Genomic DNA, 57,164 nt, shown 5'->3' on the forward strand with positions numbered 1-57,164 from the left:
CGCGGGCGTGGAGGTGGACGCACGTGGCGCCCGCCTCGGCGGCGGCGACGGCCTCCTCGATGATGGCCTCCGCGCCGCACGGGATGTGCGGGCTCTGGCTCGGGAGGACGTCGCCGCCGGTCACGGCGGCGGTGAGGACGCACGGCTCGTACTTGTCGCGCAACATGGCTGATCCCTTCGGTAACGGTGGGTACTTCAGGACGCGAGCGTGCCGAGGTCCGCCGGTAGGCAGACGCCGGTCACCGCGGAGGAAAGATCACTGGCGAGGAACGCGAAGAGGGCGGCGACCTCGTCCGTGCCGATCAGGCGTTTGACGGGCTGGCGGTCGAGCATCAGCTCCAGCACCTGCTCCCGGGTGAGGCCGCGCAGCGCCATCTGCTCCGGCAGCTGGCGCTCGACCATCGGCGTCGACATCCAGCCGGGGGCGACCGCGTTGACGGTCAGTCCGTGCGGCGCCCCCTCCAGCGCGGCGACCTTGGTGAGGCCGTTGACCGCGTGCTTGGCCGAGACGTAGGCGGCCTTGAACGGCTCGGCCACCAGGCCGGAGACGGAGGAAGTGATGAGGACGCGCGACGCCGGGCGGCCGGTCAGCTCCGCCCAGGCGGCCTTCATGGCCAGGAACGGGCCCTTGACCATCACGTCCATGAGCCGGTCCCACTGCTCCTCGGGGAACTCGGGGATCGGCGCGACGAACTGCACCCCGGCGTTGAGGACCAGCACGTCGAGGCGCCCGTGGCGGCGCAGGGCCTCGGCGACCATGAGCCGGTTGCCCTCGGCCGTCGCCACGTCCGCGACGAAGTCGCAGGCGCCGCCCTCGGCCAGGTCGACGCCGACGACCTCGGCGCCCGCCCGGGTGAGGGCGCGGCAGATCGATTCGCCGAGCGCGCCCGCCGCACCGGTGACCAGGGCGACCCGGCCGGTGAGCAGACCGCTCAGGGAGGTTTCGAACACGCTGGTCAGCGCCCCCTCGCTCGTCGTGGCGGTTCACCACATCGTTACTGTCACTTAGGGGGCGTAAGCTATACTTACGTCGAGAAGGGCGTCAAGGACGAACTCGTTCCCGACGCCGACGCTTCACGCTGTTCAATATATTGACCCCACCTGCCCGGGTCGGGCAGGCTGTCACCATGCCGCGCAGCGCAAGGCCGACAGAGGCCGGTAGACCGGGCGACCCGACGCCGCCGACGCCGTCCATGGCGGTCGTGGGCAACCTCGTACGCGAGCTGCGCCGCGCCGCCGGCCTCAGCATCGCCGCCCTCGCCCAGGCCTCCGACCTGAGCCCCGGCCTGCTGAGCCAGATCGAGCGCGGCCAGGGAAACCCCTCCTTCACGACGCTCGTCAAGCTGTCGCAGGCGCTCGACGTGCCGGTCGGCCGGTTCTTCCTCGCCGACACCGAGGCCGGCGCCCTGGTCCGCGCGGGCACCCACCGGCGCCTGCTGCTGGCCGACGAGAACCTCGAGTACACCCTGATCACGCCGCACATGAACGGACGGCTCGGCATGATCAAGGCGCAGGTCGCCGCCGGGTGGAGCAACGAGAGCGCGCCGTTCGAGCACCCCGGCGAGGAGTGCATCCTGATCACCGAGGGCGAGCTGATGGTGTCCATCGCGGGCACCGTCCACACGCTCTACGAGGGCGACTCGATCACCTACGACTCCGGCCTGTCGCACTGGTACCGCAACGCCACCGACCGCAACGCCGTGCTCGTCGGCGCAATGACCCCACCGTCGTTCTGACAGACGGAACACCCAGGCGCAGCCGTTCCGGCTGCGCCTGATTCGTGCGTTCAACATATTGACATCGGATAGCCGGATCGTCACCATGGCCGACACAAGTTCACTTTGATGAACACGGCCAGGCGCCCGGCTCCCGGGGCACCGCACCTCCCATCCGGCACATCACCGAAGGACCACCATGAGAATTCGAATGGGGCATCGGGCAGTCGTCGCGAGTGTCTCCGTCAGCGCGGCCCTCGCCGCCGGTTGCGGCGGAGCCTCGGACTCCGCCGCCAAGGCGCCGCCGAACGTCACGAACGGCGTCGTCTCCATGACCCTCGACGGCCCGGTCAGCAGCTACGACCCGACCCAGGCGAGCACGTTCCAGGACTCCGTCGCCCTCGCCGCGCTGTACGACACGCTGGTCGCCTTCGACCCGTCCGGGAAGCTCGTCCCCGGGCTGTCGGACACCTGGAAGTCCACCCCGAAGACCGCCACCTTCCACCTCCGGAGCGGCGTCACCTGCTCGGACGGCACGGCGCTGACCGGCGCGATGGTGGCGGCGTCGCTGAACCGGCTCTTCGATCCGGCGACCAAGGCGCCGCTCGTGCGCCAGGCGATCGGCCCGGGCAACTCGGCGAAGGCGACGTCGACCGCGGACTCGGTGACGATCACACTGGCGAAGGCGTGGTCGGACCTGGTGCCCGGGATGACGGGGCCGTTCGCCGGCATCGTCTGCCCGTCCGGCATGAAGGACCCGTCGAGCCTGCGGACGAGGTCCGCCGGCACGGGCGCCTTCGTCTCCGAGTCGCAGGTCACCGGCTCCAGCTACACGCTGACCCGGCGGCCGCAGTACGCGTGGGGCCCGGCGTACGCCGGCCAGACGGCGGGCGAGCCGCCGAAGAAGCTGGTGCTCAAGGTCGTGGACGACGAGAACACCCGGGCCAACCTGACCTCCACCGGCGAACTCCAGATCCCCTCGTTCACCTCCAACGCGTGGGACCGGTTCAAGTCGACCGGCGGGATCACCGTCCGCACGTCGCCGCAGTCCGACACGATGCTCGTCTTCAACGAGACCGCCGGCCATCCGACCGCCGAGCGCGACGTCCGGCTCGCGATCGCCCAGGCCTTGGATCGTTCCGTTCTGAACAAGGTGCAGAGCTTCGGCTCCGGCACGCTGATCTCCAGCCTCGGCCGCCCCACCTACGAGTGCTTCGACAACGGCTCGAACGCCCTGGTCCCCAAGTACGACGCGGCCGCGGCGGCCAAGGCCCTCAAGGGCGTGAAGCTCCAGGTCATCGGCACCAACATCCTGGCCGGCGGCGCGGCCAACGACCAGGTCATGTCCGCGCTGCAGGCCGCCGGCGCCTCCGCGACGGTCCGCACCATGGACAACCAGGCGTGGGTGTCCGACCTGTTCAGCGGCAAGAACGACTGGGACGTCACGATCTTCGTGTACGGCAACCGGCTGTCGAGCTTCCTGCCCGTCGGGCAGTTCTTCGTGCACGACGCGCCGCCGAAGGGCCTCAACATCGGCGCGACGAACAACCCGGAGGCGGCGCGGGCCTACGACCGGGCCGCGACCGGCTCGGCCGAGGAGAAGTGCGCCGCGCTGACGACCTTCCAGCAGTCGCTGCTGCGCAACGTCGACGTCCTGCCGCTGGCCACCGCGCCGGTGCACGTCCTGTTCGCGGGCGGCACGAGCGGCAGCGTCGTCAACGGGTTCGCGGTGCCGGCCTCGATCCGCGTCGCCAAGGCGGGCGGCTGATGGTGCCGACCGCCGCCGGCGCGTCGGTGGCGAGCCGCGGTCTCGCCCGGCGGGTGGCCGGTTCCCCGTGGACCGGCTACCTCGCCCGGCGTCTCGGCGGCGTCGCCGCCGTGCTCGCCTTCCTCGTCGTCGTGACCTTCATGATCGTCCGCTGGGTGCCGGGCGATCCGGCCCGGCAGATCGTCGGGCTGACCGCCGGCGAGGAGGAGGTGCGGCAGGTCCGCGAGCGGCTCGGGCTGACCGAGCCCTGGTGGCGGCAGTTCGGCTCCTACCTCGGCGGGCTGGCGCACGGCGACCTCGGCGCCTCCTTCACCACCGGCCAGCCGGTGTCGGCGATGCTCGCCCAGCGGCTGCCGCTCACGATCGCGCTGGCGACGAGCGCGCTGGTCGTCGTGCTGGCCGTGGCGATACCGCTCGGCACCGCCGTCGGGGTCGCGCAGCAGCGCGGACGCGCCCGCGCCGCGACGTCGTCGTTCGGCGTCGGCGCCTCGGTCCTCGGCGCCATGCCGGAGTACGTCGCCGGGACCCTGCTGGTCTTCGTGTTCGCGCTGACCCTGCGCTGGCTTCCCGTGCAGGGCGGCGCGGGGTTCACCTCGATGATCCTGCCCGCCCTGTCCATCGCCATCGCGCCGGCCGCGGTGCTCACCCGTCTGGTGCGCAACGAGACCGCGACGGTGCTGTCCCAGGACTACATCACGATGGCGATGAGCAAGCGGCTGACGAACACGCGACTGCTGCTGCGGCATGTGGTCCCCAACGTCGTGACCAGCACGCTGACGCTCGGCGGCCTCATCCTCGTCGCGCTGCTCGGGGGGACGGTCGTCGCCGAGAACGTCTTCAACATGCCCGGCATCGGCTCGGAGATCGTCCGCGCGATCGTCAAGCGCGACTATCCGGAGGTCCAGGGGATCATCCTCGTCCTCGGGCTGGTCGCCGTCCTGATCAACCTGATCGTCGACGTCGCGCTGGGCCTGCTCGATCCGCGAGTGCTGACGAGGACACGCTCATGAGACGCAACCGGCTGCCGGCGCCGCTCGTCGCCGGCCTCGTCCTGGCCGCCCTGATCCTGGTGGTCGCCGTCGTCGCGCCGATGCTGTGGCAGGGACGCGCCGACGCGCTGACCGCCGACATCCGCCAGGGTCCCTCCGGCGCGCACTGGCTGGGCACCGACGCGCTGGGGCGCGACGTGTTCTGGCGGACCGTCGTCGCGACGCGGCTGACGGTCGAGATGGCGACCGCCGCCACCGCGATCGCCGCGGTGCTCGGCACGCTGCTCGGGGCGGGGATCGCGGCCGCCGGAACGGCCGTCCGCGCGGTGGGCGACCGGGTCATCGACCTGCTGCTGTCGTTCCCGCCGATCATCATCGCGCTGACGTTCACCGCGATCCTCTCGCCGGGGCGCGCCTCCGTGGTCGGCGCGCTCGGCCTGGCGTTCTGCCCGCAGTTCGCGCGGCTGACGAACCGGCTCGCGCTGTCGGTGAACCAGCGGGACTACGTCGCGGTCGCGCGCCTGCTGGGCGTCGGCCGGGTCCGCGCCCTGACCCGGCACGTGGTGCCGAACATCGCCGCGCCCCTGCTCGTGCTCGTCTCGGTGGGGTTCGCGACCAGCGTGCTGACGGTCTCCGGGCTCAGCTTCCTCGGGCTGAGCGTCCAGCCGCCGGCGTACGACTGGGGCAGCCTGCTGGCGAGCGGGCTGCGCAACATCTACGACAACCCGGGCGAGGCGCTCGGTCCCGCCCTGGCGATCCTGGTCACCGGACTCGCCGCCGGCCTCGTGGGCGACGGGCTCGTCCGGCACCTGGATCCGCGCGGGGCGCCACCGCCCGGGCGGACCGCGCCCGCCCCCGCACCGCCGCGCCGAGCACCGGCGGGCCGGGCACCGTCCGGCGCCGCCGAGCCGGAACGCGCCGCGGCGGCGTCCGTCCAGGGCCTGTCGGTCCGCCGGCCCGACGGCCGGGAGCTGATCCACGAGGTCTCGCTGACCGTCGGCGCCGGAGAGATCGTCGGCATCGTCGGCGAGTCCGGCTCCGGCAAGAGCCTGACCGCGCTCGCGCTCGCGCGGCTCCTCCCCCGCGAGCTGGACTGGTCGGCGGAGCGCCTCGACGTCGGCGGCATCGATCTGGCCGACCCGGCGAAGGCCCCGCCCGCGCGGCTGGCCACCGAAGTCGGGATCGTCTTCCAGGACCCGTCGAGCAGCTTCAACCCCGCGCTGCGGATCGGCACCCAGCTCACCGAGGTCCTCCGGGCGCACACGAAGACGTCCCGGCGGCAGGCGGACGCGCTCGCGGTCGCCCGGCTGACCGAGACGCGGGTGTCCTCGCCCGAGCTGCGGATGCGCCAGTATCCGCACGAGCTCTCCGGCGGGATGCGGCAGCGCGCGATGATCGCCGCGGCGATCATGCACGAGCCGAAACTGATCATCGCCGACGAGCCGACCACCGCGCTGGACGTCACCGTGCAGGCCGACGTGCTGCGCCTGCTGAAGCAGATCAACCTCGCGCACGGCACGGCGATCCTGCTCATCTCGCACGACATCGGCGTGGTGTCCGCGCTCTGCGACCGGGTCTGCGTGATGTACGCCGGGCGCGTCGTGGAGGAGGTGTCGGTGGAGGACCTCCGCCGGCGCGACGTACGGCACCCCTACACCCGCGCCCTCCTGGCCGCCTCGCCCGACGCGGCGACGGACCTGGACGGCGCCCGGCTCGTGCCGCTTCCCGGACGCGCCCCGTCGGCCGAGGCCCGGGGCGCGGGCTGCGCCTTCGCGCCCCGGTGCCCGCTGGCCACGCCCGTCTGCGCCGAGGTCGTTCCCGCGCTGGTCGCCGAGCCCTCGGGCAACGCGGTCGCCTGCCACGCCGAGACACCGACCCCGGAGGTCCGGACATGACCCACACCGACGAACCGGGCGACACCGTGCTGAGCGCCGAGGGGGTTTCGGCCGGTTACGGCGCGCGCTCCCGCAACGTCCTGCACGACGTGAGCGTCGCGATCGCCCGCGGCCGCACGATGGGGGTCGTGGGCGAGTCCGGCTCCGGCAAGTCGACGCTGGCCCGGGTGCTGGTGGGGCAGCTCGCCCCGGCGCGCGGCGTGGTCCGCCTCGACGGGGCGGACGTCCACCGGCTGCCGCGCGGGGAGCGCTTCGCGGCCCGCCGCCGGATCCAGCTGGTCCCGCAGGACCCGTACTCCTCGCTGGATCCCCGCATGTCCGTCGGGCGGGCGCTGGCCGAGGCGATCGATCCGCGCGGGCGGCTGCGCACCGGCAGGCACCGGGAGCGCATCGCCGAGCTGCTGGAGTCGGTCGCGCTCGACGCCTCCGCCGCGCGGCGGCTGCCGCACGAGTTCTCCGGCGGCCAGCGCCAGCGCATCGTCATCGCGCGCGCCCTGGCCGCCGAGCCCCGGGTGGTGATCGCCGACGAGGTGACCTCCTCGCTCGACACCTCGGTGCAGGCCGAGATCCTGGAGCTGCTGCTCGACCTGCAGAGACGGCTGGGGCTGACCTACGTCTTCATCACCCACGACCTGGCGGTCGCGCAGTACATGTGCACCGACCTGAGCGTGCTGTACCTCGGCACACTGGTCGAGCAGGGGGCGACCGACGTCCTGTCCCGCCCGGGCCACCCCTACACCGAACTGCTGCGCGACAGCCGTCCCGATCCGAGCGGCCGGTCGCTGACGGCGCCGGCCGGCGGGCTCACGAGCGAGGACGTCGCCGACCCGGCGAATCCGCCGTCCGGCTGCGTGTTCCACCCGCGCTGCCGGTACGGGCCGCGGACCAACGGGGACCGCGGCCGCTGCGCGGTGGAGCCGCCGGTCCTCCGGGACGTCGCACCGCACGCGCGCAGGACGGCGTGCCACTACCCCATCGGGCCGGCCTCGCAGAACCGTGCCTCGCAGGACCCTGCCGAGGACGGTCGCGGTGAGTGAGCGCCTGCCCGCGGGCCCGGCGGCCTTCCTGATCCGGGACGTGAACCTGATCGACGGGCACGGCGGGCCCGGCCGCCCCGGCCTCGCCGTGGTCGTCGACCGCAGGCGGATCGCGTGGGTCGGCCCGGCGGAGTCCGCGCCGTCGTTCCCGGCGCACGCGATCGTCCACGGCGCCGGCCACAGCCTGCTGCCGGGGCTGATCAACTCGCACGTCCACCTGTCCGCCGACGCCGGGCCGGACTTCACCCGGCAGATCGAGTCCGACTCCCTGCCGCTCGCCGCGCTGAAGAGCGCGGCGACGGCCGCGCTCACCCTGCGGACCGGGGTGACCGGCGTCCGCGACTGCGGCGCCGCCGATGGGGTCGTGATCGAGGTCGCCAAGGGGATCGACGACGGCCTGATCCCCGGGCCGCGCGTCAGGGCCGCCGGGCGGGTGATCACGATGACCGGCGGGCACGGCCACTTCATCGGGCGCGAGGCCGACGGGGTGGACGGCGTCCGGGCGGCGACCCGCGCCGAGCTCAAGGCGGGCGCGCACTTCATCAAGGCGATGGCGACCGGCGGCGTCCTGACCTCGGGGGTGGATCCCGGGAACACCGCTCTGGTCCAGGAGGAGCTGGCGGTCGCGGCGCAGGAGGCGCACAACGCGGGGCGGAAGATCACCGTGCACGCCATCGGCAACCAGGGGATCAAGAACGCCCTGCGCGCGGGCGTCGACTCGATCGAGCACGGCATCCGGCTCGACGACGAGGCGCTCGAACTCGCCGTCGCGCGGGGCGTCTACCTCGTGCCGACGCTGCTCGCGGTGGCCTCGATCGTGACGGCCGGGACCGGCGCGGGCATGCCGCCCTGGGTGCACGAGAAGGCCGCCCGCGAGGCGGAACGGCACCGCGAGAGCTTCGTCGCCGCGGTCCGCTCCGGCCTGAAGATCGCGGCCGGCACCGACGCGGGCACCCCGTACAACCCGCACACGGACCTGGTCCGCGAGCTGGAGCTCATGGTCCGGTACGGGCTGACCCCGCCCGAGGTGATCCGCGCGGCCACCCGCAACGCCGCGGAGAACATGGACGTCCTGCACGACACCGGCACGGTGGACGTGGGCAAGCTCGCCGACCTGGTGCTGGTCGAGGGCGATCCCGCCGCCGACATCGGCGCGCTGGCGCGGATCCGGCTGGTCGTCAAGGACGGCCGGATCGTTCACGAGAGCGCGGAGGCGGGCGTAGGCGCACGGGCGGGCGTAGGCGCACGGGTGGGTGAGGCATCATGACGCGCGCGATCCGCGATCCGGCGCTGACGGGCGAGCAGCGGGCGATGCTCGCGGGCGACCGCGGCGACGGCGCCGCGCTGGCCATGCGGGTGATCGTCCGGCTCGCCCGCGCGCTCGGCGCCGACCGGCTGATCCCGATCGACTCGGCGCACGTCGACGGCTGCCTCTTCCACGGGCAGGTGGGGATCGACCTGGTCGAACGGCTGATCGCCGGGGGCGCGCGGACCGCCGTCCGGGCGACGCTCAACGTCGGCTCGCTGGACCTGCTGCACCCGGGCGTGGTGCGCGGCGAACCCGGCGAGCGGGCGGACGCCCGGCGGCTGATGGACGGCTACGTCGCCCTCGGCGCGGAGCCCACATGGACCTGCGCCCCGTACCAGCTCCCGGAGCGGCCGGCGTACGGCCGGCACGTGGCGTGGGCGGAGTCGAACGCCATCGTGTTCGCCAACTCGGTCCTCGGGGCCCGTACCGACCGCTACGGCGACTTCGCCGACATCTGCGCCGCCGTCACGGGCTTCGCCCCGCTCGTGGGCCTGCACCTGGACGAGAACCGCGCCGGTCAGGACCTGTTCGACTGCTCGGGGGTGCCCGCCGGGACGTTCGAGACGGACGTCGCCTGGGCGGCGCTCGGCCACCTGGTCGGCCGCCGGTCGGGGACCCGGGTCCCGGTGCTGACCGGGCTGCCCGGCGGCGCGGACGAGGACCGGCTGAAGGCGTTCGGCGCCGCGGCGGCCTCGGCCGGGGGCGTGGCCCTGTTCCACGCGGTCGGCCTGACGCCGGAGGCGCCCGACGCCGCGACCGCGTTCCGCGGCCGCGCCGCCGAGCGGCGCTTCGAGGTGACCGCGGCGGACCTGCGCACGGCGCGCGACGAGCTCACCACGGCGCCGGACGGGCGGCTCGACGCGATCAGCGTCGGCACCCCGCACTTCTCGGCGGCCGAGTTCCGCGCGCTCGCCGCGCTGCTGTCCGGCGGGCCGCCGTTCGACGCGGGCGTCGAGTTCTGGATCTCGACGAGCCGGGCCGTCCTCGCCGAGGCCGAACGCACCGGCGACGCGGCGGTCTGCCGCCGCGCCGGAGCACGGATCCTGGTCGACACCTGCACCTACATCGCCCCGGTCCTGCGGGCGTCGGCGCGCGTGGTGATGACGAACTCCGCGAAGTGGGCGTGGTACGCGCCGACCAATCTCGGCATCGACGTGGTCTTCGCCTCGCTCGCCGAGTGCGTGCTGTCCGCCCGCGCGGGCCGCGTGGTGCGCGACCCCGCGCTCTGGGAGGCGTCGTGATCGGGACACCGCTCAGCCCGGGGCGGGCGACCGCTGCCCTGCTGCTGCTGGACGAGCCGCTGTCGTTCTGGGGCGGCAGCGACGTGGCGACCGGCGAGATCACCGACGTCCACCATCCGCAGCGCGGGGCGCGCGCCGCCGGCCGTGTGCTGGCCTTCGCCGCGAGCCGCGGGTCGAGTTCGAGCTCCACGGTGCTCGCCGAGCAGATCAGGCGCGGTGCCGCCCCGGCGGCCGTCCTGCTCCGCCGCCCGGACGCGATCGTGGCGCTCGCGGCGATCGTGGCCCGCGAGCTCTACGCGATCGAGATGCCCGTCGTCGTGCTGTCCGCCGGCGACTTCGACGCGCTCCCGCGCACGGGCACGGTGACGGTGGCGGCGACGGACGAGAGCGCCGAGGTACGGATCGAGGAGGCGGGACGGCGATGAGCATCGATGGGATCGGCCCCGAGCGGATGCGGCGGCTCGCCGACGCGCGGCACCTGGTCGACGCGCTGGAGCGGGCGCTGCTCGGCGGCCTCCGGCCCGCGGACGAGCAGGGACGCGTCTCCCGGCCGACGAGCCACGGCGAACTGCTGCTGATGCCGTCGGAGGTCAGCGGCCACGTCGGCGTCAAGGTGCTCGGCCTGGCACCGGGCAACCCGGCCCAGGGGCTCCCGACCATCTCCGGGCTGTACCTGCTGATGGACGCCCGGACGCTGCGGCTGGTGGCCACGCTGGACGGCGGGGAGCTCACCCTCCTGCGGACCCCGGCCGTGTCCGCCCTCGCCGCGCGGCACATGGCGGCCCGGCCGATCCGCACGGCCGTGGTGTTCGGCAGCGGGCCGCAGGCGCTCGCCCACATCGAGACGTTCCACGCGCTGCACGGCCTGAGCGACGTGGTCGTCGCCGGACGTGATCCCGAACGGACCGGGCGGCTCGTCCGCCGCTGCGCCGACGAGGGCCTGCGCGCCCGCGCGGGCTCGGCCCGCGACGTGCGCGGGGCCGACGTCGTGCTCTGCTGCACCAGCGCCCGCGAACCGCTGTTCGAGGCGGAGCTGCTGGCCCCGCGGACCGTGGTCGTCGCCGTCGGCTCTCACCACCCCGACGCCCGCGAGCTGGGCGACGACGTCATGGCGGGCGCACACGTCGTGGTCGAGTCGCGGACGGTCGCGACGACCGAGGCCGGCGACGTGGTCCAGGCGCTCGGCCACGGGGCGATCGAGGAGACCGGCCTGATCGAACTGGCCGACCTCGTCCGCGGGGAGGCCCTCATGGACGACGCGAGACCGAGGGTCTTCAAGAGCGTCGGCATGGCCTGGGAGGACCTGGTCGTGGCGGTCGCGCTGCACGAGCGCGAGCGGGCGCCGCGATGACCTCCGAGGACTTCCGCCGGATCGGCGCCGAGGTCAGCAACTGGGGCCGCTGGGGCGCCGGCGACGAGCGCGGCACCACCAACCTCATCACGTCGCGGGAGATCGTGGAGGCGGCGCGGCTCGTGCGCAAGGGCGCGGTGTTCGACCTCGGGATCCCGCTCGGAGCCGACGGCCCGCAGGCGTTCCCCGGCCGTATCAACCCGCTGCACATGATGACCGAGACCGGAGCGGGTCAGGACTACCCCGGCGGTGCGAAGTGGTCGGACGACTACGTCGTCATGCCGCTGCAGGCCGGAACGCAGTGGGACGCGTTCGCGCACGTCTGGTACGACGGTCGGCTCTACAACGGGTTCGGCGAGGACGAGGTCGGCCCGCACGGCGCGGCGCGGTGCTCGATCGACGCCCTCGGCGGCGGGATCGCCGGGCGGGGCGTCCTGCTCGACGTCGCCCGGCACGCCGGTGTCGACTGGCTGGAGGGTGGCCACGTGATCGGCCCGGAGACGCTCGACGCCGTCGCGGAACGGCAGGGCACCGAGATCCGCGCGGGTGACGTCCTGCTGGTCCGGACCGGGTGGTGGAGGAAGTTCGCGGTCGAGCGGGACGCCGCCGGGTGGATGAGCACCGAACCCGGGCTCGGCCTCGACTGCGTGCGGTGGATCCGCGACCACGACCTCGCGGCGCTGGGCATGGACAACTGGGGCATCGAGGTGGCGCCCGGAGAGGACCCCGCCGTCACCAGCCCCGTGCACTGCGTGCTGCTTCGCGACGTCGGGATCCCACTCGGGGAGATCTTCGACCTGGAGGCCCTCGCGGAGGACTGCGCGGGCGACGGCGTGCACGAGTTCTTCTTCGCCGCACCGCCGCTGAAGGTCACCGGCGCCGTCGGCTCGCCCGTGAACCCGCTCGCGCTGAAGTAGGCGCCGGCGGCATCGCGCCGTGTCCGGCCACCCGGGCCCGGGGCTCAGCAGGCTGCCAAGAGCGTGGAGACCTCGGTCAGGGTCGAGATCCGATGTATCCCGGCCGGCGGGGTCGCCGTTTCCGCCCGGTCGAGCCAGATGGCGTGGAGGCCCGCGTTGCGCGCGCCTTCGGCGTCCACGTCCAGCTTGTCGCCGACGTAGGCGATGCGAGCGGGCGGCAACTTCAGGGCGGCGCACGCGGCCTGGAAGGCCCTGGGGTCGGGTTTCTCGCAGCCGAGCCGGTCAGAGCAGAGGAGCACTTCGAAGTGGTGGCGGAGGCCCAGGGCCGTCAGCCGGCGCTCCTGATGGACGGTGCTGGAGTTGGACAGGATTCCTTGGCGGTAAGGAAGCGCGGCCAGCGCCGATGCCGCGTCGGGGAACGCCGACCATGCCGCTGCGAACAGCGCCTCGTATCGCTCGTGCCAGGCGTCCGCTTCGATGTCGCTCAGCGGACGGTCGACGAACGTGCGGACTCTGACGCGGCGGTACTCCTCGTACGTCAGCCGGCCCGCTGTGAGGCGCAGAAGTGCGGCCTCGGCGATCCGGTGCCAGCGCTCCAGGGCGGCCTCGTCGGAGGGGAGGCCCTCCGCCTCGAAGTGGCGCAGCAGTCCGGTCCGTTCCGAGCCGGTGAAATCGAAGATCGTGTCATCGACGTCCCACAGCACGGCCTCGATCATGCCTTGAGGCTAGAGCGAGATCTTGGGGGTGGCCCTCATCCCGACGTAGCAGACCTTGCTGCCGTCGGCGAGGGTGGAGAAGACCACCGGCATGTAGTCCTCGCTGAAGGACGGACCCGCGCCGGAGGCGGCGAACACTGTGCCGGTGACCGGTTCCAGGCCCATCTCCAGGGGCGGGGACAGGTCCTTCATGTCGTCGACGAACTCGTACCGCATGTGCGGGGAGCCGTCGGGTTCCTGGGAGACGGTGATGACGACGCCCTCGCGCCTGTACGTGCCGAGGAGCGGAGCAAGGTCGACCGCGGGGGCCGGATCCGCAGGGGCGAACGGTGCGGGCATGGCGACACCGGCTAGTTCGGCGAGCAGTTCGCGGAACAGGTCGGCGTACAGCAGGCGGGCAGCGCCGCCGTTCGTCATCAGAACGAGGGCCACGTTCGCGCCCGGGACGACGCGCAGGTAGGCGTACTGGCCGATGGCGGCACCGTCGTGGCCGTAGCCGGGGACGCCGTCCCAGTCGTAGAGCGTCCAGCCGAGGCCCCAGCCGTCCGCGCTGACGGTCCACTTGTCCGGGACGTCCACCTCCCGGCGCTGCATGGCGGCCACCGCCCCCGGGGTCAGGACGCGGCCGCCGCCGGGTGCCGCGCCGCTCTCCAGGTGCATGCGGGCGAAGCGGGCCATGTCGCCCGCGGAGACGATGACGCGTCCGGCCGGTCCGACCGAGCGGGGCATCGGGTCCCAGGAGGGGGCCGGCTCGGGGTCGGTGCCGGGCTCGCCGAGGTGGCTCATGGCGACGCGGTGGCTCACGGCCTCCTCCGGCAGCGTCATCGACCGCTCCAGGCCGAGCGGCCGGAAGACGAGGTCCTTGAGGGCCTGGTCCCAGGTCAGTCCGGTGACCTTCTCGACGACCCGGCCGAGGACGACGTAGCCGAGGCCGCCGTAGGAGATCGCCGTGCCGGGACGGCAGTCCAGCGGGACGCGGCGGGCGGCCTCGACGTAGTTGGCGACGCAGTCGTCGCCCCGGCCGCCGTCGAAGTTGAAGTCATTGGTCACCCCGCCCGTGTGGGACAGCAGCCGCCGGATGGTGATCGCCTCGGTGGCCGCCGGGTCCGGGGTGGCGAACTCGGGCAGCACCTCGACGACCGGCGCGTCGAGGTCGAGCCTTCCCTCGTCCACGAGCAGCATCACGAGTGTGGCCGTGTAGACCTTGGCGATCGAGCCCGACAGGAAGACCGAGTCGGTCGTCACCTCAACGCCGGTGCCGCGGTGCAGCACCCCGCTGGCCAGTTCGTGCACCTGGCCGTCGATCACCACGGCCAGGCCGGCCCCCGGAACGTGGTGGGCGGCGCGCAGCGCGTCGAGCCGCGACTGCCAGTGGGCCAGGTCGAAGCGGCGGCCCGTCGAGTCGCGCGCGCCCCAGTCTCCCCGCGCCTTCCAGTCGCCGTCGGAGTTCCAGTTCAGTTGCTCGGACATGATCGATTCCTTTCGGCGGAGGTGGCGCCCGTTCCCGGGCCGCGAGCCTCCGCAGGGGCGGGGCGAGAAGGGCGAGAGGTTCCTCCCGCCGCTGTGAACACCGTACTCAATGTGCGAACACTGTACGCACAATGGCTCAGCGTACGCAATAGCGTGACTTGTACGCGTCCGCGAACGGTGCCCTATGGTGGGGGCATGCCAGTCGACAAGCCGCCCATCCCCTCGGTGTGGGCACGTCCACCCGCGAAGCGGGTGCAGCCGGCGCTCAGCCGCGAGCGGATCGTCGCCGAAGCCGTCCGGCTCCTGGACGAGGAGGGCATGGAGGCGCTCAGCATGCGCGGTCTCGCCGTCCGACTGGGGACGGCGGCCACCTCGCTCTACCGCCACGTGGCCAACAAGGACGAACTGATCGAACTGGTCGTCGACGAGCTGTACGGCGAGCTGGAGGTGCCCGGCCCCGCCGGCGCGCCCGGCTGGCGGGCGCCGCTGGAGCGGTGCGCCCAGAGCCTGCGCTCGATGATCCTGCGCCACCCGTGGGTCGCGCCTGCGCTTGGCCAGGTCGGGCTCGCCGAACTCGGCCCCAACCTGATCGACCGGTCCGAGCGCCAGCTCGCCCTGTTCCATGCCGCCGGATTCCCGCCGGGCGAGGCGGAGCAGGCGATGAACGGGCTGCTCGCGTACGTGATCGGCATGAGCATCAGCGAGGCGGCGTACCTGTCGATGATCGCCCGCAGCGGCCGGACCGAGCAGGAGTGGGCCGAGGGCCTGCGCCCCGCCGCCGAGCGGGCCCTGGACGACCACCCCCGGTTGCGGGAGGGGTTCGCCGCCCGCCGCGACGCCGATCCGCGCGTGGTGCGCGACACCACCTTCGCCTACGGGCTCGACCGCTTCCTCGACGGCCTCCAGGCCAGGCTCGACGCCCCCTGACGGCGGCGTCCACCGAGCCGGTCAGAAGAAGCACGGGCACGCGCGCGGCAAGCCCGTCCTGCTGCTCGGCTGAGCTGGGGCGACACGAGGTCGAGGCGCCGGGGTAGGGTCCGGGTGTGGGACGGGCGGTGTCTCGGGATCCTGATCGGCTGGTCCTGTTCACTGATGCGGTCGTCGCGATCGCCGTGACGCTCCTTGTGCTGCCGCTGGTCGAGGTGGTGCCGGAGGCGGTGCACGCGCACCGGCGGTCGGTGGAGGTCGTCACCGGGCACCTCCCGCAGATCTGGGCGTTCGCGCTCAGCTTCGTGGTGATCACCCGGTTGTGGTTCGTGCACCACCGGGTGTTCGAGCACATCGGCGGCTACACGCGCGGCTTGATGGCGCTGAACACGGGATGGCTGTTCGCCATCGTGGTCCTGCCGTTCCCCACGGAGATGGTCGCCTCCTATCCGGGGGACGACCGCTTCACCGTGATGCTCTACATCGGGAACGTCCTCGTCGCGACCGCCTGCCAGGCCGCGCTGACCGTGCTCTCCTACCGGGACCCGGACGTCGCGTCGAAGACGGATCCGGCCGGGATCGAGTCGGTCCGCGGCGCCCTGTCGGCCGTGGTGCTGCTCGGACTGAGCCTCGCCGTGGTCGCGGTGCTCCCCGGCGTCTCGTACTACGCCCTGCTGCTGCTCTTCCTCTCGAAGCCGGTGAGCAGGATCTGGAGCCACGCCGGCCTGTGACCGCCGCCCTTATCGGGGTTTAACCCTCCTCGCGTCATGCTCGGCGGCATGCGTGTACTGATCGTCGAGGACGAGCGGGTGCTCGCGGACACGATCGCCGAGGGCCTGCGGGACGAGGCGATGGCCGTGGACGTGGTGTACGACGGCGACGACGCGCTGGAGCGCGCCTCCTACAACGAGTACGACGTGGTCGTCCTCGACCGGGATCTGCCGACCGTCCACGGGGACGACGTGTGCCGGGAGCTGGTGGGGCGGCAGAGTCCCACCCGGATCCTGATGCTGACCGCGTCCGGGGACGTCGACGACCGGGTGGACGGGCTGACGCTCGGCGCCGACGACTACCTGCCCAAGCCGTTCGTGTTCGGCGAGCTGGTGGCGCGGGTGCGGGCGCTGGCGCGCAGGTCGGGGCCGCCGGTGCCGCCCGTCCTGGAGGGGCGGGGCATCCGGCTCGATCCGCACCGGCGCAGGGCGGCGCGGGACGGGCGGGAGCTGCGGCTCACCAACAAGGAGTTCGCCGTGCTGGAGGAGCTGCTGCGGGCGGAGGGCGGCGTGGTGAGCGCCGAGCGGCTGCTGGAGCGGGCGTGGGACGAGAACATCGACCCGTTCAGCAACATCGTCCGGGTCACGATGGCGACGCTGCGGCGCAAGCTCGGGCAGCCGCCGGTGATCGAGACGGTGACGGGGTCCGGGTACCGGCTGGAGGCGCGGTGAAGAGGCTGAGCGTCAGGACGCGGCTCACGCTGGTGTACGGGTCGCTGTTCCTCGTCACGTCGGCGGCGCTGGTCGCGGTGACGTACCTGCTGACCGTCCGGACGATGGACGCCCGGTTCACCTCGCGCCAGAACGTGGACGCGACGACCGTCACCCGGCTGCGGGCGCTGGCCGTCAACGGGGACGTCACCCAGCTGGTGAAGTTGAAGGCCGACGCCGACCGGGAGCTGGCGCGGCAGAAGCACGAGGTCCTGGCGCAGCTCCTGCAGAGCTCCCTGGTGACGATGCTGGTGCTGGGCGTCCTGGGCGTGGTGATCGGGTACGTGGTGGCGGGGCGGATGCTGCGGCCGCTGCACACGGTGACCGCGACGGCGCGGCGGCTGTCGGAGAGCAACCTGCACGAGCGGATCGCGCTGGACGGCCCGCAGGACGAGATCAAGGACCTGGCCGACACCTTCGACCGGATGCTGGACCGGCTGAACCGCGCGTTCGACGCCCAGCGCCGGTTCGTCGCGAACGCCTCGCACGAGCTGCGCACACCGCTGACCATCAACCGAACGGTGCTGGAGGTCGCGCTGGCGAGCCGGCGGAGCCCGCCGGAGACGAGGGCGCTCGCGGACGTCCTGCTCGGCAACACCGCGCGCCACGAGCGGCTCATCGAGGGACTGCTGCTGCTGGCGAAGTCCGAGCGGGAGCCGGACGCGCGTGTCGGCACGCCGCTGCCGGACGTGGTGCGCAGCGCCCTCGACCAGCTCGACGGCCGGGCGGAGGAGGCGGGCGTGGACGTCGAGGCCCGGCTCGGCCCGGCGGCGGTGGCCGGTGACCCGGTGCTGCTGGAGCGGTGCGCCGTGAACCTGGTGGAGAACGCCGTGAAGTACAACGTGCGGGACGGGCGGGTCTGGGTGCGCACGGGCGTCCGGGACGGCGAGGCGTTCCTGCGGGTGGTCAACACCGGGCGGCCCGTCCCGTCCTACGAGGTCGCGACGATCTTCGAGCCGTTCCGGCGGCTGCGCGCGGACCGGACGGGGTCCCGGGACGGCGCGGGACTCGGGCTGTCGATCGTGCGGGCGGTGGTCACGGCGCACGGCGGCTCGATCGACACCGTCCCGCGGCCGGACGGCGGCCTGTCGATCACGGTCCGGCTGCCGGTGGCCGCCGAGCCCGCCGCCTAGGCCCTGCTCGAATCGGCCAGGCCACGCGCGAACGCGTGACCTGGCCGGTGGAGCGAAGCCGCAGGCGAGCGGAACCGGGCAGATCGCGAAGCGATGCCGCGTTCGCCCAGGCCCGGTCACGGAGCGAGCCGCAAGGCGAGCGACGTGGGCCGGGGCTAGATCAACACAGCGGCGGCTGCGGCCACAGGACGCGGCCCTCGGGCTCGGACCCGCCGGGGCGGGCGGTGAGCCAGCGGTGCACCACCTTGCCGGTCGCGTTGCGGGGCAGCTCGGGGATGAAGTACACGTCGCGGGGAACCGCGTATCGGGCGACCTGGGCGTGCACGTAGGCGCGGACGGCGTCGGCGTCGAGGCGGGCGCCGGGCCGCAGGACGACGTACGCGGCGAGGCGCTGCCCCCACTCGGGGTCGGGCACGCCGGTGACCGCGACCTCGCGGATCTCCGGCATCCGCATCAGCGCGTCCTCCACGTCGCCGGGGACGATGTTCTCGCCCCCGGACACGACCATGCCGTCGTTGCGGCCGTCCACGAACAGCAGCCCGCGGTGGTCGACGTGGCCGAGGTCGCCGGTGGCGAGCATGCCGTCGCGGACCTCCATCGGCTCGCCGCCGGTGTAGCCCTCGAACAGCAGCTCGTTCGCGGCGAAGATCTGCCCGCGGGTGGAGCGGCCGAGGCGGCGGCCCTGCTCGTCGAGGATCGCCAGGGCGGTGTTGCGCGGCGGGCGGCCGGCGGTGCGCGGGTCGAGCCGCAGGTCGCGCGGCGTCGCGATGGACACCCAGGACGCCTCGGTGGAGCCGTAGACGTTGTAGAGCCGGTCGCCGAACGCGTCCATGAACCGGGTCGCGAGGTCGCCGGGCAGCGCGGCGCCGCTCAGCGCCGCGATCCGCAGCGAGGACGTGTCGTACCGCTCGCGGACCTCGGGGGCCAGTTCGAGGATCCGCTGCAGCATGACCGGGACGGCGAACAGGGCGGCGTCCCGGTGGGAGGCGACGGCCCGCAGCGTCCGCTCGGGGTCGAACCGGCGGTGCAGGACGACCGGCGCCCGCAGCGCCCAGGCCATCTGCAGCGCGGCGTAGCCCCAGGTGTGGAACAGCGGCGCTTCGATGATCATGGTCTGCCGGGCGCGCAGCGGGATCCGGGACGTCATCGAGGCCAGCGGCCACAGGCCGGGCCGGGGCGGGCGGCGGGCTCCCTTCGGGCGGCCGGTGGTGCCCGAGCTCAGCATGATCGTCCGGCTTTGGATCTGCGGCGGCCCGGCGGCGGGCGCCGGGGCCGACCGGATGATCTCCTCGATGCTCGGCCCGGGGTCGGCGGGCACGGCGTCCGGGGCGGGGCGGGGCCGCGGCAGCGTCGCGGCGGGGACGGGGGCCGACAGCGGGGCGGCGGCGGGCGGCCGCCGGTCGGCCCACACCACCTTCCGGCGCAGGGCGATCGGGACGTTCGCCAGCAGCGGCGCGAACTCGGCGTCCGCGACGAGCAGGGTGGGGCGCAGCTCGCCGAGCACGGCGCGGATCTGGCCGGTTCCGAAACCGGTGTTGAGCAGCACGACCTCCGCGCCGCGCCGGGAGCAGGCGACGAGGGTCAGGGCCATGCCGCGGTGGTTGCGGCACAGGACGCCGACGCGCGGGCGGGGGCCCTGCAGCGGCAGGCCCGCGGCGAGGCGGGCGGCGAGCTCGTCCAGTTCGGCGAACGTCAGCTCGCCCTCGTCGTCGATCAGGGCGGCGCGGGACGGGGAGCGGGCGGCGGCGGAGGCGACCAGCCCGGCGAGCGTCGTGCCCCAGCGCCGCAGCGTGCCGAACTGGCGGACCGTCCCACGGGGCCCGCCGGAGAACAGCAGGCCGGTGCCGAGCAGGAGGGCGGCGAGGTCGCGGATGTGCCCGAGCCGCCGGCGCATCCCCGGCCGGTAAGCGGGCCTCGCGTGGGTCACCGTGCCCTCCTCCGGTGATTTCCGGTCACGTTACCCATCAGTCATGAGCCGGACAAGGGCATGAGAACCCCGACCCGGGGCATCAGCGCGCTGAGCGGCGCGTCAGTGGTTACTGACGAGTAGCATTAAGGGTTACCAGCAAGTAGCATCGCTGACGCGGGTCCTCGTGCCGCCGGCAGGGGCGGCGCGAGGCTCGACACCTTCACCCGAGTCCATCGCAGGGAGGACGACCCGTGCCTCGCACCGCACGCGACGTCGTGTTCGTCGACGGCGTCCGCACGCCGTTCGGCAAGGCCGGCCCCAAGGGCCTCTACGCGCAGACCCGCGCCGACGACATGGTCGTCCGCGCGATCCGCGAGCTGATGCGCCGCAACCCGTCCCTCCCGCCCGAGCGGGTGGACGAGGTCGCCGTCGCCGCCACCACCCAGACCGGGGACCAGGGCCTGACCATCGGGCGGTCCGCCGCCGTGCTGGCCGGGCTGCCGAAGAGCGTCCCCGGCTTCGCCGTCGACCGGATGTGCGCGGGGGCCATGACCGCCGTCACCACCACCGGCGCCGGGATCGCGTTCGGCTCCTACGACGTCGCCATCGCGGGCGGCGTCGAGCACATGGGCCGGCACCCGATGGGCGAGGGCGTGGACCCGAACCCGCGGTTCCTCGCCGACAAGCTGGTCGACCCGTCCGCCCTGGTCATGGGGTCGACCGCGGAGAACCTGCACGACCGGTTCCCCGGCATCACCAAGGAGCGCGCCGACGCCTACGCCGTGCGCAGCCAGCGGAAGGTCGCCGAGGCCTACGCGGCCAGGAGGATCCAGCCCGACCTGGTGCCGACCGCGGTCCGCTCCGCCGAGCTGGGCTGGGGCCTGGCCACCGAGGACGAGCCGCCGCGGCCCGGCACGACGATGGAGAGCCTGGCCTCGCTGAAGACGCCGTTCCGCGTGCACGGCAACGTCACGGCGGGCAACGCCGCCGGCCTCAACGACGGCGCCACCGCCTGCCTGCTCGCGGCCGAGGACGTCGCGCGCGAGCTCGGCCTCGCGCCGCGGATGCGGCTCGTCGACTTCGCCTTCGCGGGCGTCGAGCCGGAGGTGATGGGCGTCGGGCCGGTCCCCGCGACCGAGAAGCTCCTCGCCCGCAACGCGCTGACCATGGACGACATCGGCCTCATCGAGATCAACGAGGCCTTCGCCGTGCAGGTGCTCGCGTTCCTGGAGCACTTCAAGATCGCCGACGACGACGCGCGGGTGAACCCGTGGGGCGGCGCGATCGCCCTCGGCCACCCCCTCGCCTCGTCCGGCGTGCGGCTGATGAACCAGCTGTCCCGTCTTTTCGAGGAGCGCACGGACGTCCGGTTCGGGCTGACCACGATGTGCGTCGGCATGGGCATGGGCGGAACCGTCCTCTGGGAGAACGCGAACTGGGAGGGCGCCAAGTGAACCCCGACATCTTCAAGGACGAGGTCGTCACGCACGCGCGCGTACGCGACGTGACGCTGCCCTACGGCGCGGGCACGCTCGCGCTGATCACGCTCGACAACGGCTTCGACCACACCAAGCCCAACACGTTCGGCCCCGGCGGCCTCGCCGAGCTGAACGCCGCGCTGGACGAGGTCGCCGGGCGCGACGACATCGCGGCCGTCGGCGTCATCGGCAAGCCGTTCGTCTTCGCGGTGGGCGCCGACCTCAAGGGCGTCCCGATGATCCGGCGGCGCGAGGACGCCGCCGCCATCGGCAGGCTCGGGCACGACGTGTTCCGCCGCCTCGGCGAGCTGGGCGTCCCGTCCTTCGCCTACTACAACGGCGCGGCGATGGGCGGCGGAGTCGAGATCGGCCTGCACTGCACCTACCGGACGATCTCGCGCGGCGTCCCGGCGTTCGCGCTGCCCGAGGCGTTCCTCGGCCTCGTCCCCGGCTGGGGCGGCACCTACCTGCTGCCGAACCTGATCGGCGCCGAGAAGGCGCTCAAGGTCGTCATCGACAACCCCCTGGCCCAGAACCGGATGCTCAAGGGCGCGCAGGCCCACGAGCTCGGCATCGCCGACGCGATCTTCGACTCGGCCGACTTCCTGGAGGAGTCCCTCGCCTGGACGGCCCGGGTGCTCAAGGGCGAGATCATCGTGGGCCGCCCGGAGGTCGACAAGGGCAAGGCGTGGGACGACGCCGTCGCCATGGCCCGCTGGAACATGGAGGGCAGGCTCCACGGCGCGGCGCCGTCCTTCACCCGGGCGCTGGACCTGGTCGCCGCGGCCAAGGACCGCACCCGCGACGAGGGCTTCGCCGCCGAGGACGAGGCCCTGGCCGACCTCATCATGAGCGACGAGCTGCGCGCCGGGCTCTACGCGTTCGACCTCACCCAGAAGCGCGCGAAGCGGCCCGCCGGGGCGCCGGACAGGGAGCTCGCCCGCAAGGTCACCAAGGTCGGCGTCGTCGGCGCCGGGCTGATGGCCTCGCAGCTCGCCCTGCTGTTCGCGCGGCGCCTGGAGGTGCCGGTCGTGCTGACCGACCTCGACCAGGAGCGCCTGGACAAGGGCGTCGGCTACGCGCACGGCGAGATCGACAAGCTGCTCGGCAAGGGGCGGCTGTCCCCCGACAAGGCCAACCGCCTCAAGGGGCTCATCACCGGCTCGCTCACCAAGGACGCGTTCGCCGACGCCGACTTCGTCATCGAGGCCGTCTTCGAGGAGATGTCGGTCAAGCAGAAGGTGTTCGCCGAGGTCGAGGAGTACGTCTCCGCCGAGTGCGTCCTCGCGACCAACACCTCCTCGCTGTCGGTCACCGAGATGGCCTCCGGGCTCGCCCACCCCGAGCGGGTGGTCGGGTTCCACTTCTTCAACCCGGTCGCGGTGCTGCCGCTGCTGGAGATCGTCCGGGGCGAGCGGACCGACGACGCGGCCCTCGCCACCGCGTTCGCTGCGGGCAAGGCGCTGAAGAAGTCCTGCGTCCTGGTCAAGGACGCCCCGGCCTTCGTCGTCAACCGCGTCCTGCTGCGGCTGCTCGCCGAGATCGTCAGGACGGTGGACGAGGGCACGCCGATCGAGGTCGCCGAGCGCGCCGCCGCCCCGCTCGGCCTGCCGATGCCGCCGTTCGTGCTGATGGGCCTGGTCGGCCCGGCGATCGCGCTGCACGTCAACGAGACGCTGCACGCGGCGTTCCCGGACCGGTTCCCGCTGTCGGACAACCTGGCGGCGATGGTCGCGGCGGGCAAGAGCGGCGTGTACCTGCCCGACCTCACCCTCGACCCCGAGGTCGTGGAGATCTTCTCCGGCGGGTCGAGCCCCTCCACCGAGGAGCAGGTCCTCGACCGGGCGCTCGCGGCCCTCGCCGACGAGATCCGGATCATGCTGGACGAGGGCGTCGTCGCGGCGCCGCAGGACATCGACCTGTGCATGATCCTCGGCGCCGGCTGGCCGTTCCATCTCGGCGGCATCACCCCGTACCTGGACAGGTCCGGCGTCGCCGAGCGCGCCGCGGGCGGCCGCTTCCTGGAGCCGGGGGTCGCCTCCCTGCCCTCCTGATCCCGGCCCTCCTCGACCACGGCCCATCCCGGAAGAAGGGGCGTTCCGAACCGCCTTTGGAACGCCTCTTTTCCGGCGTTTCCCCTTGTCACGGACATGCGCGAGTTTCGGCGGATCATAACCCGCGCACAAATGGGCATACGGCTGACGGTCGTATGCCGTGCACCGGAGACGAGGGGGGCGCCGAAATTGAACGTGCTGCGCACGAAGTCGGTCGAGCAGTCGATCAGGGACACCGAGGAGCCCGAGCACCGGCTCCGCCGTGACCTGTCGGCGTTCGACCTGACGGTCTTCGGGATCGGCGTGATCATCGGAACCGGCATCTTCGTGCTCACCGGCGAGGTCGCCAAGGACAAGGCCGGTCCGGCGGTCGCGCTGTCGTTCATCCTCGCGGCCGTCGTGTGCGGCCTCGCGGCGCTCTGCTACGCCGAGTTCGCCTCCACCGTCCCGGTCGCCGGCTCGGCCTACACCTTCTCCTACGCCACGATCGGCGAGTTCCCCGCCTGGATCATCGGCTGGGACCTCATCCTGGAGATGGCCCTCGGCGCGGCCGTGGTGTCGGTCGGCTGGTCGGGATACTTCGCCTCGCTGCTGGACGACGCGGGGGTCACGATCCCGACGGCGCTCGCGGCCCCGCCGGGCGAGGGCGGGACGGTGAACATCCCGGCCATCTGCCTCGTGCTGGTGGTGACCGCGCTGCTCGTCCTCGGCGTCAAGATCTCCTCGCGGGTGAACGCGGTGGTCGTCTCGATCAAGGTGGCCATCGTGCTGCTGGTGATCTTCGCCGGGCTGTTCTTCGTCAAGGGCGCCAACTACCACCCCTTCATCCCGCCGTCCCAGCCGACGCCGAGCGTGGAGGGCCTCAAGGCGCCGCTGATCCAGGTCATGACCGGCCACGCGCCGGTCAGCTACGGCTGGCTCGGCATCTTCTCGGCCGTCGCCATCGTGTTCTTCGCCTACATCGGCTTCGACATCGTCGCGACCGCGGCCGAGGAGGCGCGGCGCCCGCAGCGGGACCTGCCGATCGGGCTCATCGGCTCCCTCATCATCACCGCCGTCCTGTACGCGGCCGTGGCGAGCGTCGTCGTCGGCATGCAGAAGTACACGGAGCTGAGCGTCGCCGCGCCGCTCGCGGACGCGTTCAAGGCCGTCGGCCATCCCGTCTTCGCCACGATCATCAGCATCGGCGCGGTCGTCGGGCTCACCACCGTCGTTCTCATCCTGCTCCTCGGGCAGAGCCGCATCTTCTTCGCGATGGGCCGCGACGGCCTGCTGCCGCCCTGGCTCTCGGCCGTCCACCCGCGCTTCGGCACCCCCTACCGCGCGACCATCATCATGGGCGTGATCGTCGCGGTGCTCGCCGGGTTCATCCCGCTCGCCGAGCTGGCCGAACTGGTCAACATCGGCACGCTGTTCGCGTTCCTCGTCGTCTCGATCGCCGTGATGATCCTGCGCCGCACCCGCCCCGACCTGCCCCGCGCGTTCCGCACGCCCTGGGTGCCGGTGATCCCGATCCTGTCGGTGCTGGCCTGCCTGTTCGTGATGATCAACCTGCCGGTGGAGACCTGGCTGCGGTTCCTCGCCTGGATGGTCGTGGGCGGTGTCGTCTACGCCGCCTACGGGTACCGCAACAGCAGGGTGGGCCGTCGGGCGGAGCAGATTCCCTCCAAGTCCTGACACCGCCCCGCCGTGACGGGAGTCACGGTGTCCTTTCGACCGACGGGTGTGCACAATGGCGCGCATGGCACCTCCAGCGCGCGTCGCGGTGATCGGGTCGGGGCCGGCGGGGATCTACGCCGCCGAGGCCCTGGTGAAGCAGGCCGGCGACGACGTGCGGGTGGACGTCTTCGACCGGCTCCCGACGCCGTACGGGCTGGTGCGCTACGGCGTCGCGCCCGACCACACCTCGATCAAGTCGATCGCCCGGTACCTGCAGCGGGTGCTGGAGAACCCGGCCGTCCGGTTCTTCGGGTGCGTCGAGCTGGGCCGCGACGTCACCCGCGACGACCTGCTCGGATGCTACGACGCCGTCGTCTACTCCACCGGCGCGATGATCGACCGGCACATGCGGATCCCCGGCGAGGACCTGCCCGGCAGCATCGCCGCCACCGACTTCGTCAACTGGTACTGCGGGCACCCCGACGCCGCCGACCACGCGTTCGACCTGTCGGTCGAGGAGGTCGCGGTGGTCGGGGTCGGGAACGTCGCCGTGGACGTCGTGCGGATCCTGGCCAAGACGGCCGCCGAACTGCGCGCCACCGACGTCCCCGAGCAGGTGATCGAGGCGCTGTCGCGCAGCCGGGTCCGGCGCGTCCACATGATCGGGCGGCGCGGGCCGGCGCAGGCGAAGTTCACCACGAAGGAGGCTCGCGAGCTGGGCGAGCTGCCCAACGCGAGCATCCACGTCAGCCCGCGGGACATGGAGCTCGACCCGGCGAGCGTGGAACTGGCCGAGAGCGACCGGCACGTCCGCGGCAACATCAAGGCGCTGAGCGCCTGGACGGACGAGCCCGCCCCCGGCCGCGCCCGCCACATCGACGTGCGGTTCTGGCGCGCCCCCGTCGAGATCCTCGGCACCGACCGCGTCGAGGGCCTCAAGCTGGAGAAGACCCGGCTGGACGAGTCGGGCCGCGTCACCGGCACCGGCGAGTTCGAGACGCTTCCGGTCGGCATGGTGCTGCGCTCCGTCGGCTACCAGAGCGTCCCGCTGGAGGGCGTCCCGTTCGACGAGCGCTCCTTCGTCGTCCCGAACGAGGGCGGCCGCATCGTCGGCCCGGACGGCGCCTTCGTGCCCCGCGAGTACGTCGCCGGCTGGATCAAGCGCGGGCCGTCCGGCGTCGTCGGGACCAACAAGTCCGACGCCGCCGAGACCGTCCGCAACCTGCTGGAGGACCTCGCGGACGCCGGGACGGCGCCCGAGCGCACCATCGAGGAGCTGCTGGAGTCGCGCGGGCTGCCCGTCGTCACCTACGACGACTGGCTCAACCTGGACGCCGCCGAGGTCGCCCTCGCCCGCAGCCTCGACCGCGGGGAGCGCGTCAAGCTCGCCCGCTGGGAGGCGATGCGGTCCGCCTGCCGGGGTTCCGCGTGATCCTTCCGAAGTCCCCGCCGGGAAACTAGTGACGCAAAGGTGACCCGGACGCTACGGTGCGCGTGTGACCGGCGGTCCTGAACTGCACGGGTTCCCCCCACCCGAGACGGTCCCCGACCTCAGGTGGCTAGGACCCGACTACGTCTCCGTACTCGTGTACGACCTGACGCGAGGTCTCCTGCGCCAGGATCCGCGCACGTCCGTCATGGGCGTGCGCTGCGAGGGCATGCCCCGGCTGGCGCCCTCGGTCGACCCGGCGGGGGTCATCCGCGCGCACGACGCGTGCTTCCCGCTCCAGGTCTACGTCCAGGACGGCGCGGGGCGCCCCTGGTGCCTGCGCGGGCGATGGACGTACTTCGGACGCGACCTCGGCACGTCCGGCGCGTCCATCACCCACGCGTGGCGGCTGCTGTCCGCCGAGGGCGGCTAGGAGCGCTCGTCGGAGGTGGCGGGCTCGTCGGCCTCGGCGGTGAGGCGGGCCACCGACTCGGTCACGTCGCGCGCCAGCGCCTGCGGCGTGAGGCCGATGTCGGCGAGGATCTGCCCCCGGGACGCGTGGTCGAGGAACTCCTGCGGGATGCCGAAGGTGCGCAGGGGCGCGTCGACGCCGGCGTCGCGCAGCAGCCGGGCCACCGCGTCGCCGACGGCGCCGGTGCGGCCGTTGTCCTCGGCGACGGCGACGAGCGTGTGCTCGCGGGCGAGGTCGAGCAGCGCCGGGTCGAGCGGCTTGACCCACCGGGGGTCGACGACGGTGACGCCGATGCCCTGCGCGGCGATCAGCTCCGCCGCCTCGACCGCCGGTGTCGCCATCGAACCGGCCGCGACCATGAGGACGCGGGCGCCGTTGGAGCCGTCGTGGCGGGCCAGCACGTCCATGCCGCCGGCCTTGCCGACCGCCTCGACGTCGGCGGCGGCCGGGCCCTTGGGGTAGCGGATCGCGGTCGGGCCGTCGGAGACCGCCACGCACTCGCGCAGCAGCTCGCGGAGCCGGGCGCCGTCGCGCGGGACGGCGATGCGCAGGCCCGGGACGAGCTGCAGGATCGACAGGTCCCACATGCCGTTGTGGCTGGCGCCGTCGCTGCCGGTCACGCCGGAGCGGTCCAGGGCGAAGGTGACGGGCTGGCGGTGCAGCGCCGCGTCCATCAGGACCTGGTCGAAGGCGCGGTTGAGGAACGTGGCGTACAGCGCCACGACCGGGTGCAGCCCGCCCATCGCGAGGCCGGTGGCGGAGGTGACCGCGTGCTGCTCGGCGATGCCCACGTCGAAGATGCGGTCGGGGAAGGCCTCGGCGAACGGCGCGAGCCCGACCGGGTAGAGCATCGCGGCGGTGATGCCGACGACGTCGCGGCGCTCGCGCCCGATCGCCACCATCTCCTCGCCGAAGACCTTCGTCCAGTCGGGGCCGCCCTTGCCGGTGACGAACTTGCCGGTGGCGGGGTCGAACGCGCCGCCGCCGTGCATGCAGTCCTCGGTGTCGTTCTCGGCGGGGGCGTAGCCGCGGCCCTTGGTGGTGATGCAGTGCACGATCACCGGGCGGCCGAACCCGCGGGCGCGGCGCAGCGCCCGCTCGACGGCGTCCTCGTCGTGGCCGTCGATCGGGCCGACGTACTTCATGCCGAGGTCCTCGAACATGGCCTGCGGCTGGAGGACGTCCTTGAGGCCCTTCTTGATGCCGTGCAGCGCCTCGTAGGCGACGTTGCCGACCACGGGCGCCCGCGGCACCGTCTTCTTGATCAGGTCGAGCGCGTTCTCGTAGCCCTGGGTGACGCGCAGGTCGGCCAGGTGCGAGGCGAGGCCGCCGATGGTCGGCGAGTAGGAGCGGCCGTTGTCGTTGACGACGACGATGACGGGGCGGTCGACGCCGGCGGCGATGTTGTTCAGCGCCTCCCAGCACATGCCGCCGGTCAGCGCGCCGTCACCGACGACCGCGACGACGGCGCGGTCGTCCTCGCCGCGCAGCTGGAACGCCTTGGCGAACCCGTCGGCGTAGGACAGGGCCGTCGAGGCGTGCGAGTTCTCGATGATGTCGTGCTCGGACTCGGCGCGGCTCGGGTAGCCCGACAGGCCGCCGCGCTGGCGCAGCAGCTCGAAGTCGTGCCGGCCGGTGAGAATCTTGTGCACGTAGGCCTGGTGGCCCGTGTCGAAGAGAATCTTGTCGTGCGGCGAGTCGAAGACGCGGTGCAGCGCGATCGTCAGCTCGACCGCGCCCAGGTTGGGCCCCAGGTGCCCCCCGGTCTTGGAGACCGCCTGGACGAGGAACTCGCGGATCTCCTCCGCGAGCCGAGACAGCTGAGCGGCGTCCAGTCGCTTGAGGTCGTCGGGACCCGTGATCGACTCCAGCAAGCTCACTCGTTTCAACTCCTCCGTCGGGGATTCGGTCTCCCCTGGCTCGGGCCGTTCCGAGTTTAATCCCGGTTCGCCCGCGACGCGCCGCAGACCACCCGCCCGGGGGGTGTGAAAAGACTGACCCCGGTGCGAGGGATGAGGTAGGAAAAGAGCATGGGCGTCGAAGAGATTGTGCTGCTCAACGCGGACGACGAGGCCGTCGGAACCGCGCCCAAGAGCGCCAGCCACCATAGAGACACGCCGTACCACCTGGCCTTCTCCTGCTATGTCACAGACACGGAGGGTCGTGTGCTGATCACTCAGCGCGCCCTCGGGAAGCGCACCTTCCCCGGCGTCTGGACGGGCAGCTGCTGCGGCCATCCGGGCCCCGGCGAGAAGCTGCGCGACGCCGTGCTCCGGCGATTGCAGGACGAGCTGGACATCCAGGACGCGACGCTGACCCCGGTCCTGCCGCGGTTCCAGTACCGGGCCGTGGCCGACGACGGGACGGTCGAGCACGAGCGCTGCCCGGTCGTGCGCGCCGTCGTCCCCGCGGGCGAGGCCGTCCACCCGAATCCCGAGGAGGTGGAGCGGGCCGAGTGGTGGACGTGGGAGCAGTGCCTGGAGCTGACCGGAAAGCCCGAGTCCTCTCCCTGGTACCGGCTCCAGCTGGCCGAACTGGCGCCGCTCGGCACGCCGCTCGACTGGCCGGACGCGGGCCGCGCCGGCCTGCCGCCCGCCCTCGGCTGGTAGCCGGGGGCGGCCGCGCCCGGGCCGCGCCCGGCGGGGCGCGGGCCGGGCCGGTGTGGCGCGCATCACCGAAAGATCACTATTCGGCGTCCGGTGTTGACCGTCCGTCCGTCCAAGCAGACGCTTGTTTCTCGGTGCAACCGAAGGGACGGACGATGCGAGTACGTGCTCCCCGGCGCCGCTGGACGGCGGTCGCGGCGTTGACCATGACGGCCGCCGTCGCCGTGTCGGCCTGCGGCGGCAGCGACGACAAGGGCTCCAACGACACATCCCAGGTCGAGGTCTTCTCCTGGTGGACCGGTCCGGGCGAAGCGGACGGGCTCGCCGCGATGCAGGCCGACTTCGAGAAGAAGAACGCCGGAACCAAGTTCGTCAACGCGGCCATCGCCGGCGGATCCGGCACCCAGGCCCAGGCCGTGCTGGCGAGCCGGCTGCAGAACCGCAAGCCGCCGGACTCCTTCCAGGGCCACGCGGGCGCCGAGCTGCTCGACTACATCAAGGCCGGGCAGATCGAGCCGCTCGACTCCTTCTACGACGAGAACAACCTGAAGTCGGTCTACCCGCAGCAGCTCCTCGACCAGATCAGCTACCAGGGGAAGATCTACTCGGTGCCGGTGAACATCCACCGGTCGAACATGCTCTGGTACAACCCGGGCATCCTCAGGGACGCCGGGATCTCGGGGCCGCCCGCGACGATCGCCGACTTCATCACCGCGCTGAAGGCCGTCAAGGACAAGACCAAGAAGGTCCCGCTGTCGCTCGGCGCGCAGTGGACGGCCGACCACCTGCTGGAGAACGTCCTGCTGGGCGACCTCGGCACCGACGCCTACAACGCGCTGTGGAAGCCGGGCGCCGACTGGGGCAGCCCGGCCGTCACCAAGGCGCTCACCGACTACGCCGAAATCATGAAGTACACGACGCTGGAGGCCGCGTCCACGGACTGGCAGGGCGCCGCGAAGGCCGTCGTCGACGGCAAGGCCGCGTTCAACATCATGGGCGACTGGGCGTACGGGTACTTCACCGGGAGCGCCCCCAACGGGCTCGGCAAGAAGCTCGACACCGACTTCAAGTACGCGCCCTCCCCCGGCACCGACGGCACCTACCTGTGGCTGTCGGACAGCTTCACCCTGCCCAAGAACGCGCCTCACCGCGGCGGGGCCCTCGCGTGGCTGAAGGAGGTGTCCAGCAAGGAGGGGCAGGACCTGTTCAACCCGAAGAAGGGATCCGTCCCCGCCCGCAAGGACGCCGACAAGAGCCTCTACAAGGGCTACCTCCAGTACGCGTTCGAGCAGTGGAACAAGCCCGGCATCAAGCTGGCGGGCTCGTTCTGGCACGGCGTCAACGCCAGTAAGAAGCAGCACACCGACATCGACACGGCGGTGGGCCTCTTCCTGCAGAACAAGGACGTCGCCAAGCTGCAGCAGGGGCTGGTGAGCGCGGCCAAGAACAGCGGCCAGTGAGGCCCTCCGGCTCCAGGTGGGCCCGTAGCCGCAGGTGGCTGCCCGGGCTGCTGCTGGTCTCGCCGTCCATCGTCGCGATCGGCCTGTTCGTCTACGGGCTCATCTTCTGGAACACGCGGGTCGCGGTGAGCGGCAAGCACGACGAGGTCACCGAGTACGGGTTCGACAAGGGAAGGAACTTCGTCGACCTGTGGGACCAGCCCAGCTGGCCCGGCGCGGTGAAGCACGCGCTGCTGTTCACGGCGGTCTTCGTCGTCGGCGCCCTGGTGCTCGGCGCGTTCCTGGCGTTCCTGATGGACAAGGGCATCAGGGGCGAGGCGTCTTTCCGCGTCGTCTACCTGTTCCCCATGGCGGTGTCGTTCATCGCCAGCGGCGTCGTGTGGCGCTGGCTGATGAACCCGGCGCCGCCGGAGCGCGCGGTCGGCCTGAACCAGCTGTTCGGCAAGCTGCACCTCGGCGCGCTGGCGAACAGCTGGTGGCAGGACCCGGACTGGGGCATGGCGGCCATGGCCCTGCCCGCGATCTGGCAGATGTCCGGGTACGTCATGGCGCTGTACCTCGCCGGCTTCCGCGGCGTCCCCGGCGAGCTGCGGGAGGCGGCGCGGGTGGACGGCGCGTCCGAGTGGAAGGTGTACCGGTACGTGGTGTTCCCGCAGCTCCGTCCGGTGACGCTGTCCGCACTGATCATCCTCGGGCACATCTCGCTGAAGGTGTTCGACCTGATCATGGCGATCGCGGGCAAGCAGATCATCACCTATGTGCCGGCCGTGGCCGCCTATGTCGAGATCTTCGACCGGCACGACCCGGCGAACGGCGCCACGATCGCCACCTACCTGCTGCTCGCGGTGGCCGTGCTGGTGATCCCCTATCTGGTCTGGTCGGTGCGGACGGAGCGGACGCGATGACGGGCGTGGAGGCGTCCCCGGCGCCGGCGCGGCGCCGGGCGGCGGGCGGGCGGCGCGGCGCGGCGGCGGAGCCGGGGAGGTCGTCCGGCGCCTGGCGGGCCGTCAAGCTGGCCGTCCTGCTGGCGTTCGTCGTGCTCTTCCTGATCCCCGTGTACGTGCTGGTGGTCACGAGCTTCAAGCCGCTGGACGAGGCGGACCCGAGCAGCGCGTGGAACCTGCCGGGCCAGTGGAGCACGTCCGGCTGGAGCTCGGCGTGGGACGCGCTGAAGCCCGGCCTGGTGAACAGCGTCAAGATCGCCGTCTCGGGGTCGCTGATCTCGGCGGTGCTCGGCTCGCTGAACGGCTACGTGCTGTCCAAATGGCGGTTCCCGGGCGCGGACGTCGTCTTCACGCTGTTCCTGTTCGGCATGTTCATCCCGTACCAGGCGGTGATGATCCCGCTGGCGGGCCTGCTCACCGACATGGAACTGGTGGGCACGATCCGCGGCCTCGTCCTCGCGCACGTCGTGTACGGCATCCCGATCTGCACGCTGATCTTCCGGAACTACTACGTGACGATCCCGGACGAGCTGGTCGAGGCGGCCCGCGTCGACGGCGCCGGGATGCTCCGCACCTACTGGTCGGTCGTCCTGCCCGTGTCGGCGCCGGCGTTCGCGGTGACGCTGATCTGGCAGTTCACCTCGATGTGGAACGACTTCCTGTTCGCGGTGTTCCTCGGCGCCCCCGACAGCTGGCCGGTCACGGTGATGCTGAACAACACGGCCGGCTCGGGGGCCGTGGCCGTCCAGTACAACCAGCAGATGGCCGAGGCGCTCCTCGCGTCCCTGCCGACCCTCCTGGTCTACCTGCTCCTCGGACGGTTCTTCATGCGCGGCCTCATGGCGGGCGCGTTGAAGGGCTGAGAATTCCACCGGCGCGTCAACCGCATATCGACCTCAAGCGTCACATGGGTGATCAACCACCTCATGGGTTGAAAGGCCCATGACGGACAAGGACCCTTTCGCCTTGTGCGTTGGCAATTCCTGCGGGATGCGCCTAGCCTCTCGGGCATCGTCGTACGACACCCGGCGTCCGTCGCCGGGCGTCCCGGCGATCCCGGGGGCGAACGGACCGGGCGGACAACGGAGGTGACCGCGTGCAGGCGATGAGTGTTCAGCAGCCCTGGGCGTTCGCGATCGCGCGTGGTGGCAAGAGCGTGGCGAACCAGAGCTTCCCGACCGCCTACCGCGGTCCCCTCCTCATCCACGCCTCGATGCGCGTCGACCTGAAGGCGTGCGACTCCCCGCTGGTCCAGGCGGCCGGCTGGGACCCGCGCGACCCGCTCGCCACGATCGGCGCCGTCATCGCGGTCGCCGAACTCGACGACGTCTGCTCCGCCGCCGTCCGCGGCGCCTCCTGCGACTGCGGCCCCTGGGCCGACTCGGCCTCCCACCACTGGCTCCTGTCCGGCATCCGGGCCCTCCCCCGCCCCATCGTCGCCCTGGGCCGCACGGACCTGTGGCAGCCCACCCCCAGCCTCCTCAAAGAGGTCGAGACGATGTTCGCGAGCGCCGCCCTGCACAACGCCACCTGAGCGGAAGAAGGATCCTCAGGAGGCTCTGAGGGCTTCGGCGGCTTCGCGGAGGCGGGCGAACTCGGCGGCGATGCGGTCGAGGGGCCAGCTCGCGTTGAGGCCGCTCGGGTTGGGCAGGACCCACAGGCGCGCGGGGCCGAAGTCCTCGTCCTGCGGGCCGATCCGCGTCCGGGGGCGGGCGAAGGCGGTGCGGTAGGCGGTGACGCCCGCGACGGCCAGGTAGGCCGGGCGGTGGCGTTCGACGAGGGCGGCCAGGCGGCGCCCGCCCTCGCGGAGCTCCGCCTCGGTCAGCTCGTCGGCGCGGGCGGTGGTGCGCGGCGCCAGGTTGGTGATGCCGAGGCCGTAGCCGGGCAGGAGGTCCTGCTCGGACGGGTGCAGCCGCCGGTCGGTGAAGCCGGACAGGTGCAGCGCGGGCCAGAAGCGGTTGCCGGGACGGGCGAAGTGGCGGCCGGTCGCCCCCGAGTACAGGCCCGGGTTGATGCCGCAGAACAGGACACGGAGCGTCCCGGGGGCCTCGGGCAGGACGTCGGGGATGACGCGGTCGCGGGCGGCCTCCAGGTCGGCCTTGGTGGGGCGCATCAGATCAGGTTACGGACGATGAGCGCCACCGCGGACGTCCCGACGACGGCGAGGAGCGCGACGCGCAGGCGCCCGGCGTCCAGGTAGCGGCGCAGCGGGCCGGCGGCGAGGAACCCGGCGAACACGAACGGGACCAGCTCCGCGCCCGCGACGACCTGCCGGGCCGGGAGGCGGCCGGCGGCGGCGAGGGTGAGGAGCGACAGCAGGGCGCCGACGATGAAGAAGACCGCCAGGGTCGCGCGGACGCGGGGGCCGCTCTCGCGCTGGTAGAGCAGCGCGATCGGCGGGCCGCCGATGCCGGAGGCGGTGCCGGTCGTCCCGGAGATGACGCCGGCGGTGGCGAGCGTGCGGCGGTTGCGCGGCAGGTCCGCGGTCCAGGCGGTCAGGGCGAGCGCGGCGAGGACGACCACGCCGATCACGACGCCGAGGACGCGGTCCGGGGCGGCCGCCACCAGCCACACGCCGGCCGGCGTGCCGGCGAGGCGGCCGGCGAACGCCCAGCCGAGCCCGCGCAGGTCCGCGTGCCGCAGTTCCTGGGCGAGCGTCGCGAACGGCAGCACGAGCGCGATGACGAGGATCGCGCCCGGCATCAGGGACGGGTACAGCATCGTCACGATCGGCGTCGCGACCAGCCCGACGCCGAGGCCGACGCTGCCCTGCACGATCGCGCCGGCCAGCGCGGCAAGGCCGCCGATCAGGACGAAATCGACAGGTGGCACGCCGAGTGAGCCTACCGCCCGGTCAGCCGGACACCGCGGTCAGGCGGACGCGGCGGTCAGGCGGTCGAGCTGGTCGGCGGTGAGCGTCGTGCGGGCGGCCTCCACGAGCGGCGGGAGCTGCTCCAGGGTGCGGGCGCTCGCGATGGGCGCGGCGACGGTCGGCTGGGCGGCGAGCCAGGCGAGGGCGACCGTCGCGACCGGGACGCCCTGCTCCTCGGCGACGATGTCCAGCGCCGCCAGGACGGCGCGCCCGCGCTCGGTCTCCAGGTGCCGCGCCGCGCCTCCGGCGCGCGCGCTGTCCACCGTGGACCCGGGGCGGTACTTCCCGGTGAGGAAGCCGGACGCCAGCCCGTAGTACGGGACGGCGGCGAGCCCGTACTTCTCGGCCAGGTCGCGTCGCGGTCCCTCGTAGGAGCCGCGGGAGACGAGGTTGTACTCGGGCTGGATGGCGACGTAGCGGGCCGTCCCCTCGCGTTCGGCGAACTCCAGGGAGGCCTGGAGCCGGTCCAGCTCGATGTTCGACACCCCGATCTGCCGGATCTTGCCGGCGGCGACCAGGGCGTCCAGCGTCGTCATGATCTCCTCGACGGGCACCGACGGGTCGTCGAAGTGGGTGAAGTACAGGTCGATGCGGTCGGTGCGCAGCCGCCGCAGCGAGTCGTCCACGGCCGCCCTCATCGTCGCCGCGGACAGGCCCTGGTGCTCGGGGTGCCTGCCCCCCTTGGTCGCGATCACGAGGTCGTCGCGGTTGCCCCGCGACTCGGCCCACTCCCCGATGATCGATTCGGACTCGCCGCCGCGGTTGCCCTCCACCCACGCCGAGTAGGAGTCGGCGGTGTCGAGGAAGTCGCCGCCGGCCGCCGCGTAGGCGTCCAGGATCTCGAACGAGCGCTCCCGGTCCGCCGTCCAGCCGAAGACGTTGCCGCCCAGGCAGAGCGGGAAGACGTCCAGTTCACCGATCTTGTGCATGGCTTCCTTGTCGTCGATCGCGGAAGGGGTTCCAGGGACCACTACCCCGTGCCGGCCGCGCTAGCCGCGACCTGGGCGGCGAGCGCGCGGGCGAGCGCGTCGGGCGTCCCGAGGACGTGGCGCAGGCGATCCTGCCGACCGTACGGAACGGGCCGCCCCCCGGTGGGGAGGCGGCCCGTTTCGGGGTGCGGACTACTTGCGGAGCAGGTTCCGCAGGACGTACTGGAGGATGCCGCCGTTGCGGTAGTAGTCGGCCTCGCCGGGGGTGTCGATGCGGACGACCGCGGCGAACTCCTTGCCGTCGGCCCTGACGGTGACCTCCTCCGGGATCCCGCCCTCGTTGAGCGCGGTGACGCCGGTGATGTCGAACGTCTCGGTGCCGGTGAGGCCGAGGGACTCGGCCGACTCCCCGTCCCTGAACTGCAGCGGCAGGACGCCGAGGCCGATCAGGTTCGAGCGGTGGATGCGCTCGTAGGACTGGGCGATGACGGCGCGGACGCCGAGCAGCGCGGTGCCCTTGGCCGCCCAGTCGCGCGACGAGCCGGAGCCGTACTCCTTGCCCGCGACGACCACGAGCGGGGTGCCCTGCGCCGCGTAGTTCTGCGCGGCGTCGTAGATGAACGCCTGCGGCGCGCCCTCCTGGGTGAAGTCGCGGGTGTAGCCGCCCTCGACGCCGTCCAGGAGCTGGTTGCGCAGCCGGATGTTGGCGAACGTCCCGCGGATCATGACCTCGTGGTTGCCGCGGCGCGAGCCGTAGGAGTTGAAGTCCTTGACCGCGACGCCGTTGTCCTCCAGGTACCGCGCGGCGGGCGTGCCGGCCTTGATGGACCCGGCCGGGGAGATGTGGTCGGTGGTGACCGAGTCGCCGAGCTTGGCCAGGACGCGGGCGCCGTGGATGTCGGCGACCGGCTCCGGCTCGGCGCCCATGCCGTCGAAGTACGGCGCCTTGCGGACGTAGGTCGACGCGGCGTCCCACTCGAACAGGTCGCCGGTCGGGATGTCGAGGTTCCGCCAGCGGTCGTCGCCCTTGAAGACGTCGGCGTAGCTCTCGGTGAACATCTCCTGCCCGATGGACGACTCGACGATCGCGGCGACCTCCTCCGGCGCGGGCCAGATGTCGGCCAGGCGGACCGGGCCGTCGTCGCCCTCGGCGATCGGGTCGTTCAGGATGTCGATGTCCATCGTCCCGGCGAGCGCGTAGGCGATGACCAGCGGCGGCGAGGCCAGGTAGTTCATCTTCACGTCGGGGCTGATGCGGCCCTCGAAGTTGCGGTTGCCCGACAGGACAGCGGTGACCGCGAGGTCGTTGTCGTTGACCGCCTTGGAGATCTCCGGCTGCAGCGGGCCGGTGTTGCCGATGCAGGTGGTGCAGCCGTACCCGACCAGGTTGAAGCCGATCTTGTCGAGGTACGGGGTGAGGCCGGCGCGCTCCAGGTAGTCGGTGACGACCTGGGATCCGGGCGCGAGGGAGGTCTTCACCCACGGCTTGCGGGTCAGGCCCTTGTCCACCGCGTTCTTCGCCAGCAGCGCCGCCCCGATCATCACGTACGGGTTGGAGGTGTTGGTGCAGGAGGTGATGGCCGCGACGGCGACGTGCCCGTGGTCGAGCTCGAAGGACGTCCCGTCGTCCAGGGTGACCGGGACGGGGTTGTGCGGGCGCTCGGACCCGTTGGAGCCGTGCTGCCGCGGCTTGTCGCCGTCGGTGTCGCCGCTGATCGCCGGGGAGTCCGAGGCCGGGAACGACTCGCTGGAGGCCTCGTCGGCCGGGCCCTGGATGCTCTCGGCGTAGTTCAGCACGTCCCGCCGCCAGGTCTGCTTGGCCTCGGACAGGGAGATGCGGTCCTGCGGGCGCTTCGGGCCGGCCAGCGACGGGACGACCGTCGCGAGGTCCAGCTCCATGTACTCGGAGAACTCCGGCTCCACCGACGGGTCGAGCCACAGGCCCTGCGCCTTGGCGTAGGCCTCGACGAGCGCGATCTGCTCCTCGTCGCGGCCGGTGAGGCGCAGGTACTTCAGCGTTTCGTCGTCGATCGGGAAGATCGCGCAGGTGGAGCCGAACTCGGGGCTCATGTTGCCGATCGTGGCGCGGTTCGCCAGCGGCAGCGCCTGCACGCCCTCGCCGTAGAACTCGACGAACTTGCCGACGACGCCGTGCTCGCGCAGCATCTCGGTGATGGTGAGCACCAGGTCGGTGGCGGTCGTCCCGGCGGGCATCTCGCCGGTCAGCTTGAAGCCGACGACGCGCGGGATGAGCATGGAGATCGGCTGGCCGAGCATCGCGGCCTCCGCCTCGATGCCGCCGACGCCCCAGCCGAGCACGCCGATGCCGTTCTCCATCGTCGTGTGGGAGTCGGTGCCGACGCAGGTGTCGGGGTAGGCGACCCCGCCCCGGTCGAACACCACGCGGGCCAGGTGCTCGATGTTCACCTGGTGGACGATGCCGGTGCCGGGCGGGACGACCTTGAACTCGTCGAACGCCGTCTGCCCCCAGCGCAGGAACTGGTAGCGCTCCTTGTTGCGCTCGTACTCGCGCTGCACGTTGCGCTCGAAGGCGTCCGGCGAGCCGAAGTAGTCGACGATCACCGAGTGGTCGATCACCATCTCGGCCGGCGCCAGCGGGTTGATCCTGGTCGGGTCGCCGCCGAGGTCGCGCACCGCCTCGCGCATCGTGGCCAGGTCGACCACGCACGGCACGCCGGTGAAGTCCTGCATGATCACCCGGGCGGGGGTGAACTGGATCTCCTTGCTCGGCTTGGCCTTCGCGTCCCACTGGGCGAGCGCGCGGATGTGGTCGGCGGTGACGTTGGCGCCGTCCTCGGTGCGCAGCAGGTTCTCCAGCAGCACCTTGAGGCTGTACGGGAGACGGGCCGAGCCCTCGACGGCGTCCAGCCGGTAGATGTCGTACGACCTGTCGCCGACCTGCAGCTTGTCGAGACTGCCGAAGCTGTTCGCGGACACGGACTCCTCCTCCGTCGCCACCGCGCGTCCGGTCCGGGACATGAGCGCGCGGCGCTGGGTTGATCTTCAGTAAGGCCCGTCCCCGAGGCCGACGCGGGACGGCGCGCGGCGGGACGGGAGCTTCGTCTCCCTTGATCCTGCCTTAGTCGGACTCCTGACCGGGAATCAGGGCCGCCTAACTTCCGCCGGTTTTCTCTCGACGTCAAGCTATCTTCATTTTATCTCGACATCAAGCTACTTGTCCCCGGCGGGGCGGCCCCGGGCACGACAAGCAGGACGGGTGCGGCCGGAGGGGGTTCCACCGGCCGCACCCGTCCTCAGGGGGTGCGGGCTCTACCTGAGCCAGAAGATCCACGGCGGGGGGCCGAGGTCGTTCGTGCCCGGACGGCCGAGGGCGGCCGCGCGCCGGGTCAGAGAGAGTTCCAGAAAGAGCAGTTCGCGGTCGTGGCGGTGTCGGTGCGGTGAACGGCGTCAGGCGCCACGGACAGGACGTCGCCCGAGGAGCGGAAGCGCGGCCAGTGCGGCGCCTGACGGGCCTGCGGCCTGCCGTCGCGGGCGAAGGACGTCCAGTAGCCCACCATGGCGGTGGAGAGCCGCTGCTGCGCCGGGGTCAGCGTGCCGATCAGCCCCGGGAACAGGAACGTCAGCTCGCTGGCGTGCTCGGCGCCCTCCTCGAAGCCGGGGACGTCGAGCAGCGGCGGAGCGCCCCGGTCGGCGAACTGGTACGCGTACACCGGGACGCCCGCGCGGTCGAGCAGGCGGAACGCGTTCTGGTGCACGCACGCCGAGAGCACTTCGTTGGAGTCCGTCTGGAGCGTCGCCAGCGCGATCCTGGGCTCCGGGTAGGCCCCCGCCGGGTAGCGGGCCAGTACCTTGCCGGCGTCGGCGCCGTAGACGGAGCGGACGATGTCCTCGTACTGAGCGGCGGTGATGGGGTCCGGGTAGGAGAGGGAGACGAACAGGCGCATCTCGTCCAGCGTGTTGCCGTGCATCACGGGGACCCGGTTGAAGCGGCCCCGTTCGATCGCCTGCTCAGGCTGCAGGGGAAGGACGCGGTCGCCGCCCGCCACAGGACCCGCGTCCGTGGCCTTGGCCTCGAAGGTCTCCAGCACCGTCTTGACGGGCGTCGCGCGCAGGCACGCGGCGTCGGCCGCGTCCGAGCCCTTGTCGCATCCCATGGCCTTGGCGATCGTCACCCCTTCGGCCTCGGCCGAGGACTCCGTACGGGCGGGCGCGGTACAGGAGTAGCTCTGCGCGATGACCTTGTGGAACAGGCCCGCGGCGGCGGGAGAGGCGAGGTTGGCGCAGGCGTTCCACGAACCCGCGGACTCGCCGAACAGCGTGACGTTTCCGGGGTTCCCGCCGAAGGCCTCGGCGTTGCGCTGGACCCAGCGCAGGGCCGCCTGCTGGTCGAGCAGGCCGTAGTTGCCCGTCTGGTAGCGCCGGTCGGCGCCGGACTCCAGGCCGGGGTGCGCGAGCCAGCCGAACGCGCCGAGGCGGTAGTTGATCGTGACGACCACGACGCCGCCTTCCACGGCCAGTTTGGCGGCGTTGTAGATGCTCGCGGTACCGGTCGTGTTGCCGCCGCCGTGCACCCACACCATGACGGGCAGTCCGTGCTTGCGTTGCGCACGGTCCGGCGTGGTGACGTTCAGATAGAGGCAGTCTTCCTCGTAGCTCGTCTCACCCCCGTAAGGCGCGGGAAGCTGCGCGCACTGGCCGCGCGGGGAGGTGGCGTCGCGCACGCCCTGCCACGGCCGCGCCGGCTGCGGCGGCCTGAAGCGCCGGTCCCCCGTCGGCGGCGCGGCGAACGGGATGCCCTGGAACAGGCGGTGGTCCTGCCGCACCTGGCCTCGCACCAACCCCAGGTCGGTGCGGACGACGGCGGACGAGTCCGGTGCCCGGTGCTGGGCCGCGGCCGGAGCCGTCCCTCCTAAGACGAGAGCGGATGCGAGCAGCGCGATGGCGGTGAGTCTCACAGGGTCCCCTTTCAGCGTGACTCTTTCTGACACCCCCCGAACGGCCGATCTCTTCGCATCACATCAGCGCTTGATCTCGAAAAGGACGCGAGTGGCCAACGTGTTCGTCTACGACACGATCTGCAAATTCCGGACATGGTCGCGGCGGGGGGACGCGGCGCGGCTCACCACCGCTGGCGGGCCTCCTCCGCCCAGCCGGTGAGGCCGTCGAAGTCGAGCCAGGTGCCGTCGTCGGCCTGGGCGCGGCCGCTGAAGTGGCCGAAGCACTGATGGGTCTCGCTGCCGACGACGCCGAGCTCCGTCCGCGCGACCTTCTCGTGGAAGGGCCGGAACTCGGCCTCGACGCGGGGCCCGCGGATCGTCCAGGGGCGCAGCCGGTCGCCGCGGTCGTAGGACCAGTCGAGCTCGTCGCCGATCTTGTGCAGCCGGCCGCCGATGAACAGCGCGTTCTCCGTCATGCCGGTGCCGTCGGTCCATGTGCCGCCGAGCTGCAGGGCCAGGCCGGGGCCGCTCGCCGCCGCCCAGTTCCACGTCATGCGGTACGGCCACTTGCCGCGCCCGTGGTCGAGGACGGCGAACGCGCCGTCCCCGATCTCGTGGTCGCCGGACGGGAGCCGCAGCCGCCCGTGCACGGGGCGCCCGACGTCCTTGACCGTGTACTGGAAGCGCCGGTCGCTCCAGGGGACCACCACGCCGAGCGACTCGTGGCCGTCCGGCAGCGGGACCCGGACGTCCAGGTCCACCACCCCGGGGACCAGCGCCCGCAGCCGCGAGCCGGACGGGTCCTGCCGGACGCCGACCGCGAAGCCCGCCCCGCGCACCGACGCCTCCCCGGAGCCGCTGCGGTCGGGGAACACCGCGCCGCGCGCGAAGGGGACCACCCCGTCCCGGGAGATCTCCTCGCCCGTCCCGCGGTCCAGCACGTACACGCCGTGGACCGCGGCGTAGTCGAGCGACGAGGCGACCAGCCCGACGATGTGCCGGGGCGTGACGAGGCCCCAGTACTCCCAGCGCTTGGCCCGCCCCCACCCGCGCAGGTTCGCGCGGTGCAGCGGGCGCCGCGTCCAGCCGACCGCCCGCGGATCGAGCCGCCCGTCCGGCGTGCACAGGTCGACGGGCTCGGTGATCTCGCGCTCATGGGTCGGCATGTTCCGAGGCTACCGAGCGGCCCGCGCGACGCCGTGGTCCCTGGAACGGTTCAGCCTCGGACACGGGCCCGTTTAAATAAGTCCATACCTGGGCCAGAGTTTCTCTCGTGCCGGACCGGTCGATCTCCTCTAGGTGATCATTGAACCGCCCTGGAGCGCCGAGGAGCACGATCGCGCGCTGGACCGGCTCGCCGCCCGGGAGAACTTCCCGGTGGCCGCGCGGGTCCTGCCCGCCCGGCACCGCGCCGCCCTGCGGGCCGTCTACGGCTTCGCGCGGCTCGTCGACGACATCGGCGACGAGGCCCCGCCGGAGCAGCGGCCCAAACTGCTCGGACTCGTGGACGACGACCTGGACCGCGTGTTCGCCGGGCGGACGCCCGCCCTGCCGCAGCTGCGGAGGCTGGCGGAGACGGTGCACGCGCACCGGATCCCCGAGGAGCCGTTCCGCGACCTCGTGCAGGCGAACCGGCAGGACCAGACCGTCCACCGGTACGAGACGTTCGCCGACCTGAAGGGGTACTGCGCGCTGTCCGCCGCGCCGGTGGGACGGATCGTCCTGCATCTGTTCCGCGCGCACACCCCGCGCCTCGCGGCCGCGTCCGACGACGTCTGCACGGCGCTGCAGATCGTCGAGCACTGCCAGGACGCCGGGCAGGACTACCGGGCCGGCCGGATCTACCTGCCCGGCGAGGACCTGCGCCGGTTCGGCTGCGCCGAGGAGGACCTCGCGCGGCCGGTGACGCCGACCCGGCTGCGCGGTGTCCTGGCGCTGCAGGCCGGCCGCGCCCGCGAGCTGCTGGACGGGGGCGCCGCGCCGCTGCTGGCGGACCTGACGGGATGGGCGCGCATCGCCGTGGCGGGCTACGTGGCCGGCGGGCGCGCCGCGCTGTCGGCTCTGGAGCGCGGGCGGTACGACGTGCTCGCTCATGCGCTGCGTCCACGGCGGGCCGCACTGCCGGCCGGGTGGGCGCGCGCCCTTGGAAGGAGGGGGCGATGACGGTTTCGGAGACGTGCGAGAGTTCCGAGCGGGTGGTCGGGGCGTACCGGCACTGCGAGCGGGTGGTGCGCGAGGAGGCCCGCAACTTCTCCTACGGGATCCGGCTGATGCCGGCCCCGAAGCGCCGGGCGATGAGCGCGGTGTACGCGTTCGCGCGCGGCATCGACGACATCGGCGACGGCCCGGAGCCGGCGTGCGTCCGGCTCGACCTGCTGGACCGGACGCGGCAGCGGCTGACGACCGTGCAGGAGGTGCTGCGGCGGCGGGTGGACGTCCGGGCGCTGGAGGGGCATCCGGTGCTGACCGCGCTGGCGGACGCGGCGGGCCGGTTCCCGATCCCCCTGGAGGCGTTCGAGGAGCTCATCGACGGCTGCGAGGACGACGTGCGCGGCGCCGACTACGAGACCTTCGACGACCTGCTGCGCTACTGCCAGCGGGTCGCGGGCTCGGTCGGGCGGCTGTCGCTCGGGGTGTTCGGGTCCGACGGCCGGCAGCGCGCCGAGGGCCTCGCCGACTCGCTCGGCGTCGCGCTCCAGCTCACCAACATCCTGCGCGACCTGCGCGAGGACCGGCTGGCGGGGCGGACCTACATCCCGGCCGAGGACCTCGCGCGGTTCGGCTGCACGCTGAAGCTGGACGAGTCGGGCGCGTTCATCGACCCGCCGTGGCGGCTGAACGAGCTGATCGGCTTCCAGGCGGAGCGGGCGCGGGCCTGGTACGCCGAGGGGCTGCGGCTCCTGCCGCTGCTGGACCGGCGCAGCGCGGCGTGCACGGCGGCGATGGCCGGGATCTACCGGCGGCTGCTGGAGAACATCGCCGCGCGCCCGCAGATCGCGCTGGACGCGCGGATGTCGCTGCCGACCTGGCAGAAGGCCGTGGTGGCGGCGCGCGCGCTGTCGGGGGTGGAGCGGTGAGCGTCGTCATCGTGGGCGGGGGCCTCGCGGGCATCAGCGCGGCGATCGCGCTGCAAGAGGCAGGCGTCGCGGTCACGCTGCTGGAGTCCCGGCCGTGGCTCGGCGGCGCCACCCACTCGTTCGGGCGGGGCGAGCTGAGCGTCGACAACGGCCAGCACGTCTTCCTGCGGTGCTGCACGGCGTACCAGGGGCTGCTGCACCGGCTGCGCGCCGACCACCTCGTCGAGGTGCAGGACCGGTTCGACGTGCCCGTCCTGCGGGCGGGCACGCCGCCGGCGCGGCTGCGCCGCTCGGGCCTGCCGAGCCCGCTGCACCTGCTGCCCTCGCTGGCCCGGTACGCGCCGCTGTCGGCCGCCGACCGGCTGAGGGCCGTGCGCGCCGCGCTGGGGCTGGCGCGCCTGGACCCCGCCGACCCCGTCCTCGACCAGGTCTCCGCCGGGGCGTGGCTGGCGCAGCGCGGGCAGCGGCCGTGGGCGCGGGAGGCCCTGTGGGGCCTGTTCCTCACGTCCGCGCTGAACGCCGAGGTGGACGACGCGGCGCTCGGCCTGTCGGCGATGGTGTGCCGGCGGGCCCTGTTCGGACGCCCCGACGCGGCCGACATCGGGGTGCCGCTCGTCCCGCTGGAGGAGCTGCACGGCGGCCCGGCGCTGCGGCGCATCGCGGAGATGGGCGGGACCGTCCGGCTGAAGGCCCGGGTGGAGTCCGTCACCGCCGACCCGAAGGTGGTCGTGGACGGGACGCCGATCGCCGCCGACGCGGTGGTCATCGCGGTGCCGCACGAGGCGGCGGCGCGGCTGCTGCCCGCCGAGGCGCTGCCGGACCCGCTGCGCTGGCCCGAGCTGGACGCCAGCCCGATCGTGAACGTGCACGTCGTCTACGACCGCAGGGTCATGGACGCGCCGTTCGCCGCCGCGGTCGGCTCGCCCGTCCAGTGGGTCTTCGACCGGACGGCGGTCAGCGGGCTGCGCCGCGGCCAGTACCTCGCGGTGTCGCTGTCGGCCGCCGACCCGTGGATCGACATGCCGACCGCCGAGCTGCGCTCGCGGTTCGTGCCCGAGTTGCGGCGGCTGCTGCCCGCCGCGTGGGGCGCGCAGGTCCGGGAGGTGTTCGTGACGCGGGAGCGGCGCGCGACGTTCCGGCAGCGCCCCGGCAGCGCGGCCGCCCGCCCCGGCGCGGCGACGCGCGCGCCGGGCCTGTACCTGGCCGGCGCGTGGACCGACACGGGCTGGCCCGACACCATGGAGGGAGCAGTGCGCAGTGGTCTCACCGCCGCCCGCCTGGTCCGCCGCCACCTGGAGAAGGTGAAGGACCGATGACGGCCGTGCCCGTTTCGCTGACCGATGTCCGTGAGCTGGTCGACGGGGCGCTGCGCGCCGCGGTCGGGCGGCTCGATCCGCGCACCTACCGGGTCGCGGCCTACCATCTCGGCTGGACCGACGAGGAGGGCCACCCGCGCAGGGCCCCGGCGGGCAAGGCGCTGCGCCCGGCCCTGGCGCTGCTGTCAGCGCGGGCCGCGCTGGCTCCCCCGGAGAGCGGGCTGCCGGGCGCCGTCGCCGTCGAGCTGGCCCACGCGTTCTCCCTCCTGCACGACGACATCATGGACCGCGACCGGACGCGCAGGCACCGCCCGGCGGCGTGGACCGTGTTCGGCGACGCGTCCGCGATCCTGGCGGGCGACGCGCTGCTGGCCCTCGCCGGCGAGGTCCTGCTGGAGGCGCCCGGCCAGGGGTCGGCGAGGGCGGCCCGCGCGCTGGCGGCCGCCGTCCGCCGCCTCGTCGCCGGGCAGTCCCTCGACATGGACTTCGAGACGCGCAGGCAGATCGGCGTGGACGAGTGCCTCACGATGGCGTCCGGCAAGACCGCCGCGCTGCTCGCGTGCTCGTGCGCGATCGGGGCGGTCCTGGACGGCGCGCCGGACCGGCTGTGCGCCGCGCTGGAGGCGTTCGGCGAGGACCTCGGCATCGCCTTCCAGCTGGTGGACGACCTGCTCGGCATCTGGGGCGACCCGGAGTCCACCGGCAAGCCCGCGCTGTCGGACCTGCGGTCCCGCAAGATGTCGCTGCCGGTCGTCGCCGCGCTGAACTCCGGGTCGCCGGAGGCCGCGCGGCTGGCCGAGCTGTACGCGCGGCCCCTGCCCGCCGAGGAGGAGGCGGCCGCGGAGGAACTGGCCGAGGCCGCCGGGCTGGTGGACGCGGCGGGCGGGCGCGCCTGGGCCGAGATGGAGGCGGAGAGCCGCATCCAGCGCGCCGCCGAGCACCTGCTCAACGCGCGGCTGCCGGACGCCGTCCGCGCCGAGTTCCTGCACATCGCCGACTTCGTCACCTGCCGGGACCACTGATGACGACGACAGAGCCCACCACAGAGCCCGCTCCAGAGCCCGCCACAGAGCCGGCCCCCGGGACGGCGCCCGCCGCGGGAGCGCCCGTCACCGTGGAGCCGCCGGCCGCCGGCGGGGCGGCCCGGACCAGGTCGGCCGCCGAGGCGCTGGAGGCCGCCCGCGACCACCTGCTCATGCTCCAGTCGCCGGAGGGCTGGTGGAAGGGCGAGCTGCAGACCAACGTGACGATGGACGCCGAGGACCTGCTGCTGCGCGAGTTCCTCGGCATCCGCGACGAGGCGGACACCCGCGAGACAGCGCGCTGGATCAGGTCCCAGCAGGCCGCGGACGGCACCTGGGCGAACTTCCACGACGGCCCGCCGGACCTGTCCACGACCGCCGAGGCGTACGTCGCGCTGCGGCTCGCGGGCGACCCGCCCGACGCGGGCCACATGGTCCGCGCCGCCGCCTTCGTCCGCGGCGGCGGCGGCATCCCCGCGACCCGCGTCTTCACGCGGTTCTGGCTGGCGATGTTCGGCCGCTGGCCGTGGGAGAGGCTGCCGGTGCTGCCGCCGGAGATGATGTTCCTGCCGCGCTGGTTCCCGCTGAACGTCTACGACTGGGCGTGCTGGGCGCGGCAGACGATCGTCCCGCTGACGGTGGTGGCCGCGCTGCGCCCCGTCCGGCCGCTGCCGTTCTCGCTCGACGAGCTGTATCCCGGCTACGACGTCCCCCCGGCGCGCCGCCGGGGCCTGTCGGGGTGGGACGCGGCGTTCGGGGCGCTCGACCTGGCCCTGCACGCGTACGAGCGGCGCCCGGCGAAGGGGGTGCGCAGGGCCGCGCTGCGCCGCGCCGCCGACTGGATCATCGCGCGGCAGGAACGCGACGGGTCCTGGGGCGGGATCCAGCCGCCCTGGGTGTACTCGCTGCTCGCGCTGCACCTGCTCGGCTACGGCCTCGACCACCCGATCGTCCGGCGGGGCCTGGACGGGCTGGAGCGGTTCACGATCCGCGACGACCGGGGGCGGCGCCTGGAGGCGTGCCAGTCCCCCGTCTGGGACACGGCGCTCGCGATGAACGCCCTGGCCGACGCGGGCCTGCCCGCCCGGCACCCCGCCCTGGACCGGGCCGCCGAATGGCTGATCGGCGAGGAGGTGAGGGGCCCCGGCGACTGGTCGGTGCGGCGCCCCGACCTCCCCCCGGGCGGCTGGGCGTTCGAGTTCGACAACGACTGCTACCCCGACACCGACGACACCGCCGAGGTCGTCCTCGCGCTCGGCCGCGCCGGGCATCCGATGGCCGAGCCGGCGATCGAGCGGGGCGTGCGCTGGATGGCGGGGATGGCCTCCCGGGACGGCGGGTTCGGCGCGTTCGACGCCGACAACACCCGCGCCCTGTGCCGCAGGCTGCCGTTCTGCGACTTCGGCGAGGTGATCGACCCGCCGTCCGCCGACGTCACCGCGCACGTGGTGGAGGCGATGTCCCACCGCGGCATGGCCGACTCGCAGGTGGTCAAGCGGGCCGTCGTGTGGCTGCTGAAGGCGCAGGAGCCGGACGGGTCCTGGTTCGGCCGCTGGGGCGCCAACCACGTGTACGGGACCGGCAGCGTCGTGCCCGCCCTCATCGCGGCGGGCGTGCGGCCGGGCAAGCCGGCGATCCGCGACGCGGTCGCCTGGCTCGAGCGCCACCAGCGCGACGACGGCGGGTGGGGCGAGGACCTGCGCTCCTACCGGGACCGGACGTGGATCGGGCACGGCGCCTCCACGCCCTCGCAGACCGCGTGGGCGCTGCTCGCCCTGCTGGCCGCCGGCGAGCACGGACCGGCCGTCGAGCGCGGGGTCCGCTGGCTCGTCGAGCACCAGCGGCCGGACGGCACGTGGGACGAGGACCACTTCACCGGCACCGGCTTCCCGGGCGACTTCTACATCAACTACCACCTGTACCGGCTCGTGTTCCCGCTGTCGGCGCTCGGCCGGTACCTGAAGGAGATCTCCTAAATGGCGATGCCACTGCGCCAGAGCCTGCGCGTCGGCGGGTACGTCCTGCGCAACAAGCTGGCGGGGCGGACGAGATACCCCCTGATCATGGAGCTGGAGCCGCTGTTCGCGTGCAACCTGGCGTGCGCGGGATGCGGCAAGATCCAGCATCCGGCGGACGTGCTCAAGCAGCGGATGCCGGTCGAGCAGGCGGTCGCGGCGGTCCGCGAGTGCGGTGCGCCGATGGTGTCGATCGCGGGCGGCGAGCCGCTGATGCATCCGCGGATCGGCGAGCTGGTCGCCGAGCTGGTGCGGATGAAGCGGTACGTGTTCCTGTGCACGAACGCCGCGCTGATCCCGAAGAAGATCGATCTGTTCCGGCCGTCCCGCTACTTCGCGTGGGCGGTGCACGTCGACGGGCTGCGCGAGCGGCACGACGCGTCCGTCTGCAAGGAGGGCGTGTTCGACCAGGCGGTGGACGCGATCCGGATGTGCCGGGAGCGGGGGTTCCGGGTCACGACGAACACGACCGTGTTCAACACCGACACCCCGCAGACCGTCATCGAGGTGCTCGACTACCTCAACGACGAGCTCCGCGTCGACCAGATGATGATCTCGCCCGCGTACGCCTACGAGAAGGCGCCCGACCAGGACCACTTCCTCGGCGTGCAGGAGACCCGCGCCCTGTTCCGCAAGACGTTCGCCGACGGGCGCCGCGAGCGGTGGCGGTTCAACCACTCGCCACTGTTCCTGGACTTCCTGGAGGGGAAGGTCGACTTCCCGTGCACGGCGTGGGCCATCCCGTCGTACTCGCTGAAGGGCTGGCAGCGGCCCTGCTACCTGATGGACGACGGCTACACCGCGACCTACCAGGAGCTCCTCGACACCACCGACTGGGACGCCTACGGGCGGGGACGCGACGAGCGGTGCGCGAACTGCATGGCGCACTGCGGCTACGAGCCCACCGCCGTGTTCGCGACCATGGGCTCGCTCAAGGAGTCGCTGCGCGCCATGCGGAGCATCTGAGCCCGCGGCGTCCGATCACTCCGGCCCTTTGCGCAGTTCCTCGAAGACGTCGCGGACGGCGTCCATCAGCGCGTCGGCGTCGTCCGTCAGACCGGGGTCGGCGGAGAGGCCGAAGCACAGGTCGCGGTGGACGCCGAGCCCGGCGATCGCCAGGGGCGTGCCGGGGGCGAGCGGGACGATCGGGTAGACGGCGGTGAGCGGGGCGCCGCACAGGCGCAGAAGCCGGTCGGGCCCCGGAAGGCTCGACACGGTGCCCTGCAGGAACCGGCCGCTGTAGGACATGCGCGCGAAGCGGGCGTGCAGCGGCGGCGGCATCAGCCGCCCGGCCTGCCACATGACGAACCACGCCGCCTGCGCCCGCGTCCCGGACCGCAGCACCCGGCTGCGCCGGGCGATCAGGGCGAGCCGGTCGACCTCGGCCATCTTCCCGATCGGCAGGTCCACCATCACCGCGGTGGTGTGGTTGCCCACCATCGCGCTGCCCGGCGGCCGCATCATCAGCGGGACCGCGACGCGGCACGTGCCGGGCCGGCCGTCCTCCTCGCTGACGCTCCGGTTCAGGGCGCCCGCGACCGCGCACAGCACGACGTCGGTGACGCGGGCGCCGTGGCGGCGGGCGACGTCGCGCACCGTGCCGAGCGGGAGGACCATGGTGCCGAACCGGCGCTCGCTCGTCCCTGCGGCGGGCAGCGGCTCCGGCCTGCCGACGGCGGTGGCGAGCTGGCCGAGGCCGACCACGGTGGCCAGCGCCTTGCGCAGCGGCGCCCGGGGAGGCGCGGCGACCGGCTCGGGCGGCGGCTCCATCAGGTACACGGCCTGCGCCACGATGCCGACGCCGTCGGCGACCACGTGGTGCATCATGTAGACGACCGCCGTACGGCCCGGCTCGGCGCCCTTCAGCACGACCATCCGCCAGGGCGGCCGGTCCAGCGGCAGGGCCTCGGACTGGAGCCCGGCCACCTCGGCGCGCAGCCCGGCCATCCCGTCGACCCGCTTCTCGACGACGTGCCACTCCCAGTCGATCCGGTCGAGGTCGCGCCAGACGGGGCGGCGCCAGCGGCCCCGGTGGACGAGCCGCTGCCGGAAGCGGGGCAGCCCGTCGAGGCGCTCCTCGATCACCCGGACGAGGTCGGCGCGGCCGACGTCCTCCCGCGAGGTGTCGAGCATGATGACGCCGCCGGGATGCTGCGGGGCCTCGGGCGTCTCCACCGCGAGGAAGAACGCGTCCGGCCCCTGGACGCGCGACGCCTTCGGCCGCGCGAAGCGCTCGGCCAGGTACACCGGCACGACGACGAACGGCACGGCGGCCAGGGCGTCGAGCAGGTAGTGGTTCGCGGTCGCCAGGATGACGTAGAGGGTGACCAGGATGTGCACGGTGTTCAGCCCCTGCACCCAGCGCCTGGCCTTCACGCGCGCGAGCTCGACGCCGACCCACAGTGTCCAGGCCATGTGCAGGGACGGGACGGCGGCGAACTCGTCGGCGTGCTTCACCAGCGGGGACCCCCACGACCCCCAGGTGCGGCCGTTGGTGACGGTGTCGACGAAGCCGAGGCCGGCGGGCATGAGCCTGGGCGGCATGACGGGGTACAGCGCGAAGCACGTGAGGCCGGCGAGGTTGAGCATGACGAAGGCGTTGCGGGCCGTGCGGTAGCGCTCGGGGTGGCGCAGGAACAGCCAGACCAGCAGGGCGAGCGCGCTGGCGACGTAGGTGATGGCGTACTCGTAGTTGGCGAGGACCCGCAGGACGGGCTGGCCGGAAAGCCAGCCGTTGAGGGCGGGCTCCACGTCGATGTGCAGGGCCCGTTCCAGCGCGTACAGCGACTCCCCGTGCTCGCGGGCCGCCGCCTTCCTCGCCTGCTCGGGCAGCATCGTCACCACCGAGTAGAGCGCGAAAACCGCCAGGCCGAGCGCGAGCTCGTTCCTGGCGCGGAGCCTCCTGACGCCCGTGGCGCCCGGGGTGAAGACCGCGTCCTGCGCGGCGACCGCTTCCTGTGTGCCCATCGTCCCCCTCGCTCACGGTGGTACCCACGGACGCGCGCGATCAGACGGCCTTGGCCGCATTCGGAGGCTTTGGCCGGTTTGTCCCGCGACCGCGGTCGCGCATCGATCCGAATCCGGGGAACCATCTGGCCGATCCGTACGTCTTCGATATATCGTTGTCGTATCGCGAGAGGTCATAGAGAGCTCTCAGAAGGTGGTGCAGAACATGGGGCACATGCACGGCCGCGGGCCCTGGGGCCGCGGCGACTTCCCGAACTTCGGCGCCCTGTTCGGCGGCGGGCCGGGCCCCTGGGGCCCGCCCGGCGGATTCGGCCACGGGCCCGGTCCGCGCCCGCCGTGGGCGCGGGGGCGCGGCGGCCCGTGGGGCCGGAGCGCCAAGGCCCGCAAGGGCAACGTCCGGGCGGCGATCCTCGTCCTGCTGGCCGAGGAGCCGCGCAACGGCTACCAGATCATCCAGGAGATCAACGAGCGCAGCGACGGGGCCTGGAAGCCGAGCCCCGGCGCGGTCTACCCGGCGCTGCAGCAGCTCGCGGACGAGGGGCTGATCGCGGGCGACGAGTCCGGCGGCCGCCGCACCTTCCGTCTCACCGACGAGGGCCGCGCCTACACGGAGGAGAACGCCGAGCGGCTGGCCGAGCCGTGGGCGGAGATGACGCCCGAGTTCGGCGAGGGCGTCCCGGAGCTGTTCAAGCAGGCCGCGCAGACCGGGGCCGCGGTGATGCAGATCGTCCACTCCGGCTCGCCCGAGCAGGTCGCGCAGGCGCGCGACGTCCTGTCGGAGACCCGCCGCAGCCTGTACCGCATCCTGGCCGACGACCTGGACGGCCCCGGGCCGACGGCCGACGACACCGAGGAGTGATCATGGTCCGGCACGACGAGATCCGCGTCGGCGACGCCGAGCGCGACGCCGTCATGGTCGCCCTGCACGACCACTTCGCCGAGGGCAGGCTCGACCGGCCCGAGCTCGACGAGCGGCTGGAGTCCGTGCTGGCCGCCAAGACGCACGGCGACCTGCGCGCCCTCGTCCGGGACCTGCCGTCCCCGACCGGGCTGCCCGAACCCGCGAAGGAGGCCCCGTGGGGGTCCCCGCTCGGGCACGCGTGGGGGCCGGGCACGGCGGTCGGGTTCGGCGGCCCGGGGCACCCTGCCTGGCACCGCCGTCAGCGGCACATGGCCCACCGCCGCCGGCCCGGGCCTCTCTTCCCGGCGTTCCCGCTCCTGTTCGCGGCGTTCATGGTGCTCGCCTTCACGGCCGGGCCCGGCACGGGGTTCCTGGTCGTCCTGCAGATCGCGCTGGCCGTCTGGGTCGTGCGCGCGGTCCTGCTGGCGTTCGGCGTCCGCCGGGCCCGCCGCCACGCCCCCGGCTCCTGACGCGGGGGCGGTTCAGGCGGCCGCCGGGACGCAGCGGTCGGGGACGGCGTCGCGGAGGGCCCGCAGGCCGCGCGCGACCAGCGGGTGGCCTCGGCCGCCGCGCCGCACGCAGGTCAGCACGCGCCGCTTCGGGACGCCGTCCCCGATGAGCGGCACCCGCACGACCGGCTGGTCGGCCTGCCCGCCGGCCAGCCGCGGCACGAGGGAGACCCCGAGGCCGTTGGCGACCAGGGCCCAGATCACCGACCAGGTCGTGACGTTGTGCGCGATCCGCGGCGTGAACCCGGCGGCGGCGCAGTAGGCCATGACCTGCTGGTGGTGGGCGCAGCCGTGGACGCTGATCCACGGCTCGCCCGCGGCGTCCTCCAGCCGGACGCGGTCGCGCAGCGCCAGCGGATGTCCCGCCGGGACGATGAGGTCGAGCGCCTCCTCCAGCAGCGGCTCGCGGTCGAAGCGCGGATCGCCCGCCGGCGGCGCGCCGGGGGTCGGCTCGATCACCGCGATGTCGGTCTCCCCCGCCGCGAGCAGCCCGACGGCCTCGTCGGTGTCGCACTCGCGGACCTCGACCACGAGGTCCGGGTCGTCCCGCAGCAGGGCGCCGGCGGCGGGGGCGACGAGCCCCGAGACGGCCGTGGTGAACCCGCACATGCGCAGCGGCCCCGCCGCCCCGGCGCGGTGCGACTCCAGGTCGGCCAGGGCCTCCTCCCACCGGGCGAGGAGGCCGTCGGCGTGCCCGATCAGCAGGTGCGCGGCCGGGGTCAGCCGCACCCGGCGGCCCTGCGGCTCCAGCAGCGGCACCTTCAGCTCCCGCGCCAGCTCGCGCAGGTGGTGGGAGACCGCCGAGGGCGTCAGGTGCATCGCCTCCGCCGCGGACGTGACGGTCCCGTACTGGTGGACGAGCCTCAGCATGTGCAGCCGGCGCAGGTCGATCATGCAAGCATCTTGCACGATTCCCTGCGGAAATCTGAAATGGACGGAAACGTTCGCCCCGTCGCAGACTGCTGCCATGAGCGAACCGACCACTCTCGTTTCCCGGCACCTCACCAGCGACGGCGTCGTCACCTGGACGCGCTGCGCCTGCGGGCGGCTGCGGATGGACCTCGTCCCCGCGGGCGGCGGGCGGGGCCTGGCCGCGGGCCCGTGCCCGCACCGCGGTCAGGACCCGTCGAGCGTGAGCTCGTAGTGCAGCGTCCGGTAGCCCTTCAGCTTGTGGGCCAGCGGCACCGCCACCCCCTGCAGGAGCGGATGCTTGCGGGCGAGCAGCCGGCGGATCGGCCGCGCCTCCTGCTCGCTGAGCAGGCGGACGCGGCCGCGCGCCTCCGGGCCGGTGACCCTGCCCCGGAAGGTGCTCGGCGCGAGCTCCACCTCCGGATTGCGCGCCAGCCGCCTGGCCTTGAACGCCTTGTCGTAGGTGCGGAAGTAGGCGCGGTCGCCGCGGACGACGACGTTCACGGGCGTCCCGACCGGCGTCCCGTCCTTGCGGTAGCTGGTCAGCAGGACCGTGCGCTGCTTCTTCAGCTTCTCAAGCGTCGATGTGGTGTCCATACCCGGGAGACGGGAGCGCCGTCCCGGGATGTGACATCACCGCGCACCGAGGTCATCCCGTGCGGAGCGCCGCCGCCTCGGAGGCGAGCTCGCGGACGCGGTCCCAGTCGCCCTCGCGGACGGCGTCCGCGGGGGTGAGCCAGGAGCCGCCGACGCAGCCGACGTTGCCGAGCGCGAGGTACTCGGCGGCGTTGCGCAGGCCGATCCCGCCCGTGGGGCAGAACCGGATCTGCGGAAGCGGCCCGCCGAGCGCCTTCAGGTAGGCGGCGCCGCCCGCCGCCTCGGCCGGGAAGAACTTCATCGCCGTGACCCCGCCCTCCAGCAGGGCGATCGCCTCGGAGGCGGTGGCGACGCCCGGCAGGAACGGCAGGCCCGTCGCGACCATCGCCGCCTGGAGGCGGGACGTGCAGCCGGGGCTGACGAGGAACCTCGCCCCGGCGGCCGCCGAGCGCTCGGCGTCCTCGGGGCGCACGACGGTCCCCGCGCCCACCACGGCGTCCGGGACCTCGGCGGCGATCCGCGTGATCGCCGCCAGCGCGGACGGCGTGCGCAGCGTCACCTCGATCACGGGGAGGCCGCCCTCCACCAGGGCGCGGGCCAGCGGGACGGCGGCGTCGGCGTCGTCCAGCACCACCACGGGGATGACGGGCGCGAGGTCGAACAGGTCTTCGGCGATCATGCGGGCTCCAGGTCGGGCAGGCTCTGCGCGAGCCGGGCGGCGGCGCCGACGAGGGCCGGGCCGGGATGGACGATGAGAGCGGTCGGGATGGCGCGCAGGTAGTCCTCGACGGGGGGCTTCCCCTCGAACCGGGCCCGGAACGCGCTGCCCCGCAGCACGTCCACGATCCGCGGCAGGATCCCGCCGCCGAGATAGACGCCGCCCCGCGCGCCGAGCGTGAGGGCGACGTTGCCCGCGTGCGACCCGAGCAGCGCGCAGAACATCTCCACGGCCTCGCGGCTCAGGGGGTCGTCGCGGTCCTCGCTGATCTGCCGCGGGGTCAGGTCCAGCGCGGGCCGGCCGTCGATCGCGGCGAGGTACCGGCGGATGCGGGCCAGCCCCGCCCCCGACAGCAGGTACTCGGCGGAGGCCGCGCCCTTCTCGGCGCGCAGCAGCCGCGCCACCAGGAGCTCGCGGTCGGTCGCGGCCGGGACGTCGACGTGGCCGCCCTCGCCGGGCAGGGGCACGGGGCCCGACGGCGTCCGGACGAGCCCGGCGACGCCGAGGCCCGTGCCGGGCCCGACCACCGCGAGGGGCGCGCCGGGGTCCGCGTCGCCCCGCCCGATGGGAACGAGGTCGTCGCCACCGAGGTGCGGCAGGGCCAGGGCGAGCGCCTCGAAGTCGTTGATGACGTCGAGATGCGCCAGGCCGAGATGGGCCCGCACCGCCTCCGGGTCGCCCTTGGGCCAGCCCGCGTTGGTCAGATGGAACGTGCCATTCACGACGGGGCCCGCCACGGCCAGGCACGCCGCCACCGGGCGCGCGCCGACCGCGTCGAGGTAGGCGGCCGCGGCCTCCGCGAGGCCCGGATAGTCGCGGGTCGGCAGCGCCCGGACCTCCGACAGGGCGCCGTCCGGGCCGTCGATCAGAGCGAACCGGGCATTGGTGCCGCCCACGTCCGCGACCAGCCACTCGGCTCCGCTCAGTGATACCTGTGGGGGTGCGACCCCCCACTCCCCCCGGTCCGCTCCGCTCATGACGAGAAGACCCCCGCCCCGCGTTCGGCCGGGCCCACGGCGGCGCGGAACGACTGGAACAGCTCCCGCCCCGTGCCGTAGGTCTGGTCGGGCGGCCCCTCGGCGGGCGCGCGGGCGGCGAGCTCCTCGTCCGGGACGAGCACCTTCAGCACCCCGGCGTCCGCGTCGAGCCGGACGACGTCTCCGTCGCGGACGCGGGCGAGCGGACCTCCGGCCGCGGCCTCCGGCGACACGTGGATCGCGGCGGGCACCGCGCCGGACGCGCCCGACATGCGGCCGTCGGTCACCAGCGCGACGCGGTGCCCCCGGTCCTGGAGCACCGACAGCGGCGGGGTGAGCCGGTGCAGCTCCGGCATGCCGTTCGCGCGCGGCCCCTGGTTGCGGACGACCGCCACGACGTCGCGGTCCAGCTCCCCGGCGGCGAACGCCTCCTGGAGCGCCTCCTGCGAGTCGAACACCCGCGCGGGGGCCTCGATGGTCCGGTGCTCGGGCCTGACCGCCGACACCTTGACGACCGCTCGCCCGAGGTTGCCGCGCACGGTGTGCAGGCCGCCGTGCGTGTCGAACGGCTCGGCGGCCGGGCGCAGGACCTCGGTGTCGCCGGAAACCCCGGGCGCCTCCCGCCACTCGACCTTGCCGCCGGCGAGCTCGGGGACGTTCCGGTAGGCCGCGAGGGTGTCGCCGCCGACCGTGCGCGCGTCCTCGTGCAGGAGCCCGGCGTCGATCAGCTCGCCGATGAGGAACGCGGTGCCACCCGCCGCGTGGAAGTGGTTCACGTCGGCGGTGCCGTTCGGGTACAGGCGGGTGAGCAGCGGCGTGACCTTGGACAGCTCGTCGAAGTCGTCCCAGGTCAGCTCGATGCCCGCCGCGGCGGCCATGGCCACCAGGTGCAGCGTGTGGTTGGTCGAGCCGCCCGTCGCGAGCAGCGCGACGACGCCGTTGACGAACGCGCGCTCGTCGAGCATCTCCCCGATCGGGGTGTAGCCCTCGCCCAGGTCCGTGATCTTGAGGATGCGCCGGCCCGCCGCCTCGGTGAGGCCGTCGCGCAGCTTCGTGCCCGGCGGGACGAAGCTGGCGCCCGGCAGGTGCAGGCCCATGACCTCCATGAGCAGCTGGTTGGAGTTGGCCGTCCCGTAGAAGGTGCAGGTGCCGGGCGAGTGGTAGGACGCGGCCTCGGCGGCGAGCAGCTGCTCGCGCCCGATCTCCCCCGCCGCGTACCGCTTGCGGACCTTGGCCTTCTCGGCGTTCGGCAGCCCCGAGGCCATCGGACCGGCGGGCACCAGGATCGCCGGCAGGTGCCCGAACGACAGGGCCCCGATCACCAGCCCCGGCACGATCTTGTCGCACACGCCGAGCAGCAGCGCGCCGTCGAACATGTCGTGCGACAGCGCCACGGCCGTCGCCATCGCCACCACGTCCCGGCTGAACAGCGACAGCTCCATGCCGGCCCGGCCCTGGGTGATGCCGTCGCACATG

Annotated in this window: 51 protein-coding genes (2 of these 51 running past the window's edge); 33 read left to right on the forward strand and 18 right to left on the reverse strand. The window is 73.1% G+C overall.

Translation table 11 applies throughout. The features are described from left to right. A protein-coding gene (locus ABD944_RS16750; RefSeq protein WP_345177372.1) for a beta-keto acid cleavage family enzyme crosses the window boundary here: on the reverse strand, positions 1–166 show its beginning. It extends 767 nt beyond the left edge of the window; the window shows 166 of its 933 coding nt (coding positions 1–166); its start codon is at positions 164–166; the stop codon falls past the left edge of the window. 29 nt (positions 167–195) lie between these two features. Then, a complete protein-coding gene (locus tag ABD944_RS16755) occupies positions 196–951 on the reverse strand; it encodes an SDR family oxidoreductase (RefSeq protein WP_345177376.1) in 756 nt (251 codons plus the stop codon). 176 nt (positions 952–1,127) lie between these two features. Here ABD944_RS16755 and ABD944_RS16760 point away from each other — a divergent pair, with 176 nt between their 5' ends. From ABD944_RS16760 to ABD944_RS16805, 10 genes are all read left to right on the forward strand, one after another. Further along, the gene (locus ABD944_RS16760; protein ID WP_345177378.1) at positions 1,128–1,736 is read left to right on the forward strand and encodes a helix-turn-helix domain-containing protein; all 609 of its coding nucleotides are present in this window, start codon (positions 1,128–1,130) and stop codon (positions 1,734–1,736) included. Between the two features lie 190 nt (positions 1,737–1,926). After that, on the forward strand, positions 1,927–3,483 hold the full coding sequence (locus ABD944_RS16765; protein WP_345177380.1) for an ABC transporter substrate-binding protein: 1,557 nt from the start codon (positions 1,927–1,929) through the stop codon (positions 3,481–3,483). Then, the gene (locus tag ABD944_RS16770) at positions 3,483–4,493 is read left to right on the forward strand and encodes an ABC transporter permease (RefSeq protein WP_345177382.1); all 1,011 of its coding nucleotides are present in this window, start codon (positions 3,483–3,485) and stop codon (positions 4,491–4,493) included. Before ABD944_RS16765 ends, ABD944_RS16770 begins: the two co-directional genes overlap by 1 nt. Continuing rightward, a complete protein-coding gene (locus ABD944_RS16775; RefSeq protein WP_345177384.1) occupies positions 4,490–6,367 on the forward strand; it encodes a dipeptide/oligopeptide/nickel ABC transporter permease/ATP-binding protein in 1,878 nt (625 codons plus the stop codon). Before ABD944_RS16770 ends, ABD944_RS16775 begins: the two co-directional genes overlap by 4 nt. Continuing rightward, positions 6,364–7,404: an oligopeptide/dipeptide ABC transporter ATP-binding protein gene (locus tag ABD944_RS16780; RefSeq protein ID WP_345177386.1), complete on the forward strand. Its 1,041-nt coding sequence runs from the start codon at positions 6,364–6,366 to the stop codon at positions 7,402–7,404. The genes ABD944_RS16775 and ABD944_RS16780 overlap by 4 nt, the downstream gene beginning before the upstream one ends. Then, positions 7,397–8,671 (forward strand): metal-dependent hydrolase family protein, encoded by a 1,275-nt coding sequence (locus tag ABD944_RS16785; protein WP_345177388.1) that lies wholly within the window; start codon positions 7,397–7,399, stop codon positions 8,669–8,671. Before ABD944_RS16780 ends, ABD944_RS16785 begins: the two co-directional genes overlap by 8 nt. Next, a complete protein-coding gene (locus ABD944_RS16790) occupies positions 8,668–9,954 on the forward strand; it encodes an aconitase X (RefSeq protein WP_345177390.1) in 1,287 nt (428 codons plus the stop codon). The genes ABD944_RS16785 and ABD944_RS16790 overlap by 4 nt, the downstream gene beginning before the upstream one ends. Next, positions 9,951–10,379: an aconitase X swivel domain-containing protein gene (locus ABD944_RS16795; protein ID WP_345177391.1), complete on the forward strand. Its 429-nt coding sequence runs from the start codon at positions 9,951–9,953 to the stop codon at positions 10,377–10,379. The genes ABD944_RS16790 and ABD944_RS16795 overlap by 4 nt, the downstream gene beginning before the upstream one ends. Continuing rightward, positions 10,376–11,305 (forward strand): ornithine cyclodeaminase family protein, encoded by a 930-nt coding sequence (locus ABD944_RS16800; RefSeq protein WP_345177393.1) that lies wholly within the window; start codon positions 10,376–10,378, stop codon positions 11,303–11,305. Before ABD944_RS16795 ends, ABD944_RS16800 begins: the two co-directional genes overlap by 4 nt. Further along, complete coding sequence (locus ABD944_RS16805) at positions 11,302–12,222, forward strand: cyclase family protein (protein WP_345177395.1); 921 nt, start codon at positions 11,302–11,304, stop codon at positions 12,220–12,222. The genes ABD944_RS16800 and ABD944_RS16805 overlap by 4 nt, the downstream gene beginning before the upstream one ends. Positions 12,223–12,266: 44 nt before the next feature. Here the strand turns inward: ABD944_RS16805 and ABD944_RS16810 are convergent, their stop codons facing one another. Further along, on the reverse strand, positions 12,267–12,938 hold the full coding sequence (locus tag ABD944_RS16810; protein ID WP_345177397.1) for an HAD family hydrolase: 672 nt from the start codon (positions 12,936–12,938) through the stop codon (positions 12,267–12,269). Between the two features lie 9 nt (positions 12,939–12,947). Next, positions 12,948–14,408 (reverse strand): serine hydrolase domain-containing protein, encoded by a 1,461-nt coding sequence (locus ABD944_RS16815; protein ID WP_345177398.1) that lies wholly within the window; start codon positions 14,406–14,408, stop codon positions 12,948–12,950. Positions 14,409–14,603: 195 nt separating this feature from the next. On the opposite strand from ABD944_RS16815, the gene ABD944_RS16820 reads away from it, so the two are divergent. The 4 genes from ABD944_RS16820 to ABD944_RS16835 all read left to right on the forward strand — a co-directional run bounded on the left by ABD944_RS16820 (position 14,604) and on the right by ABD944_RS16835 (position 17,949). After that, entirely contained in the window at positions 14,604–15,335 is a 732-nt protein-coding gene (locus ABD944_RS16820) for a TetR/AcrR family transcriptional regulator (protein WP_345177400.1), read from the forward strand. A gap of 128 nt (positions 15,336–15,463) precedes the next feature. Further along, positions 15,464–16,066 carry a TMEM175 family protein gene (locus ABD944_RS16825; RefSeq protein WP_345177402.1) on the forward strand — a complete coding sequence of 201 codons (603 nt, stop codon included), beginning with the start codon at positions 15,464–15,466 and terminating at the stop codon, positions 16,064–16,066. 48 nt (positions 16,067–16,114) lie between these two features. Then, entirely contained in the window at positions 16,115–16,777 is a 663-nt protein-coding gene (locus tag ABD944_RS16830) for a response regulator transcription factor (RefSeq protein ID WP_345177404.1), read from the forward strand. Further along, on the forward strand, positions 16,774–17,949 hold the full coding sequence (locus ABD944_RS16835) for a sensor histidine kinase (RefSeq protein WP_345177406.1): 1,176 nt from the start codon (positions 16,774–16,776) through the stop codon (positions 17,947–17,949). The genes ABD944_RS16830 and ABD944_RS16835 overlap by 4 nt, the downstream gene beginning before the upstream one ends. A gap of 160 nt (positions 17,950–18,109) precedes the next feature. On the opposite strand, the gene ABD944_RS16840 is transcribed toward ABD944_RS16835, so the two are convergent. Next, entirely contained in the window at positions 18,110–19,876 is a 1,767-nt protein-coding gene (locus ABD944_RS16840) for an AMP-binding protein (protein ID WP_345177408.1), read from the reverse strand. A 233-nt stretch (positions 19,877–20,109) separates the two neighbouring features. Here ABD944_RS16840 and ABD944_RS16845 point away from each other — a divergent pair, with 233 nt between their 5' ends. From ABD944_RS16845 to ABD944_RS16865, 5 genes are all read left to right on the forward strand, one after another. After that, positions 20,110–21,312 carry a thiolase family protein gene (locus ABD944_RS16845; RefSeq protein WP_345177409.1) on the forward strand — a complete coding sequence of 401 codons (1,203 nt, stop codon included), beginning with the start codon at positions 20,110–20,112 and terminating at the stop codon, positions 21,310–21,312. After that, positions 21,309–23,390 (forward strand): 3-hydroxyacyl-CoA dehydrogenase NAD-binding domain-containing protein, encoded by a 2,082-nt coding sequence (locus ABD944_RS16850; RefSeq protein WP_345177411.1) that lies wholly within the window; start codon positions 21,309–21,311, stop codon positions 23,388–23,390. The genes ABD944_RS16845 and ABD944_RS16850 overlap by 4 nt, the downstream gene beginning before the upstream one ends. Before the next feature lie 189 nt (positions 23,391–23,579). Next, positions 23,580–25,067 carry an amino acid permease gene (locus ABD944_RS16855; RefSeq protein ID WP_345177413.1) on the forward strand — a complete coding sequence of 496 codons (1,488 nt, stop codon included), beginning with the start codon at positions 23,580–23,582 and terminating at the stop codon, positions 25,065–25,067. Positions 25,068–25,131: 64 nt separating this feature from the next. After that, positions 25,132–26,481 carry an FAD-dependent oxidoreductase gene (locus ABD944_RS16860; protein ID WP_345177415.1) on the forward strand — a complete coding sequence of 450 codons (1,350 nt, stop codon included), beginning with the start codon at positions 25,132–25,134 and terminating at the stop codon, positions 26,479–26,481. Between the two features lie 64 nt (positions 26,482–26,545). Continuing rightward, the gene (locus ABD944_RS16865) at positions 26,546–26,911 is read left to right on the forward strand and encodes a hypothetical protein (protein WP_345177417.1); all 366 of its coding nucleotides are present in this window, start codon (positions 26,546–26,548) and stop codon (positions 26,909–26,911) included. Here ABD944_RS16865 and dxs read toward each other — a convergent pair. Further along, positions 26,908–28,830 carry a 1-deoxy-D-xylulose-5-phosphate synthase gene (gene dxs, locus ABD944_RS16870; RefSeq protein WP_345177418.1) on the reverse strand — a complete coding sequence of 641 codons (1,923 nt, stop codon included), beginning with the start codon at positions 28,828–28,830 and terminating at the stop codon, positions 26,908–26,910. The genes ABD944_RS16865 and dxs overlap by 4 nt on opposite strands. A 150-nt stretch (positions 28,831–28,980) precedes the next feature. Here dxs and idi point away from each other — a divergent pair, with 150 nt between their 5' ends. The 5 genes from idi to ABD944_RS16895 all read left to right on the forward strand — a co-directional run bounded on the left by idi (position 28,981) and on the right by ABD944_RS16895 (position 33,494). Beyond that, positions 28,981–29,559: an isopentenyl-diphosphate Delta-isomerase gene (idi, locus tag ABD944_RS16875; RefSeq protein WP_345177421.1), complete on the forward strand. Its 579-nt coding sequence runs from the start codon at positions 28,981–28,983 to the stop codon at positions 29,557–29,559. Between the two features lie 152 nt (positions 29,560–29,711). Beyond that, positions 29,712–31,016, forward strand: coding sequence for an ABC transporter substrate-binding protein (locus tag ABD944_RS16880; RefSeq protein ID WP_345177424.1), 1,305 nt, complete (start codon positions 29,712–29,714; stop codon positions 31,014–31,016). Then, the gene (locus ABD944_RS16885) at positions 31,013–31,921 is read left to right on the forward strand and encodes a carbohydrate ABC transporter permease (RefSeq protein WP_345177427.1); all 909 of its coding nucleotides are present in this window, start codon (positions 31,013–31,015) and stop codon (positions 31,919–31,921) included. The genes ABD944_RS16880 and ABD944_RS16885 overlap by 4 nt, the downstream gene beginning before the upstream one ends. Continuing rightward, on the forward strand, positions 31,918–32,823 hold the full coding sequence (locus tag ABD944_RS16890) for a carbohydrate ABC transporter permease (protein WP_345177429.1): 906 nt from the start codon (positions 31,918–31,920) through the stop codon (positions 32,821–32,823). The genes ABD944_RS16885 and ABD944_RS16890 overlap by 4 nt, the downstream gene beginning before the upstream one ends. A 242-nt stretch (positions 32,824–33,065) precedes the next feature. After that, positions 33,066–33,494, forward strand: a complete 429-nt coding sequence (locus tag ABD944_RS16895; protein ID WP_345177430.1) for an ASCH domain-containing protein — start codon at positions 33,066–33,068, stop codon at positions 33,492–33,494. Positions 33,495–33,509: 15 nt separating this feature from the next. Here the strand turns inward: ABD944_RS16895 and mug are convergent, their stop codons facing one another. The 6 genes from mug to ABD944_RS16925 all read right to left on the reverse strand — a co-directional run bounded on the left by mug (position 33,510) and on the right by ABD944_RS16925 (position 41,846). Beyond that, positions 33,510–34,073 (reverse strand): G/U mismatch-specific DNA glycosylase, encoded by a 564-nt coding sequence (mug, locus tag ABD944_RS16900; RefSeq protein ID WP_345177432.1) that lies wholly within the window; start codon positions 34,071–34,073, stop codon positions 33,510–33,512. Next, a complete protein-coding gene (locus tag ABD944_RS16905) occupies positions 34,073–34,792 on the reverse strand; it encodes a sulfite exporter TauE/SafE family protein (protein WP_345177433.1) in 720 nt (239 codons plus the stop codon). The genes mug and ABD944_RS16905 overlap by 1 nt, the downstream gene beginning before the upstream one ends. A 39-nt stretch (positions 34,793–34,831) precedes the next feature. Next, positions 34,832–35,761, reverse strand: coding sequence for an aldo/keto reductase (locus tag ABD944_RS16910; protein ID WP_345177436.1), 930 nt, complete (start codon positions 35,759–35,761; stop codon positions 34,832–34,834). 192 nt (positions 35,762–35,953) lie between these two features. After that, positions 35,954–38,719, reverse strand: a complete 2,766-nt coding sequence (locus ABD944_RS16915) for an aconitate hydratase (RefSeq protein ID WP_345177438.1) — start codon at positions 38,717–38,719, stop codon at positions 35,954–35,956. 410 nt (positions 38,720–39,129) lie between these two features. Further along, a complete protein-coding gene (locus tag ABD944_RS16920; RefSeq protein WP_345177442.1) occupies positions 39,130–40,698 on the reverse strand; it encodes a carboxylesterase/lipase family protein in 1,569 nt (522 codons plus the stop codon). A gap of 164 nt (positions 40,699–40,862) precedes the next feature. Continuing rightward, positions 40,863–41,846, reverse strand: a complete 984-nt coding sequence (locus tag ABD944_RS16925; RefSeq protein ID WP_345177445.1) for a DUF2804 domain-containing protein — start codon at positions 41,844–41,846, stop codon at positions 40,863–40,865. Between the two features lie 133 nt (positions 41,847–41,979). Here ABD944_RS16925 and hpnC point away from each other — a divergent pair, with 133 nt between their 5' ends. Genes hpnC through hpnH form a run of 6 tightly spaced genes read left to right on the forward strand, consistent with a single transcriptional unit; the run spans position 41,980 to position 49,076 of the window. Continuing rightward, the gene (hpnC, locus tag ABD944_RS16930) at positions 41,980–42,843 is read left to right on the forward strand and encodes a squalene synthase HpnC (RefSeq protein WP_345177449.1); all 864 of its coding nucleotides are present in this window, start codon (positions 41,980–41,982) and stop codon (positions 42,841–42,843) included. Further along, complete coding sequence (locus ABD944_RS16935; RefSeq protein ID WP_345177451.1) at positions 42,840–43,757, forward strand: phytoene/squalene synthase family protein; 918 nt, start codon at positions 42,840–42,842, stop codon at positions 43,755–43,757. The genes hpnC and ABD944_RS16935 overlap by 4 nt, the downstream gene beginning before the upstream one ends. Further along, positions 43,754–45,073, forward strand: a complete 1,320-nt coding sequence (gene hpnE / locus ABD944_RS16940; protein WP_345177454.1) for a hydroxysqualene dehydroxylase HpnE — start codon at positions 43,754–43,756, stop codon at positions 45,071–45,073. The genes ABD944_RS16935 and hpnE overlap by 4 nt, the downstream gene beginning before the upstream one ends. Continuing rightward, positions 45,070–46,095, forward strand: a complete 1,026-nt coding sequence (locus tag ABD944_RS16945) for a polyprenyl synthetase family protein (RefSeq protein ID WP_345177457.1) — start codon at positions 45,070–45,072, stop codon at positions 46,093–46,095. Before hpnE ends, ABD944_RS16945 begins: the two co-directional genes overlap by 4 nt. Next, positions 46,095–48,071, forward strand: a complete 1,977-nt coding sequence (gene shc, locus ABD944_RS16950; RefSeq protein WP_345177460.1) for a squalene--hopene cyclase — start codon at positions 46,095–46,097, stop codon at positions 48,069–48,071. The genes ABD944_RS16945 and shc overlap by 1 nt, the downstream gene beginning before the upstream one ends. Further along, the gene (gene hpnH, locus ABD944_RS16955; protein WP_345177463.1) at positions 48,072–49,076 is read left to right on the forward strand and encodes an adenosyl-hopene transferase HpnH; all 1,005 of its coding nucleotides are present in this window, start codon (positions 48,072–48,074) and stop codon (positions 49,074–49,076) included. Between the two features lie 15 nt (positions 49,077–49,091). Here hpnH and ABD944_RS16960 read toward each other — a convergent pair whose 3' ends face one another. Then, positions 49,092–51,077, reverse strand: coding sequence for a bifunctional phosphatase PAP2/O-acyltransferase family protein (locus ABD944_RS16960; RefSeq protein ID WP_345177465.1), 1,986 nt, complete (start codon positions 51,075–51,077; stop codon positions 49,092–49,094). Between the two features lie 205 nt (positions 51,078–51,282). Here ABD944_RS16960 and ABD944_RS16965 point away from each other — a divergent pair, with 205 nt between their 5' ends. Together ABD944_RS16965 and ABD944_RS16970 are read left to right on the forward strand one after the other, a co-directional pair. Then, positions 51,283–51,936 (forward strand): PadR family transcriptional regulator, encoded by a 654-nt coding sequence (locus tag ABD944_RS16965; RefSeq protein ID WP_345177468.1) that lies wholly within the window; start codon positions 51,283–51,285, stop codon positions 51,934–51,936. A 2-nt stretch (positions 51,937–51,938) separates the two neighbouring features. Further along, on the forward strand, positions 51,939–52,448 hold the full coding sequence (locus ABD944_RS16970) for a DUF1707 SHOCT-like domain-containing protein (RefSeq protein ID WP_345177470.1): 510 nt from the start codon (positions 51,939–51,941) through the stop codon (positions 52,446–52,448). Positions 52,449–52,460: 12 nt separating this feature from the next. Here the strand turns inward: ABD944_RS16970 and ABD944_RS16975 are convergent, their stop codons facing one another. Then, complete coding sequence (locus ABD944_RS16975; protein ID WP_345177471.1) at positions 52,461–53,381, reverse strand: LysR family transcriptional regulator; 921 nt, start codon at positions 53,379–53,381, stop codon at positions 52,461–52,463. A 73-nt stretch (positions 53,382–53,454) separates the two neighbouring features. Between ABD944_RS16975 and ABD944_RS16980 the strand changes: the two genes are divergently transcribed. Continuing rightward, positions 53,455–53,631, forward strand: a complete 177-nt coding sequence (locus ABD944_RS16980) for a hypothetical protein (protein WP_345177473.1) — start codon at positions 53,455–53,457, stop codon at positions 53,629–53,631. Here the strand turns inward: ABD944_RS16980 and ABD944_RS16985 are convergent. From ABD944_RS16985 to edd, 4 genes are all read right to left on the reverse strand, one after another. Next, positions 53,604–53,993 (reverse strand): PPOX class F420-dependent oxidoreductase, encoded by a 390-nt coding sequence (locus ABD944_RS16985; protein ID WP_345177475.1) that lies wholly within the window; start codon positions 53,991–53,993, stop codon positions 53,604–53,606. The two genes, ABD944_RS16980 and ABD944_RS16985, sit on opposite strands and share 28 nt — an antisense overlap. 52 nt (positions 53,994–54,045) lie before the next feature. Further along, the gene (gene eda, locus ABD944_RS16990) at positions 54,046–54,672 is read right to left on the reverse strand and encodes a bifunctional 4-hydroxy-2-oxoglutarate aldolase/2-dehydro-3-deoxy-phosphogluconate aldolase (protein WP_345177476.1); all 627 of its coding nucleotides are present in this window, start codon (positions 54,670–54,672) and stop codon (positions 54,046–54,048) included. Continuing rightward, positions 54,669–55,607, reverse strand: coding sequence for a glucokinase (gene glk / locus ABD944_RS16995; protein ID WP_345177478.1), 939 nt, complete (start codon positions 55,605–55,607; stop codon positions 54,669–54,671). Before glk ends, eda begins: the two co-directional genes overlap by 4 nt. A gap of 77 nt (positions 55,608–55,684) precedes the next feature. Continuing rightward, a protein-coding gene (gene edd / locus ABD944_RS17000; RefSeq protein WP_345177481.1) for a phosphogluconate dehydratase crosses the window boundary here: on the reverse strand, positions 55,685–57,164 show its 3' portion. The gene runs 335 nt beyond the window's last position; 1,480 of the gene's 1,815 nt are visible here — the last part of the coding sequence; its start codon lies off the right edge, out of view — the gene reads right to left on this strand; it ends in the stop codon at positions 55,685–55,687.

It is taken from the genome of Actinomadura verrucosospora (assembly GCF_039540335.1).
Taxonomy (GTDB): Bacteria; Actinomycetota; Actinomycetes; order Streptosporangiales; family Streptosporangiaceae; genus Spirillospora; species Spirillospora verrucosospora.

Coding starts and splice junctions, on each gene's coding strand:
- ABD944_RS16800 (WP_345177393.1), top strand. CDS start 10,376: ATGAGCATCGATGGGATCGGCCCCGAGCGGATGCGGCGGCTCGCCGAC.
- eda (WP_345177476.1), bottom strand. CDS start 54,672: ATGATCGCCGAAGACCTGTTCGACCTCGCGCCCGTCATCCCCGTGGTG.
- ABD944_RS16965 (WP_345177468.1), top strand. CDS start 51,283: ATGGGGCACATGCACGGCCGCGGGCCCTGGGGCCGCGGCGACTTCCCG.
- ABD944_RS16765 (WP_345177380.1), top strand. CDS start 1,927: ATGGGGCATCGGGCAGTCGTCGCGAGTGTCTCCGTCAGCGCGGCCCTC.
- ABD944_RS16980 (WP_345177473.1), top strand. CDS start 53,455: ATGAGCGAACCGACCACTCTCGTTTCCCGGCACCTCACCAGCGACGGC.
- ABD944_RS16945 (WP_345177457.1), top strand. CDS start 45,070: ATGACGGCCGTGCCCGTTTCGCTGACCGATGTCCGTGAGCTGGTCGAC.
- ABD944_RS16935 (WP_345177451.1), top strand. CDS start 42,840: ATGACGGTTTCGGAGACGTGCGAGAGTTCCGAGCGGGTGGTCGGGGCG.
- ABD944_RS16770 (WP_345177382.1), top strand. CDS start 3,483: ATGGTGCCGACCGCCGCCGGCGCGTCGGTGGCGAGCCGCGGTCTCGCC.
- shc (WP_345177460.1), top strand. CDS start 46,095: ATGACGACGACAGAGCCCACCACAGAGCCCGCTCCAGAGCCCGCCACA.
- ABD944_RS16775 (WP_345177384.1), top strand. CDS start 4,490: ATGAGACGCAACCGGCTGCCGGCGCCGCTCGTCGCCGGCCTCGTCCTG.
- ABD944_RS16780 (WP_345177386.1), top strand. CDS start 6,364: ATGACCCACACCGACGAACCGGGCGACACCGTGCTGAGCGCCGAGGGG.
- ABD944_RS16880 (WP_345177424.1), top strand. CDS start 29,712: ATGCGAGTACGTGCTCCCCGGCGCCGCTGGACGGCGGTCGCGGCGTTG.
- ABD944_RS16985 (WP_345177475.1), bottom strand. CDS start 53,993: ATGGACACCACATCGACGCTTGAGAAGCTGAAGAAGCAGCGCACGGTC.
- ABD944_RS16975 (WP_345177471.1), bottom strand. CDS start 53,381: ATGATCGACCTGCGCCGGCTGCACATGCTGAGGCTCGTCCACCAGTAC.
- idi (WP_345177421.1), top strand. CDS start 28,981: ATGGGCGTCGAAGAGATTGTGCTGCTCAACGCGGACGACGAGGCCGTC.
- ABD944_RS16820 (WP_345177400.1), top strand. CDS start 14,604: ATGCCAGTCGACAAGCCGCCCATCCCCTCGGTGTGGGCACGTCCACCC.
- ABD944_RS16910 (WP_345177436.1), bottom strand. CDS start 35,761: ATGCACAAGATCGGTGAACTGGACGTCTTCCCGCTCTGCCTGGGCGGC.
- ABD944_RS16895 (WP_345177430.1), top strand. CDS start 33,066: ATGAGTGTTCAGCAGCCCTGGGCGTTCGCGATCGCGCGTGGTGGCAAG.
- ABD944_RS16805 (WP_345177395.1), top strand. CDS start 11,302: ATGACCTCCGAGGACTTCCGCCGGATCGGCGCCGAGGTCAGCAACTGG.
- ABD944_RS16815 (WP_345177398.1), bottom strand. CDS start 14,408: ATGTCCGAGCAACTGAACTGGAACTCCGACGGCGACTGGAAGGCGCGG.
- hpnH (WP_345177463.1), top strand. CDS start 48,072: ATGGCGATGCCACTGCGCCAGAGCCTGCGCGTCGGCGGGTACGTCCTG.
- mug (WP_345177432.1), bottom strand. CDS start 34,073: ATGCGCCCCACCAAGGCCGACCTGGAGGCCGCCCGCGACCGCGTCATC.
- ABD944_RS16790 (WP_345177390.1), top strand. CDS start 8,668: ATGACGCGCGCGATCCGCGATCCGGCGCTGACGGGCGAGCAGCGGGCG.
- ABD944_RS16970 (WP_345177470.1), top strand. CDS start 51,939: ATGGTCCGGCACGACGAGATCCGCGTCGGCGACGCCGAGCGCGACGCC.
- ABD944_RS16925 (WP_345177445.1), bottom strand. CDS start 41,846: ATGCCGACCCATGAGCGCGAGATCACCGAGCCCGTCGACCTGTGCACG.
- ABD944_RS16810 (WP_345177397.1), bottom strand. CDS start 12,938: ATGATCGAGGCCGTGCTGTGGGACGTCGATGACACGATCTTCGATTTC.
- ABD944_RS16860 (WP_345177415.1), top strand. CDS start 25,132: ATGGCACCTCCAGCGCGCGTCGCGGTGATCGGGTCGGGGCCGGCGGGG.
- ABD944_RS16890 (WP_345177429.1), top strand. CDS start 31,918: ATGACGGGCGTGGAGGCGTCCCCGGCGCCGGCGCGGCGCCGGGCGGCG.
- ABD944_RS16760 (WP_345177378.1), top strand. CDS start 1,128: ATGCCGCGCAGCGCAAGGCCGACAGAGGCCGGTAGACCGGGCGACCCG.
- ABD944_RS16830 (WP_345177404.1), top strand. CDS start 16,115: ATGCGTGTACTGATCGTCGAGGACGAGCGGGTGCTCGCGGACACGATC.
- ABD944_RS16960 (WP_345177465.1), bottom strand. CDS start 51,077: ATGGGCACACAGGAAGCGGTCGCCGCGCAGGACGCGGTCTTCACCCCG.